Genomic DNA, 56814 nt, shown 5'->3' with positions numbered 1-56814 from the left:
CACGGCGAGGACGACGACGGCGAGCCGGCGAGGGACGCGGGGCAGGGACACGGAACTCCTGTTCATCGGTGGGTCACCGCACCGGGAAGGTGGTGCGGGCAGTGGTGGCGGTGAACTCGTCGACCCGGACCGTGACGGTCAGGGTCCAGGTGCCGGCGCCGGGGATGTCCGTCCCGTCGCCGACGTAGTGGCCCGGCCCGGCCGGCTCGAGGTCGACGTCGAACGGTCCGAGCTGCTGCCCCGGCTCGGTGAGGGCGACCTCGATGCCGGCGGGCTGGGTGAGCCGGCCCTCGTCGTCGAAGAGGTAGAGGTGCAGCGTGTTCGCACCGGGCCGGGCCGGGTCGACCGAGATCTGCACGGTCCCCGACTCCCCCGCACCGCCCTGCAGCGGCAGCGTCACGTCGACGGGCTGGGCGACGGCGGATCGCGCGGGCGGGGTGGCGACCAGGATCGCCGACAGCGCCAGCACCACGACCGCCACCAGCAGTTCCGCCGACACCGACCGGCGCAGTGACGGCAGGTGCTCGGTCACGCCTTCGGCCTGCTGCCGGCGCCGGGCGTCGGCCGCCTCGTCCGCGGGCCCGTCGTCCCCCGGTCCGTCGGCGGTGGCGGCGAACGCGTGCGCGGTCAGGCTGCTCCGCCCGGCCGGCCGCGACCGTCGGACGCCGAGCCGTTGCTGCACCCACACCCGGGAGACGCCGGCCGCGGTCAGCGCCACCAGCACGAAGGCGATCTTGATCATCAGCAGCCGGCCGTAGGCGGTGGTCAGCAGCGCCGTCGGGGACGCCACCTCGCGCACCGTCTGGACGATCCCGCTGACGACCAGCGCCACGACCGACGTGAACGCCAGCCGCGAGAAGCGGGTGAGGACGGCGGCGACGTCGTCAGCCGGAGTCTCGGGCCGGAGGGCCCCGCTGAGCAGTCCGGCCAGACCGCCCAGCCAGACGACCATGGCGCCCACGTGCACGGCGGTGACGAGCACGGCGAGAACCGGCCACGGGCCGGCGACCGGATGGCCGACGGCCGCGGTGCTGCCCACCAGGCCGAGCGCCAGCGCGCCGGCGAGGACGAGGGCGCCGCGCGACGGCCCGCTGCCGCGACGCCAGGCGGGCAGCAGCAGCGCCCAGAGCTCGGCGACGAGCAGCAGCCGCACGAACCCGGCCCAGCCCACCCCGGACGAGGCGGTGGCCGACAGCAGCGCCGGATCGAAGATGGCGCTCAGGCCCGAACCGGCGGCGTAGGGCCCCTGCAGCAGCAGCCCGACGGCCGACGAGACCCCCACCGCGACCGTGCCGGCGGTCGCGAGCCGGCGCAGCCGCCTGCTGGCCCAGCCCCCCGGCCAGCAGGCGAGCGCCAGCACCGGGATGCCCACCGCCAGCGCCAGCCCGCCGAATCCGAGCCAGCGCGCCGCGGGCAGCAGCGCGCCCACGACCGGGTCGACATCCCCCTCGCCGGCCGACGCCCCCGAGGCGACGAGTTCACCGTCGCCGACCACGAAGGAGAACGTGCCCGAGATCGGGTGCGAGTCGGCCGACACCACCCGGTAGCTCACCAGGTAGCCGGCGTCGGGCAGGTCGCTGCGCAGCGGGATGGTCAGGACGCCGTCGTCGACGTCCGCGGCCCCCGTGTCGACCCGGTCGCCGTCGGCGGTGACCACCCGGGCGTACCCGGCGCCGAGCGACACCCCCTCGCTGAACTCGAGGGTGACCGCGTCGGGCGCCGTCTCCAGCCGCGCACCCTCGCCGGGGTCGGTCGAGACCAGCGTGGCGTGCGCAGCGGCCGGCCCGGCGAGGCCCACACCCGCCAGGAGCAGGCCGGCCAGGAGCGCGAGCAGCAGGCTCCCGCGCCTCACGCGGCCACCCGGGCGCCGACGGCCGCCGCCGACCGGCTGCGGCGCGCCCGCCACGCGAGGGTCGCCACCAGCGCCGTCCCCACGAGCAGCAGCAGGTGCGCGCCCGCGCGGTCGACGTGCACGTGGCCGGAGCCGAGGTCGGCGAGGGTCACCGGGACGAGCACGGCCGCGAAGGATCCGAGGAACGGCAGCGCGCCGGCGGCCAGGCGCGGTGCCGCCGCGACGGCGAGGAAGGCGATGGCCACCCCCAGGTTCCAGGCGACGGTCTCGTGGGCGAGGTGGGAGGGCGCGCTCATCGCGCCCTTTCCGACCACCAGCACAGGCCAGGCGAGCGTCGCCTGGGCCACCCCGACGGCGAGCAGGGCGACGCGCAGGGTCGTCGCCGCGAGCCGGGCGCGGGCCGCGGCACCCACACCGGGCAGCTCGCGCGGGAGGGCGGACAGGACGGCGACGGTGAGATCGGGCACCGGGGGCGCGGCGGCCAGCCGGGCGCGCCGGGTCGCCCGCGCGGCGTCGCGCGCCCACACGGTGCACGCAGCGCACCCGGCCAGGTGCTCCTCGAGCCGGGCGACGGGCATCCCGAGGGGTTCGCCGTCGAGCCGGGCGGAGATCGCTTCGCGGTAGGGCAGGCACGCCATGCACGGGTAGTCGCTCCCGGGCGCCGTCCGGTTCCCGGAGTGGCTCGGAGACTTGTCGGTCGATCCGGGGACAATGGCCGGCGTGGACGACCTCGAGCGGATCGCGGCCGACGCCGCGGCCGGCGATCCGCTCGCCGCGGCGACGCTGGTCCGGGCGACCCAGTCCGACGTGTGGCGGCTGTGCGCGGCCCTCGGCGACCGCGACACCGCCGACGACCTGACGCAGGAGACCTACCTGCGCGCCTTCGGCTCGCTGCACCGCTTCGAGGGCCGCTCGTCGCTGCGCACCTGGCTGCTGTCCATCGCCCGCCGGGTCTGCGCCGACGCCGTCCGGTCCCGGCGCCGGCGGCGGCTGACGCTCGTCGGGGACGACGACGAGCTGGAGACGCTGTCCACCGCCGTCCCGTCCCGCGATCCGGTGGCCCAGGGCGTCGCCGTCGCCGACCTGCTGGACCGGCTCGACGCCGACCGGCGAGAGGCCTTCGTGCTGACCCAGTTCCTCGGGCTCCCCTACGCGGAGGCGGCCGAGGTGGTCGGCTGCCCGGTGGGCACGATCCGGTCGCGGGTGGCACGGGCCCGCGCCGACCTGGTCGACCTCCTGGGCGGCGCCGAGGGTGCGCACGCGTCCGGCTGAGGAACGCCCGGCGACGGGCGGGTGAACACGCGACGGCCGGTGGGGGCACCTATGCTCCCCGACGGCCGTGCGTCCGCTCATCAGCGGCGGAGCCCGGCGCCCCACCCCCGAGACGGAGCGACGCGTGCCCTTCAGCCTCACCCCCAAGGACTCGAGCTTCTACCCCCTGTTCACCGCCTCGGCGGAGAACCTGGTGGCCGCGACCGAGGTGCTGGGCGAGTTCGTCCACGACCACGCCCGGCGGGCCGAGCTCGCGGTCAAGCTGCGCGACCTGGAGCACGCCGGCGACCAGTCGACCCACGCGATCTTCCGGCAGCTCAACACCAGCTTCGTCACGCCGTTCGACCGCGAGGACATCTACAACCTCGCCAGCGACCTCGACGACGTCATGGACTTCGTGGAGGCCGCCGCCGACCTGGTGATCCTCACCGGGCTGGGCACCCTGCCCGCCGAGATGCACCAGCAGGTCGAGCTGCTGCAGCGATGCGCGCAGACCACGGCCGAGGCCATGCCGCGGCTGCGGACCATGAAGGACCTCTCCGACTACTGGATCGAGGTCAACCGCCTGGAGAACGAGGCCGACAAGCTGTACCGGCGGCTGCTCTCCCGGCTCTACAGCGGCGAGTTCGACGCCCTGGAGATCCTCAAGCTCAAGGAGGTCGCCGACCAGCTCGAGGAGGCGGCCGACGCGTTCGAGCACGTCGCCAACGTGGTCGAGACGATCGCCGTCAAGGAGTCCTAGACCCGTATGGATCTCTGCTGATGGACGCGGCCTTCGTCGGCCTGGTCGTCATCATCCTGGTGGCGCTGGCGTTCGACTACACCAACGGCTTCCACGACGCGGCGAACGCCATCGCCGTCGCCGTCTCGACCAAGGCGCTCACCCCGCGGGTGGCGCTGGCCCTCGCGGCGGTGATGAACCTGATCGGTGCCCTGCTGTCCACCGAGGTGGCCAAGACGGTCGGCTCGGGGATCATCGACCCGCCCGAGGGCAGCGGCGGCCTGGAGATCGTGTTCGCGGCGCTGATCGGTGCGATCACCTGGAACATGATCACGTGGTACTTCGGTCTGCCCTCGTCGTCGTCGCACGCGCTGATCGGCGGCCTGGTCGGCTCGGCCCTGGCCGCCGCCCACTCCGTGCAGTGGATGGGGATCCTCGACAAGGTCGTCGTCCCGATGATCGTGTCGCCGCTGGTCGGCTTCGGCCTGGGCTACCTGTTCATGCTGGCGCTCCTGTGGAGCTTCCGGCGTGCCCACGTGAGCAAGGCCAACCGGGGCTTCCGCTACGCGCAGATCGCCAGCTCGGCGACGATGGCGCTCGGCCACGGGATCCAGGACGCCCAGAAGACGATGGGCATCATGACGCTGGCGCTGTTCACCGCCGGCGAGATCGACACCTTCGAGGTGCCGTTCTGGGTGGTCCTGTCGGCCGCGGCGGCGATCAGCGCCGGCACCTACGCCGGAGGGTTCCGCATCATGCGCACGATGGGCCGGCGGATCATCCAGCTCACGCCGACCGGCGGGTTCGCGGCCCAGACGGTGGCCTCCGGCGTGATGGTGACGACGGCGACCGTCTTCGCCGTCCCGGTGTCGACGACGCACATCACGACGACGTCGATCATGGGCGTCGGGGCCACCCGGCGTCTCTCGGCGGTGCGCTGGGGCGTGGCCGGCAACATCGTCGTCGCGTGGATCGTGACGCTGCCGGCCGCCGGCGCCGTCGCCGCCGTCGCGTACTTCATCACCGACTTCTTCGTCGGCTGAGCCTCCGATGACCGGCGGCGGAGCCCCCGCGCCGGTCGCGCTCGGCTCGGCGCCGGGCCGGTGGCTGGTGCTGGCGACGGTCCTGGCGTCGGGCATGGCGTTCCTCGACGCCACCGCCGTCCAGGTGGCGCTGCCCGCCATCGGGCGGGAGTTCGACTCGTCGCTGTCGGGCCTGCAGTGGACGGTCAACGGCTACACGCTGGCGCTCGCGGCGCTCATCCTGCTCGGGGGCTCGCTGGGCGACCGCTTCGGCCGCCGCCGGGTGTTCCTCATCGGCGTCGCGTGGTTCGCCGTCGCGTCGCTGGTGTGCGGCGTCGCGCAGGACACCGGGCAGCTGGTGGCGGCCCGGGCGCTGCAGGGCGTCGGCGGCGCCCTGCTCACGCCCGGCAGCCTCGCGCTGATCCAGTCGTCGTTCCGCGTGCAGGACCGGGCCCGGGCCATCGGCCTGTGGTCGGCGCTGGCCGGCATCGCGGGCCTCGTCGGGCCGTTCCTGGGCGGGGTGCTGGTCGACGTGGCCAGCTGGCGGCTGGTCTTCCTCGTCAACGTGCCCCTGGCACTGCTGATCGTCGTCGTCAGCGGCCGGCACATCCCCGAGAGCCGCGACGGCGGGCACCACGGCCGCTTCGACTACCAGGGGGCGGCGCTCGGCGCGCTGGCGCTGGGCGGGATCACCTACGCCCTCATCGCGGCCGGCTCGACGTTCCTGCGGGCCGACGTGCTCGTCTCGGCGGCGGTCGGGGTGGCGGCGGGGATCGGGTTCGTCGTCCGGGAGCGGTCGGCGGCCGACCCGATGCTGCCGCCGCGGCTGTTCGCCGACCGGCAGTTCACCGGCGCCAACATCGCCACCTTCGTCATCTACGGGGCGCTGGGCGGGTTCTCGTTCCTGCTCGTCCTACAGCTGCAGAACGTCCTCGGCTACGGCGCGACGGCGGCCGGCGCGGCGATGCTCCCGATGAGCCTGCTGCTCACGCTGTTCTCCTCCCGCGCGGCAGCGCTCGCCCAGCGGATCGGCCCGCGGCTGCCCATGACCGTGGGACCACTGGTGACCGCCGGCGGCACCCTCTGGCTGATCGGCGTCGACGGGAGCGCCCCCTACTGGCTGGAGGTCCTGCCCGGCTCGCTGCTGCAGGGCGCCGGCATGACGCTGACCGTCGCGCCGCTGACGGCCACCGTCCTGGGCGCCGCACCGAACGCGCTGGCCGGCATCGCCAGCGGGGTCAACAACGCCGTGGCGCGGGCCGCCCAGCTGCTCGCCGTCGCCGCCCTGCCGGTGGCGGTCGGGCTGACCGGCGACGACTACGCCCGCCCCGACGTGTTCACCGCCGGCTTCCGGACGGCGATGGTCGCGTGCGCGGTGCTCTTCGCGGTCGGCGGCGTCGTCTCCTGGCGCACGATCCGGGACGACGTCCTGGAGGACTAGCGCGAGTGCCGGCGCCCCGCGGGCCCGGTGCTCTTGCGCGTTTCCCGTCGCTCCTGCGCCGTTGCAACAGCGCAAGAGGAGAGGGACCCGCGCAAGAGGCGCGCGCGACCGCTCGATCGATCGGGCTACATCACCTTGACGGTCATGTCGATCGATCTGATAGACATTGCGGCCGTGAAGACCCTCGTCCTCCTGGCCCTGGTCGGTCTCGGAGCACAGCTCGTCGACGGCAGCCTCGGCATGGCCTACGGCGTCACGTCGACGACCCTGCTGCTCGCCATCGGCACCAACCCGGCCGCCGCCTCGGCCACGGTGCACTTCGCCGAGATCGGCACCAGCCTGATGTCGGGCCTGGCCCACTGGCGGTTCGGCAACGTCGACTGGAAGGTCGTCGCGAAGATCGGCCTGCCGGGCGCGGTCGGGGCGTTCGTCGGCGCCACGTTCCTCGCCGGCCTGTCCACCGCGGTCGCCGCCCCGGTGATGTCGCTGATCCTGCTGGCACTCGGGGTCTACATCCTCGCCCGCTTCACGCTGCGCGGCATCGACCGCCGGCACCTGGGCAAGCCGATGCGCAAGCGCTTCCTCGGCCCGCTCGGCCTGGTGGCCGGCTTCGTCGACGCGACAGGTGGCGGCGGCTGGGGTCCGGTGGGCACGCCGGCGATCCTGGCCAGCGGCCGCATGGAGCCCCGCACGGTGATCGGCTCGATCGACACGTCCGAGTTCCTGGTCGCCGTCGCCGCGAGCCTCGGGTTCCTGGTTGCCCTCGGTTCCCAGGGTGTCGACGCCGCGTGGGCACTCGGCCTCCTCGCCGGCGGGCTGGTCGCCGCCCCGATCGCCGCCTGGCTCGTCCGGCACGTCCCGCCGCGCATGCTCGGCTCGCTGGTCGGCGGGATGATCACGCTGACCAACACCCGCACCCTGCTCACCAGCGACTGGATCGACGCCTCCGACCCCGTGCGCTACGGGATCTACGCGGTGATCTACGCGGTCTGGGCCGCCGCCGTCGTCCACTCCTTCCGCGAGTACCGCAAGGACCGGGCGCTGGAGTCCGCCGACGCCATCGCCGCGCTCGCGGAGGCCAACGCCGCGACCGAGGTCGAGCCCAACGTCGTCCGCGACGTCCGGCCCGCGGCCGACGAGGTCACGGCGGGACGCCCGAGCGCACCGCAGGACTGACCCCGAACTTTCCGTACCGAAAGCTCAGCCGCGAGCGTGAGCTTTCGGTACAGAAAGCTCATCGGGAGGCCAGGAGCGTGGCTTCGAGCTCCGGGGGCAGGCCCGGGGCCTGGCGGTGCGGGGGCACGCGCGGCCGCGGGTTGGCCTGCTGCCACGCCCAGGTGTCGGCGACCGACTCCACCACGGCCCGGCTCGGCAGACCCCACGCCCGGGCGCGGGCGGTGTCGACGTCCCACGCGGTGGGCGCGACGTCGGACGGCAGCCACAGCGGCAGGTGCACCCACGGCTCGACGCCGGCCTCGAGGAGGTCCGGCTCGGGCACCGGCACCCACTCCGCCGCGCCGCCGGTGACCTCGCGGCAGGTCTCCAGCAGGCCGCCGAGCGTAGTCATGCCGACCGGCCCGGTCGCGTTCACCGCTCCCCCGCGGCCCTGCTCCGCCATCTCGACCAGCCAGCCGGCCAGGTCGCGGGCGTCGATCAGGGCGATCGGCTGGTCCAGCGCATCGGGGACGACGACCGGCCCGCCACGCGCGATGCGGTCGAGCCACCAGCCCAGCCGGTGGATCGGGTCGTGCGGCCCGACGATCAACCCGGCTCGCGCGGTGAGGAACCGGTCGCCCAGGGCCGCCCCGATCTCCCGTTCGGCGAACGCCTTGTTCGGGCCGTACTCGTCGTCGTCGGTGGTCCAGGTCGGCTCGCCGTCCTCCGGCCCGATCGGGCCGGGCGGCCAGGCCGCGTAGGCGTTCAGGCTGCTGACGAACGCGTAGCCGCGGGCCTCCCCCAGCACCCCCGCGGCGTTGCGGGCGGCGACCCGCGTCTGGCACGAGGTGTCGACGACGAGGTCCGGGGCCCAGCCGTCGAGGGCCGCGGGAAGGGCGTCCGGGTCGTCCCGGTCACCGTGCAGCGCCCGGGCCCCCTCGGGCGGGGCACCGGAGACACCGCGGGTGAAGGTCGCGACGTCGTGGCCGCGTTCGAGCGCCGCCGTCACGACGTGCCGGCCGAGGAAGTGGGTGCCACCGAGGACGAGGAGCCGCATGCCCCTCACCTCAGCGGAGCCGCTCCCCCGCCGTCCACCCGGTTCGCGGCCGGCTGAAACTAGACCGCGCGGCTGCGCGGCAGGTCGGGGACCTGCGGCAACGGCACCGAGCGGGCGGCCGCCAGCACCATCTGCGGCGAGCGGGGCAGGCCGCGGCGGGTGCACAGCCGCAGCGCGCGGGCGCCGGTGAGCACGTCGGTCTCCGGCGGCACCACGAGCAGGTCGGCGCGGCGCGTGCCGCCGGCCCAGGTCAGGCAGACCACGAGGGGGTCCATGCTGCGGAAACCGCCGGTGCGCACCACCCGGCCGCTGACCAGCATCTTGCGCGGCACGGCCGGCCAGTTCTCCAGCGAGTACGTGAACCGCTCGACCCGCACGCCCCGCCGCTCGAGCTCGGCGATCAGCTCGGGCAGCTCGGCCGCGAGGTCGCGGCTGCGCGGGAACCAGGCGCCGTCGAAGGCGGAGTTCCCGTCACCGGCGTCGGCCCGAAGACTCACCCGGACATCGATCCCGCCCCGGAAACCCGGCTCCGGAGCCGTTCGGGTGATCGTCGTCATCAGCGCTCGGCCGCCTCTCCTCGCTCGCCCGGAACCGCGACCCACGGCTCCGACAGCAACGTAGGCCGGAAGGGATGCGACACCCGGGGAGCCTGGGGCGGGCGTGGCGCCGTCCCCCGGCCCGTCGTCACCACCCGTGCGCGACCGCGCACGCCCGTCCGACGGGCGAGATCTGCACACTCGCCCACTTCAGGGCGCTGAAACGGGCGAGTGTGCAGATCTCGCCGCGGATCAGACCGGCTTGGGCTTCTTGTTCTTGGCCTTGCCGCGCTCGGTCTGGTCGAGCACCACCTTGCGGATGCGCACGGTGGCCGGGGTGACCTCGACGCACTCGTCCTCGGCGCAGAACTCCAGCGCCTGCTCCAGGTTCAGGATGCGCGGCGGGATCAGCCGCTCCAGCTCCTCGGAGGTGGACTTGCGCATGTTGGTGAGCTTCTTCTCCTTGGTGATGTTCACGTCCATGTCGTCCGGACGGGAGTTCTCACCGACGATCATGCCCTCGTAGACCTCGGTGCCCGGCTGCACCATGAGCGAGCCGCGCTCCTGCAGCGAGAACATCGAGTACGTCGTCGCGACGCCCTGCCGGTCGGCGACCAGCGACCCGGTCGGGCGGGCGCGCATGTCGCCCAGCCACGGCTCGTAGCCCTCGAGGTTGTGGTTGAGGACGCCGGTGCCGCGGGTCTCGGTGAGGAATTCGGTGCGGAACCCGATCAGGCCGCGCGAGGGGCAGATGTACTCCATCCGCGCCCAGCCGGTGTCGTGGTGGACCAGGTTCTCCAGCCGCGCGCGACGGGTGGCCAGCGCCTGGGTCAGGGTGCCCACGTACTCGCCCGGGACGTCGATGGTGACCCGCTCGACCGGCTCGTGCAGCTTCCCGTCGATCATCTTGGTGACGACGGTCGGCCGGCCGACGGTGAGCTCGAACTCCTCGCGGCGCAGCTGCTCGACGAGGATCGCCAGGGCCAGCTCGCCGCGGCCCTGCATCTCCCAGGTGTCGGGGCGGTCGGTGGGCAGCATCCGCACCGACACGTTGCCGACCAGCTCCTGGTCGAGCCGGTTCTTGATCAGCCGGGCGGTGAGCTTCTTGCCCGACTTGCCCGACAGCGGCGAGGTGTTGATCCCGATGGTGATCGAGATCGAGGGCTCGTCGACGGTCAGCGGCGGCAGCGGGCGCGGGTCGTTCGGGTCGGCGAGGGTGTCGCCGATCATGATGTCCTCGATGCCGGCGATCGCGACGAGCTCGCCGGGGCCGGCGCTGTCGGCCGGGGTGCGGGTGAGCCCCTCGGTGACCAGCAGCTCGGTGATCTTGACGTTCTTCATCGTGCCGTCGACGCGGCACCAGGCGACCTGCTGGCCGTTCTTCATCGTGCCCGAGTGGATGCGCAGCAGCGCCAGGCGGCCGAGGTAGGGCGAGGCGTCGAGGTTGGTGACCTGCGCGCGCAGCGGCTCCTCGGCGTCGTAGACCGGCGGCGGGACGGTGTCGAGCAGCGTCTTCACCAGCGGCCCCAGGTCCGGGCTGTCGGGCGAGGTGCCGTCGGCCGGCCGGGTGAGCGACGCCTGCCCGGTCTTGCCGTTGCTGTAGACGATCGGGAAGTCGAGGTTGTCGACGTCCATGCCGGAGTCCTCGAGCAGCTCCATGAACAGCTCGTAGGTCTCGTCGACGACCTCGGCGATGCGGGCGTCGGAGCGGTCGGTCTTGTTGACCACCAGGATGACCGGCAGCCCCTTGCCCAGCGCCTTGCGCAGCACGAACCGGGTCTGGGGCAGCGGGCCCTCGGAGGCGTCGACGAGCAGGACGACGCCGTCGACCATGGACAGGCCACGCTCGACCTCGCCGCCGAAGTCGGCGTGGCCGGGGGTGTCGACGATGTTGACGACGACGGGGTTCCCGTTCTCGTCGGCCAAGTGGATCGCCGTGTTCTTCGCGAGGATGGTGATGCCGCGCTCGCGCTCGAGGTCCATCGAGTCCATGACGCGCGTCTGCGTCTCGTCGTTGTCCGTCCCCTCGCCCTTGGCGCGCCCGAGGGCACCCGCCTGGCGGAGGAGGGCGTCGACCAGGGTCGTCTTGCCGTGGTCGACGTGGGCGATGATCGCCACGTTGCGCAGGTCGTCGCGGGTGGGCATGCGGAAAGGCACCTCAGGGGTTCAGGGGGGTCGGCGCGTCGACGCGCCCAGACTCCTCGTGTAACGGCCGCCGGCCCGGCGACCTTCCCAGGCTACGCGCTCAGCGCGCTCCGGCGGTGCCGCTGGCCCGATTCCGCGCCCCGGTCCGCTCCTCGCTCGTTCCTCGCTGCGATGCTCCCGGGGCTGTCATCGCGCGTCCCTGCCGTCCCGATCGGCTACCGCGAACGTCACCCCTGCGGCGGTGAGGGTGACCAGACTCACTGCCAGCCACGCCGACATGCCCACGCCGATGGCGAGCACGTGGGCCAGGACGAAGGCCCCGATGTAGAGCGCGGCGAGTGCTGCCGCAGCGCCCGGGCCACGGCGGCGCAGCCACAGCACGCCCGCGGCCACCCCGGCCGCCGCGAACACCGCGCCCCCCAGCGCCCGGACGCCGGTGCCCTGCGCGATCCCGAACCCGGCGGCGAGCCCGACGGCGACGAGGACGGCGGAGGGGAACCGGGTGCGGGGAAGGGTGCGCAGCGTCATGCCGTCCAGTCTCCCCCGCCTCCTGCCGCGATCATGGCGCCGGAACCGCGCCCGGCCGCGCCCGCGTGGTCAGCGCGCCATGATCGCGGGGAGAAACGGGTCAGCCGGCCCGCGCGGCCTCGACGGCGGCGGCCAGCCCCTCGGGGCTGCGCTGCTCCGGCGGGAGGACCTGCCCGTCGACCAGGACCGTGGGCGTTCCGGCGACCCCGGCACGACTGGCGGCGTCGGTGACGGTGCGGGTCCAGTCCTCGAAGCGCAGTTCGGCGATGGCCTCGGCGACGGCCGCACCGTCGGCTCCGGCCTCCGCGGCGAGCTCGACCAGCCGCTCGTCGGTCAGGCCGGGGCCGTTCTCGGCCGGCTGCTCGGCGAACAGCGCGTCGTGGAAGGCGAGGAAGGCGTCGGATCCCGCAGCGTCGACCACTGCCGCCGCCGCGTTCAGCGAGCGGGTCGGGTAGGCGTCGGTGGAGAGCCGGTCGAGGATCGCGATCGGCCGGTACCGGACGAGGACCGAGCCGTCGGCGACCAGCTCGGCCAGCGTCGCGCCGGCCTGCTCCTCGAACTGCCGGCACGCGGGGCAGAGGAAGTCCTCGTAGATGTCGACCGTGACGGGTGCGTCGGGATCACCGACGGCGATCGCCAGGCCGCCCTCGACGGTGTTCGCGGGCACGGGCGCGTCGGCCGACGTCGAGGTCCGCTGCATCTGGACCACGATCACCACCACGACGGCGACGACGAGCACGACGCCGGCCGCGACCCCGCCGAGCACCGACCGCTTGCGCCGCTGTGCTGCCGCGGCGGCCGCCGCCTCGGCAGCTCGACGGGCGGCGGTCCGCTCCTTGGCGGTCAGGCGACTACTCGGCACGGGAGGCCTCCGGGGTTCGGCTGGGGACGGCCATCGACGAGGTGCCGAGGGCGAGGCGGGAAGCCGGGCGGAGCGCCAGGAAGCAGGCGGCGACCAGCAGGGCGACGTCGCGGAGGATCTCGGCGGGATAGGCGGTCTCGCCGGCCGCCACGGGACCACCGTCGCCGAAGCAGCCGCAGTCGATCTGCAGACCGCGGGACCACGCCGACGCGACGCCGGCGATGAACACGATCAGCAGGAGGGCCGAGGCGATCGCCGCCGTCCGCACGAAGATCCCGGCTAGCAGCGCCACGCCGAGCGCGATCTCGAGGGCCGGCAGGCCGAACGCGACCGGGGCGACGAACGGCTCGGGCAGCACCTGGTAGGCGCGGACGGCGCGCACGGCCGCGGCAGGATCCGGCAGCTTCAGCGCACCGGCGACCACGAACACGCCCCCGACGGCCAGGCGGGCGGCCAGGGCGAGCCAGGGCCAGGCGGCCGGCAGTCTCTCTCGCACACCGCCATGGTCGCCCGACGGCGCCTGCTGGTTCCCGGGACCTCCGGACCCGACAGCACCGGTCGAACGTCCCCGGAACGCACCGAGGGCCCCAGGCGACACACCCGGGGCCCTCGTCACGTGATGGAGCAGCTCCCCTTCAGGGTCCCGCGCCGAGCGTGGGGGGAAGGGGGGTCCTTTCTCAGGCGGTGCGGAGCACGGCCTCGATCTCGAGCTCGACGGTCACCTTGTCGCCGACGACGACGCCGCCGCCGTCCATGGGCATGTCGATGTCGACGCCGTAGGCCTTGCGGGAGATCTCGGTCTTGGCCGAGAAGCCGGCGCGCGTGCCGCCGTAGGCGTCGGGGCCGAAGCCGTTGAGCTCCAGCTCGAGGGTGACGGGCTTGGTGATGCCCTTGATGGTGAGGTCGCCCTCGACGGTCCAGTCGGCACCGTCGGTGCGGACGGCGGTGGAGCGGAAGGTCATCTCGGTGTAGTTGCCCACGTCGAAGAAGTCGGCGGACCGGATGTGCGCGTCGCGCTGCTCCTGGCGGGTGTCGATCGAGTCCATGTTGATGGTGGCGGTCACGCTGGACTGCGCCGGGTCCTCGGCGGTGACGAGCTCGCCGGCGAACTCGCGGAAGTAGCCGCGCACCTTGCTGACCATCATGTGGCGCACGGAGAAGCCGACGGTCGAGTGGGCGGCGTCGATGTCCCAGGTGCCGACGACGTAGCCGGGGATCTGGATGGCGGTGGAGCTGGTCATCGGGGTTCCTCCAAGTAGTTGAGCGTTTGACCTTCTGCTCGACCGTAGCGTAGTTGAAGGCTGAACTATTCCGCCAGTAGGATGGCGGCATGACCATGCAGGTGTCGCCTACGTCACCCGCGGCAGCGGCCCCGCGCTGGCTCGACGCCGACGAGCAGCGGGCCTGGCGCGCCTGGCTCTACAGCAGCCAGCTCCTCATGGACCGCCTCGACCGGGAGCTCACCCACAGCACCGGCATCTCGCACGCGTACTACGAGATCCTCGTCGCCCTGTCCGAGACGCCGGGCCGGATGATGCGCATGAGCGAGCTCGCCGACCGCTGCCTGTCCTCCCGCAGCCGACTGTCGCACGCCGTGTCCCGGCTGGAGGAGCGCGGCTGGGTGCGCCGGCAGGTCTGCGAGGAGGACGGGCGCGGCCAGCTCGCCGTCCTCACCGACGACGGGTTCGCCGCACTCGAGGCCGCCGCGCCCGTCCACGTCGAGAGCGTCCGCGCGCACCTGTTCGACCAGCTCACGACGGAGCAGGTGGAGCAGATGCGCGTCCTCGGCGAGACCCTGCTGCGGCACCTGAACGAGGCATGACGCGGCCCCGGTCGGGAAACTTCCCGACCGGGGCCGACCCCGTGCTCAGCAGCGGATCGACGCCCGCACGTCGCGGATGGCCGAGGAGATCGCCACGGCATCCCGGGACGGGATCAGCGACCACGTGCGCAGCAGGGTCACCAGCACGTTCAGCGTCCCCAGCGAGCCGCAGACGACGGACTTCCGCTGCCCCGTGTCGATCAGCAGCTCGATCGCCCGGTGGGCCACGAGCAGCCCCTGCCGGATCTCGAAGCGCACGTTCGCCGCACCGATCGCCTGCCCCAGACGGCCCATCGGATCGGCCGACGGCGCGGGAGCCGTCACGGTCACCGTGAACGAGCCGGTGGCGCGGTTGCCCGCGTCGTCGGTCGCCGAGCACTGCACCGTGGTCACACCGATCGGGAACGTGCCGGCCGACGGCGGGGTGCAGGCGACCAGGGGTGAGCCGTCGACCGCGTCGACGGCGCCGACGCCGTAGCTGACGGTGGCACCGGCGCTGCTCGTCGCCGCGACGGTGACCGCGGCGAGGCCGCTGAGGGTCGGAGCCGCCCGGTCCAGCCGGACGACGAGCGTCTGCGGCTCGGACACGTTCCCCGCCGGGTCGGTCGCCCGGTAGCTGATCTCGGTCAGGCCGTCGACGTCGACGAGGACCTCGGTCACGCCGTGACCGAGCACCGACTCCTCGACCACGGTCTCGGGGATCTCGACCGCACCCGTCGCACCGAAGGTGAGCGCGGCCGGCCCGGATTCGTCGAGCGCCGAGAGCCGAACGGTCGGCGGCGTGGTGTGCCAGCCCCCGGGCGCGGCGGGCGTCACGTCGACCTGCACCTGCGGGGCGGTGGTGTCCGCCGGCGTGCCACCGGCCGATGCGTAGTCGAGCGCGACGCCCTCGTAGCCCGCGGCGGGTGTGATCGTGAAGGAGAAGTCGTCGACCGCGGCCACCCCGCGGGTGCCGACGTCGTCGTAGGCCTGGGTGAACAGGTTCAGGCTGCCGGACAGGTCGTACCGCGACCCGACCACGAGTTCGGCGGCACCGGTGAACTCGAGCGGAGCCTGCCCGTCCGGGTGCAGGAGAGCCGACTCGGCAGCGCACGGCCAGGAGTCGCAGAGCAGCGTGTCGTCCTCACCCCCCGGCCGGCCGTGGTCCCGGAAGTGCTCGACGGCCACTCCGGTGTTGGTCTCGAAGTGGTGGCTCTCCCGCGCCTGCGCCTCGACGTAGCCCTGCGGGTACCAGGGAAGCTGCTGCGGGCCGCCGTAGAGGTAGTGCTCGTCGTCGGCACCGAAGCTCAACGGCTGGTCGCAGGAGCGGCCCTCCTCCACCTCCGTGCAGTCGTCGAGCGAGGTGATCGAGGCGCCGGCGCTGTACCGGGCGCGGACCTGGAAGGCGCCGTCCCCGTCCCACACCTCGGTGAGCTCGACGTCGAGGTGCACGGTGACCTCGACCGGGACCCGGTCGCCCGCAGCGAGCCCGCTGGTGCCCGGGCCGACGACCAGCCGGTCGGAGAAGTCGCCGCTGACACCGCAGTCCTCCCCCGTCGTCGCGGCCGCCTCCGGGTAGACGGACTCCGAGACGGCGCTGATGCGCCGGCTCTGGGGGGAGACGGCGATGTCGTTGCGCTCGCCGTCGAAGCCGATGCCCGCCGGGTCGGCGCTGGACTCCTGCCCCTGATCCGGGTGCAGGGTGCAGCCGACGTTGTAGCCGCTGTCCGGCGAGTCCGCGGCCGCAGCGACGGTCGGTGACAGGACCGACCCGACGACGGCGGCGAGCAGGGCCGCGGCGAGGGGACTGGTGGATCGCTTCACGGGTCTGTGCTCCTCTTCGGTGGGATGTCGCCGGGGTGGGGTCAGCGGCAGGCGAGGACGGCCCGGATGCGGGTGGCGTCGGCGATGAACTCGGCCGCGAGATCGGCCGGGATGCGCTTGCCGGACTGCGCGCGGACCTCGTTGACGAACGCCCGGAGCGGCTCGCACGCCAGGGGCAGCGCGCGGTCGGGCAGCCAGGCGACCGCGGCCCGGATCTTGGCCTCCAGGCTGCGCCCGGGGCCCAGCCCCGCGACGGCCACGAGCAGGTCGGCCAGCTGCTCGCGCGCCCCGCGGACGGTGACGCCGAAGGCCCCCGCGGCGGTCGCCCCGTGGCCGTCCACCGCGGTGCACTGCACCGACGTCGTCCCGATGGGGAACGTCGTCCCGGACGCCGGCACGCAGGTGACCGTCGCCCCCTCCGATCCGGTCACCACGTAGGTCACCGCGGCGCCGTCCGGTCCGGTCGCGTCGACCGTGATGTCGGCCGGCAGCGTCAGCGCCGGCGGTTCGCTCGAGCCGTCGTCGAGCTGGGCACGCGCGGCGTGGATGTCGTTGTCCCCGAAAGCGAGCCCGTCGGACTGCGCCCACGCCACGTACAGCTCGCCCGACGGCGACAGCGAGATCGCGTTGAGCGTCTCGTCCTCCGCCGTCTCGGTCACCCGAAGCAGTTCGCGGGTGGCGGTCCGGTACAGGTAGAGATCGGCGTTCGTCGAGCCGGGCAGCTCGCGCTCGAAGAGGATCGAGCCGCCGGAGATGTTCGGGTGGGTCTCGATGCTGCCAGGTGCGTCGGGGAGGACGAGCTGGCGCTCGGACGTCCCGTCGACGTTCTCGAACCAGACGTCGAAGTCGCCCGCGGCGTTCGACGCGTAGGTGACGACGGTCCCGTCGGTGTCCGGCAGGAACTCCTCGCCCGTCGAGTCGGTCAGCTGGACCGGCACGCCCCAGGTGCCGTCCGCTCGCCGCTGGACGACGTAGATGTCGCAGCCGGTCCCCGTCGGATCGCACTTCGCCCACGTGACCGTCGACCCGTCCGGGCTGACGGCCGGATCGCGGTTGAACATCGTCGAGTCGGAGGTCAGGCAGACCGCCGGCGCGGCCAGGTCGGTGACGTCGGCGACGCACACCTCGGTGTGGACGGACGAGGAATCCACGAACTGCATGAAGGCGACCGTCGTCCCGCCGATCGACGGGAAGGTCCGGCGCTCGCCACTGGCCGGCGCCACCTCCTGGGCACCGGCGTCGGGCGTGGTCACGTCGAAGACCAGGATCGGCCTGGTGGCACTGTTGGCGTCGGTGTAGATCCGGCGGAACACGATGAGGTCGCCCGACACGTCGGGCAGCGAGTCGCGGTGGCCGGCATCGGGGATCGCCCCGGCGGACCCGTCGGCCAGGTCGAGGTACCGGATCTCCGAGGACGACGAGTCGCTCGCGGTGAACACCAGCAGGCCGCCGTCGAGGTGCGGGTCGGTCTGGTTACCCGCACCGGTGCCGCCGGGGACGGCGACCGGCTCGGTGGCGAGCGCCTCCACCGACGTCGGGGACTCGGCCCCGGCCACCCCGACCGGCATCGCGAGGCCGATCACCACCGCGGCCGACACGGCTACGGCCCATCGTCTGCCTGTGCTGCTGGTCCGCTCCACGAGTCCCGCTCCTCTCGCTCCCGACGCTGCCGGGCGATGCTCCCGAGGGGCACAGGACCGGCACATGGTGCGGACGTCCCATCCGCGCTCCCAAACCGCTCGGCGGGCGTCCGGGGGCCAGCGTCGGGTGCGCAGGCCGCCGGGCGCATCGGCCGAGGGGCTGATCTCCGGGGGCCGCGAGGCGGAGCCCGATCCTCCCGAGGGCGGATGCCGGTGGAATGTTTGAAACTTCAACTTCCTTGTGTACGGTGACCGCACCGCACCCCAGGAGCTCCCATGACCACCGCGCCGAGCACCACCGCCGTCGCCGACGCCCGCATCCCCGCGCAACACCCGTTCGCCGCGCACCTGCGTCGCGCGGCCGCCGTGGAGGAGGCGGCGCCGCACGCGCTCTGGACGCCGGAGGACGGCCCGCTGCCCAGCCTCTACGTCAGCCACGGCGCGCCGATGCTGTTCGAGATGGCCGGCTGGATGACCCAGCTGCACGACTGGGCCCGGGCCCTGCCCCGGCCGCGGGCGATCCTCATCGTCTCCGCGCACTGGGAGTCCGCGCCGCTGGCCCTCTCCAGCACGCGGCCGACCGAGCTGGTCTACGACTTCGGCGGCTTCGACCCGCTCTACTACTCGATGCGCTACGACACCCCCGACGCCACGGAGCTCGCCCGGCAGGTCGCCGCGCTGATGCCCGACGGCGAGCCGGTGCACGAGCACGCGAGCCGCGGCCTCGACCACGGCGCGTGGGTGCCGCTGAAGATCATGTACCCCGACGCCGGCATCCCGGTGCTCCAGCTGTCCATGCCGACCCACGACGCCACCCGGCTGCTGAGCCTCGGCGAGCGGCTGCGGACCCTGCGCGAGTCCGGCGTCCTGGTCATCGGCTCGGGCTACATGACCCACGGCCTGCCGTTCATCGACTGGAACAACCTGGACCGGGTGCCCGGCTGGTCGTCGCAGTTCGACGCGTGGGCCGCCGACGCGCTCGCCCGCGGCGACGTCGACGAGTTGGCCGGCTTCCGCGCGAACGCGCCCGGCATGCCGTACGCGCACCCCACGGTGGAGCACTTCACGCCGCTGTTCGTCACCCTCGGCGCGGCCACCGACCCGGAGGCGCCGGTCACCACCGCGATCGACGGCTACGCCCTCGGCCTGGCCAAGCGGTCCTTCCAGGCGGCCTGAGGCACCCGGCTCAGGCCGGTCGCAGCTCCCGGAAGTACTTGTCCGGGGTGATCGGCAGGTCACGGACCCGCAGCCCCGTCGCGTGCCAGTAGGCGTTCGCGACGGCGGCGGCGGCGCCGGTGATGCCGATCTCGCCGATGCCCTTCACGCCCAGCTCGTTGACCAGGGTGTCGTCCTCGTCGATCCAGGCGATGTCGATCTCCCCGACGTCGGCGTTGGTGGCGACGTGGTACTCGGCGAGGTCGTGGTTGACGTAGTGGCCCAGCCGCTCGTCGGTGACCGTCTCCTCGTGCAGGGCCATCGACAGCCCCATCGTGAACCCGCCGAGGAACTGGGAGCGGGCCGTGCGGGCGTTCACGATCCGCCCGGCCGCGTAGACGCTGGTGGCCCGCGGGACCCGCACCTCGCCGGTGTCCCGGTCGACCCGCACCTCCACGAAGTGGGCGCCGAACGAGTGCATCGAGTGCGTCTCCGCGTGCGGGGAGGCGCCGTCGACCCCGCCGTCGACGGTCAGGCCGCCCGCCGGCACCTGTCCGCCGTGCTCCTCGTCGAGCCGGCGCTGCAGGTCGCGGGCGGTGAGCACGATCGCCGATCCCCAGGACGCCAGCCCGGTGGACCCGCCGGCCCCGCCGGCGAACGGCAGCCGGCTGTCGCCGATCCGGAGCTCGACGTCGTCCAGCCCCACCCGCAGCGCGTCGGCGGCGATCTGCGACAGCGCCGTCCAGGCGCCGGTGCCGATGTCGGACGCGTCGATCTCGACGACGTACCGGCCGTCGCCCGACGCGGCGATCCGGCACTCCGCCTTGCGGCGGCGCGCCGGGTACGTGGCGGCCGCGACCCCGGTGCCGACCAGCCACCGCCCCTCGGTGCGCTGCCGGGGACGGTGGTCGCGCCCGGCCCAGCCGAACCGCTCGGCCCCGGTGCGCAAGCACTGCACCAGGTTGCGGCTCGACCACGGCACGTCCCGCTCGGGGTCGCGATCGGGCTCGTTGCGGATCCTCAGCTCCACGGGGTCGAGGCCCAGCTCGGCGGCGAGCTCGTCCATCGCCGACTCGAGGGCGAACATGCCCGGCGTCTCCCCCGGCGCGCGCATGATCGTCGGCGGCGGCACGTCGAGGCGGGCCAACCGGTGCGTCGTCCGCCGGTGCGGCGCCGCGTACAGGACCCGGGTCGGCGTCGCGGTCTGCTCGGCGAACTCGCTGATCCGCGACGTGTGCTCCACGACCTCGTGGCTGATGGCGGCCAGCCGGCCCTCGGCGTCGGCGCCGAGCCGGACGCGCTGGATGGTCGGCGTCCGGTGGCCGACGAGGGTGAACATCTGCGGCCGGGTGAGTTCGTAGACGACCGCCCGGTCGACCGCCTTCGCCGCCAGGGCGGCCATGATCTGGTTCGGGTGCGGGAACGCCTTCGACCCGAACGCCCCGCCGACGTACGGCGAGATGACGCGCACCTGGCCCGGGTCGAGGCCGAACGCCTGCGCCAGCCCACGGACGATCGTGTGCGGCCCCTGGTTGGCGTCCCAGACCGTGAGCGAGTCGCCGTCCCAGCGGGCGATCGTCGTGTGCGTCTCGATGGGGTTGTTGTGCTGGGTGGGCGTCTCGTAGGTGGCGTCCACGGTCACGGCCGCGGCGGCGAGCGCGCCGTCGACGTCGCCGATCACCGAGTCGGTCGCGAAGCCGGCCATGAGCTGTTCCGGCGCGTAGAGGTCGTCACGGTCGACGCCCAGCGCGACGTCGGGGTCCTCGGCGGCGTACTCCACCCGCACCCGCGCGACGGCGTCCCTGGCGATCTCCGACGTCTCGGCGACGACGGCGGCGACGATCTGCCCCCGGTAGTGCACGTCGAGGGACTGGAGCACCGCGAGGTCGGGCTCCAGGTCGTCCGCCAGCCGCGGCGCGTTGGCGGGGGTGAGCACGGCCAGGACACCGGGCATCCCCTCCGCCTCCGCCGGGTCGAGGGCGCTCACCCGCCCCCGCGCGACGGTGCTCAGGACGACGGCGACGTGCGCGAACCGCTCCCCCGGGTCGTGCTCGAACGCGTAGGGCGCCGTGCCGCGGACCTTCGCCGGGCCGTCGATGCGCGGGACGGCGGCGCCGATCAGCCGCTCGGTGGTCGTCATCGGGAGGCCTCCACCAGATCCAGCAGCGTGCGGACGACGAGGTTGCGGGCCAGCGGCACCTTGAACTCGTTGTCCCGCAGCGGGGTGGCCGCGGCGAGTTCGGCGTCGGCGGCGGCCGTGAACGCCTCTTCGGTGGTCGGCCGCCCCCGGAGTGCCTGCTCGGCCGCGGTCGCCCGCCAGGGCCGGTGCGCCACCCCGCCGAGCGCGAGCCGCACGTCGGCGACGACGCCGTCCTCGACCCGCAGCGCGGCGGCGACGCTCACCAGCGCGAACGCGTAGGAGGCCCGGTCCCGGGCCTTGCGGTACCGCGACGCGAGGTCCAGCGGCGGCAGGTCGACCGCGGTGATCAGCTCGCCGTGCCGCAGGCTGGTGTCCCGCGACGGGTCCTCGCCGGGGAGCCGGTGCAGCTCGGCGAGCGGCACCCGCCGCTCGCCGCCGGGACCGAGCACCAGGACGACGGCGTCGAGCGCGAGCAGCGCGACGGCCATGTCGGAGGGGTGCGTGGCCACGCACGTGCCCGGCCCGTCGAGGGTCTGCCCGAGGACGGCGTGGTTGCGGTGCACCCCCTCGAGCGCGCCGCAGCCGCTGCCCGGCGTCCGCTTGTTGCAGGGCGTGGTGACGTCGGTGAAGTAGCCGCAGCGGGTGCGCTGCAGCAGGTTCCCGCCGGTGGTCGCGCGGTTGCGCAGCTGGCCGGAGGCGCCGGCCAGCAGCGCCTGCGCCAGCACCGGGTACCGCTCGCGCACCCGCCGGTCGGCGGCCAGGTCGGCGTTCGGGACGGCGGCGCCGATCCGCAGGCCCCCGTCGGGCAGGTCGTCCACCTCGGTGGAGGTGAGCCGGCGGACGTCGACGAGCAGGTCGGGGGTGGCGACGCCGAGCTTCATCAGGTCGACGAGGTTGGTGCCGCCGGCGAGGAAGGCACCCCCGGGTGCAGCCGCCAGCAGCGCCACGGCCGCGGCCGGGTCGGCCGCGCGCTCGTACCGGAACTCCCTCACCGCCGGACCCCCTCGGCCTCGGCGACCGCGGCGACCGCCGGGACGATGTGCGCGTACGCCGCGCACCGGCAGAGGTTGCCGCTCATCCGCTCCCGGATCTCGGCGTCGGTCAGGTTGGGCGCTTCGGTGACGTCCGCCGTGACCGCGCTGGGCCACCCGGCGCGCGCCTCGGCGATCATCCCGGCGGCCGAGCAGATCTGGCCCGGCGTGCAGTAGCCGCACTGGAAGGCGTCCCGGTCGACGAAGGACCGGTGCAGCGCGTGCGGTTCGCCGTCGACGGCCAGCCCGTCGGAGGTGGTCACCTCGGACTCCCCGACGGTGACCGCCAGCACCAGGCAGCTGTTGACCCGGCGGCCGTCGAGCAGCACCGTGCACGCGCCGCACTGGCCGTGGTCGCAGCCCTTCTTCGGGCTGGTGATGCGCAGGCGTTCCCGCAGGGCGTCGAGCAGGGTGGTGCGGACGTCGACGGTCAGCTCGTGCGCCGCGCCGTCGACCCGCAGGGTGATCTCGGAGTCCACTCCCGCGATCCTGCCCCGCCCACGGCCGCAGGACGAACCGGATCAGTGGTCGAGCGGGACCAGGCCCGCGCGGAAGGCGACGATCACCGCCTGGACCCGGTCGCGGACGCCGAGCTTGGTGAGCACGCGCGCCACGTGGGTCTTGACCGTGGCCTCGCCGACGAACAGCCGCTGCGCGATCTCGGCGTTGGACAGGCCCTCGGCGAGCAGGGTCAGCACCTCGCGCTCGCGCGCGGTCAGCTCCGCCAGGCCGTCCGGCGCCGGCCCCGGCCCGGCCGCGGCGGGGAGCCGTCGGGTGAACGCCGTGATCAGCCGGCGGGTGACCGACGGAGCGAGCAGAGCCTCCCCCGCGGCCGCGACCCGGATCGCGTGCGCCAACTGGTCCGCGGGCACGTCCTTGAGCAGGAAGCCGCTGGCGCCGGCACGCAGGGCCTCGTAGACGTGCTCGTCGACGTCGAAGGTGGTGAGGACGACGACCTTGCAGCCGGCCGGCTGGTCTCCGCCGAGCAGCTCCCGGGTGGCCGCGAGACCGTCGAGGCCAGGCATCCGGATGTCCATCAGGACGACGTCCGGCCGGAACCGCCGCGCCGCGGCGACGCCGGACGCGCCGTCGCCGGCGGTGGCGACGACGGTGAGGTCCGGCTCGGACTCGAGGATCAGCCGCAGGCCGGTGCGCACCAGCTCCTCGTCGTCGACGATCAGCACCCGGATGCTCACGCCGGCCTCCCGTCCACGGCGAGCCGGGCGTGCACGCGGAAGCCGCCACCGGGCAGGACGCCTGCCTCGACGGAGCCGCCGTAGAGCGCCGCCCGCTCGCGCATGCCCACGAGGCCGTGCCCGCGACCGGGGGCGGCGCCCGTACCCGGTCCGTCGTCGCAGACCTCGATGTCGACGGCCCCGCAGCGGGCGCGGACCACGACGCGGGCGGTGGCGGGGCCGGCGTGCTTGAGCACGTTGGTCAGCGCCTCCTGCACGATCCGGTAGGCGGCCAGCTCGACACCCGAGGGCAGCGAGTCGACGTCCCCGTCGACGGTGAGCTCCACCGGCACCCCGGCGGCGCGGACCCGTTCGACGAGCTCGTCGAGCCCGTCCAGCGAGGGCTGCGGCGCCACGGTCCCGTCCGACGCCCCGGTCAGCAGCCCCAGCAGCCGGCGCATCTCGGCCAGCCCCTGCCGCCCGGCCGTCTCGATCGACTGCAGCGCGCCGCGCGCGAGGTCCGGGCGTGCGTCGAGCGAGCGCTGGCCGGCCTGCGACTGGATGACGATCACGCCCATGCTGTGCGCGACGAGGTCGTGCAGCTCGCGCGCGATCCGGGCCCGCTCGTCGGCCACCGCCGCGGCCGCCTGCTCGGCGCTGTCCCGCTCGGCCACGGCGGCGCGTTCCTGCAGCTGCTCGGTCTCGTGCCGCCGGTGCCGGATCCACCGCCCGAGCCCCCAGGTGCCGGCGAGCACGAACCACGCCGGGATCACCTCGTCGACCGGGTCGCCGGCAGCCAGCTTCGGGATGTCGACGGCCAGGGTCAGAGCGGCGACCCCGGCCGCACCCAGGAGGGCCTCGCGGATCCCCGCGTGCGCGGCGACGGCGTAGAGACCCAGGAGGACGGCGAACCACGGCTGGAACACCCCGCCACCGAGCTGGAACTGCACCCAGGTCGCGCCGAGGACCAGCAGCAGCACGGGCAGCGGCGACGCCCGGCGGACGAACAGCGGGACCGTGGCCGCCGCCAGCAGCAGCGCGTGGACCGCGCGGTCCTCGGCCGGCGGGCCGGTCCCCGCCGCCCACACCGACACCTGACCGGACACGACCAGCGCCGTGACCACGGCCGCGTCCGCGGTCCGCGCGATCCGGGGCCAGTCCATGTGCGCACGCTAGTGAGCCGAACGGGTTCCGGGAGTCCTCCGGACGGCGGATCCCGGGGCCCGGTGTCCACCGCCCGGGGGACGCCGGAATCGCCTCGGAGCCGGACGACGCGAGGGCTGCCACCGACCAGGGTTCCTCGTCGACGACCACCCCCAGCCGAGGAGCCCGCCATGACCGCACCCACCGCCGATCGCCGGACCGGAGGGGCCGCCGTCGCCGGCGGCCTGCTGCTCGCCGCCTCCGTCGCCGCCGAACTGGTCCACCCGGTCCAGGAATCCGACGGCGCGGTCCTCTCCCCGGCCCTCTACGCCGGGTACGTCACCGCGTGGACGCTCGGCGCCGGCGCGCTGCTCGTGGCGCTGCTCGGGCTGGGCGCCTCCGTGCAGCCCCGGGCCGGCCGCCTCGGCCGGGGGATCGCGGTCGCCGGGGCGGCCCTGCTGGCGGCCTTCGGCGCGGTCGGGCTGGTCACCGGGGTGTCCGCCGGCGCGCCCGCGGAGTGGTCGTTCCTGCTGTTCGCGGTCGGGCTGCTGCTGTTCCTCGTCGCGGCGGTACCGCTGGCGCTGGGCCTGCGCCGTGCGGGCCGTCCGGCGCTCGCCTGGGTCGCCGTCCTGATCGCGGGAGCCGGGGTCGTGATCGCCCTCGGCGTCGAGGCGGACCCCTGGCACGACCTCGGCCTGTTCGTCTTCGCCGGCGCCTGGGTCGTCCTGGGTGCCGGTCTCCTGCGGCGCACGCGCCGGCCGGAAGCAATGGCGACTCCGGTGGCGACGGGAGGAGTTCCCGGCGGGGTCGGGTGACCTCGCCCTGGTCGTCGGGACAGCCGGGACGGGACCGTCGGGGCCATGCCGACGAACGCGCTGCGCGCCGTGCCGTCCCGGGCCGCCCGGCCGGCGCCGGTCGAGGAGCTCACCGCCCGGGAGCGCGAGGTCCTGGGCCTGATGGCCGAGGGGTTGTCGAACAGCGAGATCGCCGGCCGCCTGTTCGTCTCGCGCGCGACGGTGAAGTGCCACGTCGCCCGCGTGCTGCTGAAGCTGGGCGTCCGGGACCGCGTGCAGGCGGTCGTCATCGCGTTCCGGTCCGGTCTCGCCCGCTGAGCGCGCCCGGGCGGACAGAACTCCCGGTCGGCTCGTGAACGCTCTCCCTGGTCCCCGGGAGTTCCCGCGCCGGACCGTCGTCGTCGACAGCGACACCTTCCGACGAGAGGACCTCCCATGTCGACGACAACCGTCTCCCGCGCCGCCACGACCGGAATGGTCGGCGGCATCCTGTACGCCCTGTTCCCCCTCGCGTGGCAGTTCGCCAACGTGACCGACGTCGAGTTCGGCACGCTCACCTTCGTCGCGGTCGCCGCCTCGTACTGGCTGTTGGCCGTGATCGCCCCGGCTCTGATCGTCGGCGGCCTGGTGGCGCTGCGCCGAGCCCTCGGCCCGGCCGCCGGGCGGGTCGGCACCATCGGGATCGTCGTCTCGGCCGTCGGCCTGGGCGCGATGTCCCTCGGCGTCGGCATCGAGGTCGCGTCCATCAGCTTCGGCGGCGGCGAGGTCACTCTCGGGCACGCGCTGCTGCTGATCGGCTTCCTGGTGCACATCGTCGGCAGCATCGCCGTCGGGATCGTCGTGTTCCGCCGTCGCCGCGACCCGATGTCCCGGGCCGCCGGGCTGCTGCTGGCTCTCGCCCTCCCCGTCGGCATCGGGATCGGCCTGCTGGGCTCGGCCCTCGACCCGGAGAACGACACGTGGTTCTGGGCCACGATCGCGGTGCCCACCGGGATCGCCTGGCTGCTGCTGGGCCGCTCGCTGCGGTCCCTGCGCACGCACTCGCGGGAACTGGTTCCCGCGTCCTGACCGCTCCGGAGGGCCGCGCGCACGGCGCGGCCCTCCGTTGACGCACGGAACCGGAACGCGCATCGTGCCCACGCCCGACCGAGGAGGTGATCAGGTGACGACCGAGACGGCGCCGGCGGCCGTGGCACCGGAACCGCCTGCCGCATCGCCGCAGCGACCCGGCGTCGCCGTGCGGCTGTTCGCGTGGGCAGTGGTGCCGGTGTACGTCGCGGGGATCACCTGCTACCTGCTGCTGGCCGCGCGACTCGGGGACGCCGGCCTGGACGGCGCGGAGGGCGTCCCCCTCGTCGTCGGCTTCTTCGTGTTCGCCGCGATGGGCGCCCTGCTGGTGGCCAGGCGACCGCGCAATCCCGTCGGCTGGCTGATGGCCGGCAGCGCCCTCCTGCTCGCCGTGGCGCCCGCGGGCGACACCTACGCCGCCTGGGTCATGACCACCCGCGGCAGCCCGGACGCCCTCGCCGTCGTCGGTGGATGGCTGCAGAGCTGGTACTGGTTCGTGCTGCTCGGCGTGGTCTTCGTGTACCTGCCGCTGCTCTTCCCCGACGGCCGGCTGCCCTCCCGGCGCTGGCGACCGGTGGCCGTGCTGGCCGCGCTCGTCCTCGCCGTCGTCTCCGCGCTGGGCATGCTGCAGGAGACCTACAGCGGGCAGGACGTCGACTACCGCATCGACAACCCCATCGGGATCGACGGGCTCGCACCGGTCGAGGAGCTCCCGGTGTTCGCCGTGCTCGGGATCGCGCTGGCGGTGTGCGTCGTCGCGGCCGTCGCCGCCGTCGTCGTCCGGTTCCGCCGCTCCCGCGGCCCGGAACGGCAGCAGATGAAGTGGTTCGTCTTCGCCGTGGCCCCGGCCGTGTTCGCCCCGCTCGACTCGGTGGCCCCGCTGCTGAGCAGCGTCGTCTTCTTCTGGTTGCTGATCGCACTGCCGATCGCCGTCGCCGTGGCCGTGCTGCGCTACCGGCTCGACGGCATCGACGTGGTCATCAACCGCACGCTCGTCTACGGGGTGCTCACCGCGCTCGTCGTCGGCGTGTACGTGCTGGTCGTCGGCTATCTCGGCGCCGCCCTGCGGCGGGAGGACGACCTGACGATCTCCCTGGTGGCCACCGGGATCGTGGCCGTGCTGTTCGCACCCGCCCGGGCGCGGGTGCAGCGGGCGGTCGACCGGCTGCTGTACGGACGGCGGAACGAGCCGTACGCCGCGCTGGCCCAGCTCGGCGAGCGGCTCGAGGGCACGCTCGCGCCGGACGCGGTTCTGCCGGCGATCGTGTCAGCGGTGCGCGAGACGCTCCGGCTGCCCTACGTCGCCGTCCGACTGGCCGACGACGCCCCGCCGGTGGCCGCCGGGGAGCCCGTGCCCGCGACCGAGACGCTGCCACTGACGCATCACGGCGTGCCGGTCGGCTCGCTGGTGCTGGGCCTGCGGCCGGGCGAGTCCGGCTTCTCCCCCGCCGACCGCCGGCTGCTGACCGATCTCGCCCGGCAGGCCGGTGTGGCCGTCTCGGCGGTCCGGCTCACCGCCGACCTGCAGCGATCGCGGGAGCGACTGGTGACCGCGCGGGAGGAGGAGCGCCGCCGGCTGCGACGCGACCTGCACGACGGGCTCGGCGCCCAGTTGGCCGGGCTGACCGTGCAGACCGGCGTCCTGCGCACGCTCATCGGCCGCGACCCGGCGGCGGCCGAGGAACTCGCCGGCGAGCTGCGCGGTGAGCTGCGGACGGCGATCGCGGACATCCGCCGGTTGGTGCACGGTCTGCGGCCCCCCGCGCTCGACGAGCTCGGCCTGGTCGGCGCGCTGCAGCGCCTGGCCGAACGCTGCGGAACCGACGGCGGGCTCCGGGTCGAGGTCGACGTACCGGGTCCGCTGCCCGCGCTGCCGGCTGCCGTCGAGGTCGCCGCGTACCGGATCGTGCAGGAGGCGCTCACCAACGTGGTCCGGCACGCCTCCGCGCGGCACTCCTGCGTGCGGCTGACCGTCGAGGCGACCTGGCTGGTGGTGGAGGTGACCGACGACGGGGTGGGGCTCGCGGCCACGGCACCGGCCGGCGTGGGACTGTCCTCGATGCGGGAGCGGGCGGCCGAGATGGGCGGCTCGTGCGAGGTGACGACGGTGGCCGACGGCGGTACGCGGGTGCTGGCCCGGCTGCCGATGGGAGGGGGCTGAGTGGAGCCGCTGCGCGTGCTCGTCGTCGAGGACCACCCGCTGTTCCGCAAGGGCGTCGTGGCGCTGCTCGGGTCCGTGGCGGAGTTCTCCGTCGCCGGGGTGGCCGCCTCCGGTGAGGAGGCGATCGCGCGGGCTGCGGAGCTGCGGCCCGACGTCGTCCTGATGGACCTGCAGCTGCCCGGCATCAGCGGCATCGAGGCCACGCGGACGATCGTGACCGCCGACCCCGACGTGCGGGTGCTCGTGCTGAGCCTGTTCGAGGACGACGACTCGGTGTTCCTCGCGCTGCGGGCCGGCGCCCGCGGCTACGTGCTCAAGGACGCCGACGAGGACGAGCTGACCGGCGCGGTGCGGGCCGTGGCGCGGGGCGAGGCGATCTTCAGCCGGGCGGTCGCCGGCCGGGTGCTCGCCTTCTTCGCCGCACCGCGGCCGGAACCCGAGGCGTTCCCGGAGCTGACCGCCCGCGAGCGCGAGATCCTGTCGCTCATCGCGGCCGGTCATCCCAACCCGTCGATCGCCCGGAAGCTGTTCCTGAGCCCGAAGACGGTGGCCAACTACGTCTCGGCGATCTTCGCGAAGCTGCAGGTGGCCGACCGCGCGGAGGCGATGATCCGCGCCCGCGAGGCCGGCCTGGGCACCTGAGCGGAGCCGGACGTCCCGGGGTCAGCAGCCGTACGTGCTGCGTGCCTCCGCGATCAGCGCCCGCATCGTGGCCGCGTCCGCGGCGGGAATGACCCGGCTGCTGGCCCGGATTGCCACGTCCAGGACCTGCAGCAGCCCGCACCCCGTGCGCGTCCGCCCGGCGTCGAGCTGAACGTCGGCGGCGCGATGGCCGAGGAGCAACGCGGCCCGGGTGACGGGGTTGACGTTGGTCGCCCGGATCGCGTCACGGAGCCGGTCCATCACGTCACGCGTCTCCACGACCGTCACGACGAAGGGGGCGGACGACGTGTTGCCGAAGGCGTCGGTCGCCGTGCAGGTCACGGTCGTGGGCCCGATCGGGAAGACGGCTCCCGACGCCGGGTTGCAGCTGACTGCCGGGGTGGGGTCCGCGCTGTCGGTCGCGGTCGCGGACCAGGTGACCGTCGCGGTGCCGCCCGGGCCGGCCGGCGCCTGGAGGTCCGGAAGCTGTGCCAGCACCGGCGCGGTCGTGTCGACCACGGTCACCCTGAACGAACCACTGGTGGTCGCATCGTCGTCGTCCGTCGCCGTGCACTGCACGGTGGTGACGCCGATCGGGAACGTGCTTCCCGGCGGCGGCTCGCACGAGACCTGTGCGCCGGTGTCGTCGGTGGCTGTGGGCGTGAAGTCCACCGCCGTGCCGCCGGGACCGGTGGCCTCGACGGTGAGGTCCGCCGGCAGCTCCAGCACCGGCGGCGTGTTGACCCGCTCGAGGTAGGTCACCGTCGCTCGGTAGTCGAGGCCACCCCAGGCGCCCATGTTCCGCACGCTGAACTCCAGAAGGTTGTCGCCCTCCTGGGGAATGCCGCTGAAGCATTCGGCCGGGTCCTGGAAGTTCGCCTGGATCGGCTGTTCGATCTGGGCACCGATCAGCGTGCCGTTGAGGAAGACATAGGCGGCGTTGTCGGCGTGCACGCACACCGTCATGTCAGTGGCCGTCGCGCCGGTGGGCAGGGTGAACGACCGCCGGAACAGCGTGGTCGCCGCCTGGCGGTCGAGCCCCGCGCTGGCGTCGCTGATCCACCCGGAGCCGGGGAACACGTCGTAGAGGACGTGCGGCGGCACGACGACGGCGGGTTGCCACGTCTCCCCCGAGTCGAGGCTCATGTGAGTGTGCGGGTCCGACGACGCGACCGGGGCACCGCCGCTGACCAGCTCGACGGTCGTCGGGGTGGCGGCGGCGGCCGGGAAGGCCGGCGCCACGGCGGCCAGCGTTAGTCCGGCGGCGGTCACGAGTGCCCATCGCTTCACGGGGATCATCTCCTGGGGAGTCAAGACGTCCGGCGCGGGCCACGCGCCGACGTGTGCAGAGTGCTGGGGTGACACCGCCGCCCGCGTCCGCCGTGCGGACCATTCGGGTCATCCGCGAGGACGACCCCGATCCGACCCAGCTGAGCTGTCGGATCACACGACGCGGGCGGGGACGTCCAGCGGCCTGGGGGGGCGCCCGGGCAGCGCGCCGCCTGTCGACACGTGGCGGTCTCGGCGGGTCTCGATGCCACTACGTGTCGACAGCGGGCGGTCTCAGGCGGCGGCAGCGACCGACTCGCGCGGTTCGTGCACCGGCCGCCGGTCGCCGCGGGCGAGCAGCCAGCCGCTGGTCACCAGCAGCCAGACCAGGAAGACGAACTGCAGCAGGTCGAACGTCGAGGGGACGGCGAGACCGACCAGGACGGCGAGACCGGCGGCGACCGCGAGACCGGCGAGCCATCCCGGCAGCGCGCGGGCCGCGAGCGCGCCGAGACCGAGCAGCACCGCGAAGGCGCCGTCGATCGCCCAACTGAGGTCGTACGCCGCGTCGTTGAGGTCGAGCAGGGCCGTGACCGTCTGCGCGTCGTACCGGTCGACGTGCAGCGCGGCGATGCCGGGCCCGAAGGACGCGAGCTTGACGGTGAACGCGGCGACGGCCAGGCCCACGGCAGCGGAGGGCACCCACCCGGCGGGCTGGACGGCGCGGATGCGGCCGGCGATGCGGGCGGCCAGCAGGACCAGCGCGGCGAGCCCGGCGCCCTCCAGCCAGAGGCCGACCCAGAGCGCCGTCGTCGGCGGGTGGGCCTCGAGGTGGGCGACCACGGCCTGGGGTGACTCGAGGTCCTCGGGCAGGTACGGCGAGGCCAGGACGATGTAGCCGACGGCGATCAGGACGAAGTAGAGGAAGCCGCCGGCGTCGGCGACACGGTCGAGGATCTTGGACACGGGAACCTCCGCGGGGAGTGGCGATCGGACCCGTCGAGCGTGGGTCGGTGCACCCGGCGCGGTCGTCAGCCCGGGATCGGTTCCGCCTCCACCCGGAAGTGGACCGGGCTGCGACTTCCGGGGGACGCTGCGCAGCGCCCGGCGGCGCTAGCGTCCGATCCGTGCGCATCCCGCCACGAGCGCTGGACCTCGGCTTCGCCGCAGGCTCGGCCGTCCTGACCCTCGCCGTCGTGTTCGGCGAGGGTCTGGCCGCGGCCAGCGACCAGACGATCGCGGGCAGCCGCTGGTGGGTGCTGCCGCTGATGCTCGTCCCGTCGGCGGCGCTGCTGTGGCGACGCAGCCAACCCCTGGCGACCGTCGCCGGCGTGTGGGTGCCGATCGCGCTGCACTCGATGTTCACGGGCATGGGCGCCGAGGGCTTCTTCATCGTGTGGCCGGCGTGGGTCAGCCTGTACGCCCTGGCCGCCTACGGATCCCGCCGCCAGCTGCTCACCGGGCTGGCCGTGGCCGCGGTGGCTTTGTTCGTGCACGACTGGAACGACCCGCGCGCCTGGCGGGCCGGCGCGGAGGGCGCCTGGTCGGCGGCGTGGTGGGACCTGCTGCTGTTCGTCGCGCCGCTGATCGGTGGCCTGGTCGCGGGGACCCGCCGGACGCGCGCGCTGGCCACGGAGAAGGCCCTCGTCGAGGCGCAGGCGCGGGCCGCGGTCGCCGAGGAGCGCGCCCGCATCGCCCGCGAGCTGCACGACGTCGTCACCCACCACGTCAACCTCGTCGTCCTCCAGGCCATGGCCGCCTCCGGGATGCTCGACCACGACCCCGAGAGGGTGCGCGAGCCGCTGGCCGTCATCGAGCGCAGCGGCCGCGAGGCGCTGACCGAGATGCGCCGGCTGCTCGGGGTGCTGCGCGAGGAGGACGGCGAGCGGCCGCTGGCGCCGCAGCCCGGCGTCGGCGACGTCGACGACCTCGTCGGCTCGGCCCGCTCCGCCGGGCTCTCGGTCGGCCTGGCCGTCTCGGGCACCCCGCGGCGGCTGCCCGCCGGTCTCGGCCTGACCGTCTACCGGATCGTCCAGGAGTCGCTGACGAACGCCGCCCGGCACGCCGCAGGCTCGACGGTGGGCGTCAGCCTGCGCTACGCGCCGGAAGCGGTGGAGGTCGCCGTCGTCGACGACGGCGGCCGGCAGGTCGAGCACGCCCCGGCCGGTGGGGGCCGTGGGTTGCTCGGCATGCGCGAGCGGGTCGCGGTCTACGCGGGGACGCTCGAGGCCGGCCCGGTCCCCGAGGGCGGCTTCGCCGTGCACGCCCGCCTGCCGCTCTCCCCCGAGGAGCAGCCGTGATCCGGGTACTGGTCGCCGACGACCAGGCGCTGATCCGCGACTCCTTCCGGCTGATCCTCGACATGGAGCCCGACATCGAGGTGGTGGGCGAGGCGGGCGACGGCCGGGAGGCGGTGGCGGAGGTCGCGCGGCTGCGGCCCGACGTCGTCCTCATGGACATCCGCATGCCGGTGCTCGACGGGCTCGGGGCGACGCAGGCGCTCACCCGGGCCGGCTCCACCGCCCGCGTGCTCATCCTCACCACCTACGACGCCGACGAGTACCTCTACGACGCGATGCGCGCCGGCGCCGGCGGCTTCCTGCTCAAGGACGTGCGGCGCGGGCAGCTCGCCGACGCCGTCCGGACGGTGGCGGCCGGCGACTCGCTGCTGCACCCGGCGCTGACCCGGCGGCTGGTCGAGCGGTTCGTGCAGGGGCCGCCGCCGACCGGTCAGCCGGCCGTCCTCGCCGGGCTGACCGATCGGGAGATCGAGGTGCTGAGACTGGTCGGCCGGGGCCTGTCCAACGCCGAGATCGCCGCGGAGCTGTTCGTCGGCGAGGCCACCGTGAAGACCCACCTGGGCCACGTGCTCACCAAGCTCGGACTGCGGGACCGCGTGCAGGCGGTGGTCACCGCCTACGAGTCGGGGCTCATCCGGCCGGGCTCGGGCTGACGTCCTCCGGCGGCGCCGGCCACAGCGGCACCCCCGCGACCGCGCCGTCCCCGAGCCGGCCCGGGAAGTCCGGCGGCCGCTTGCCCAGGAACGCGGCCACCCCCTCGGCCGCGTCCGGACCGCCGCCGAGCTCGGCCAGCGCCCGCGACTCGGCCCGGTGCGCGTCCCACGGGGACGGCGCCGACAGCATCGACCAGAGCAGCTGCCTCGCCGCCCCGACCGCCACGCCCGAGGTGTTCTCGACGATCTCGGCGGCCAGCTCGTACGCGGTGGGGAGCAGGTCGGCGTCGGGCACCACGCGGGAGACCAGCCGGCCGCGCAGCGCCTCCTGCGCGTCGAAGACCCGGCCGGTGGCCACCCACTCCATGGCCTGGCTGATGCCGACGACCCGGGGCAGGAACCACGACGACGCGGCCTCCGGCACGATGCCGACCCGCCCGAACACGAAGCCGAAGCGGGCCGACTCGGCGGCGATGCGGATGTCCATCGGCAGGGTCAGGGTGGCGCCGATGCCGACCGCCGGGCCGTTGACCGCGGCGATCACCGGCCTGCGCAGGGCGGCGAAGGGCAGCGAGGCGATGCCGCCCCAGTCGCGCGGCACGCCGTCGACGGTGCCCTGGCCCGGCGCCGCGACGCCCCGGTCGCGGAAGGTGTCCCGGCCGCCGGAGAGGTCGGCGCCGGCGCAGAACCCGCGGCCGGCGCCGGTCACGACGACCACGCGGACGTCGTCGTCGGCATCGGCGGCCCGCGCGACCGCCGCCAGCTCGGCGGCCATCGTCGTCGTGAACGCGTTGAGCCGCTCGGGCCGGTGCAGCGTCACCGTCGCCACGCGGTCGGCGACCTCGTAGCGCAGCTGGGTGAGGTCCGTCGTCCACTCCCGTCGTCGTGACCCCAGCTTTCTGTACCGAAAGCTGCGGTGCGCGGTACAGCTTTCGGTACAGAAAGCTGGGTGTTCGGTCAGGGGGTGAGGGCGCCGGCGACGGCGAGCCGCGCGACGGTGTCGAGGTGCTCGGCCTCGTCGCCCAGCAGCAGCCGGTCGACCTTCGCCCGCCGCCAGTACAGGTGCGCGTCGTGCTCCCAGGTGAACCCGATCCCGCCGTGCACCTGCACCACCGTCTCGGCCGCCCGCTCGAACACCTCCGCGGCGTACGCCTTCGCGGCCGACGCGGCCAGGGGCAGCTCCGCCGGCGCCGCGTCGGCCGCCCACGCCGCCCACCAGACGAGCGAGCGCAGCTGGTCCACGCCGACCCAGGCGTCGACCAGCATGTGCTTGACCGCCTGGTAGGAGCCGATGCGGCGGCCGAACGCCTCACGCTCCTGGGCGTAGGCCACGCCCATGCGCACGGCCCGGTCGGCGGCTCCGAGGTCCTCGGCGGCGAGCACCACCGCGGCCACCTGGCGGGCCCTCGCCCACAGATCACCGGCGTCCGGTCGCAGCACCCGCCGGTCGGTGAGCCGCACCCGCGCCAGCCCACGGGTCGCGTCCAGCGGCGCGCCCGGGGTGACCTCGCCCTCGCCGACCACCAGCGCGCCGTCGTCGTCGAGCGCCAGGAAGACCGAGGCGTCGGCGGCGTCGATGGCCGGCGCCGACCCGTCGAGGACGGCGAAGCCGACCGACCCGTCGGCCAGCTGCGCGGCGAGCTCGGGCTCCTCGGCGAGCAGCACCGCCGCCCGGGCCGCGGTCACCAGGGAGGGCCCGGCCAGCACCGCGCCACCCTGCTCGGCGACGACGGCGAGGTCGAGCACGCCCGCACCCGCGCCCCCCGCCGCCTCGGGCACGGTGATGCCGAGGAAGCCGATGTCGGCCAGCGCCTTGCGCCCGGGCTCGACGCGCGCCCCCTCGAGGGCGGCTCGTGCCGCGCCGGCCGACGTGCGTCCGGCGAAGAACTCCCGCGCGCCGTCGGCAGCGTCGCGCTGGTCGGGGCCGAGGTCGAAGTTCACGATCCGCTCCCGTCGGCTCGCCCACCGAGGCGGGCCGAGCCACCCCCGGAGAAGGGAGCAGCCTTGTCCAGCCGCGGTTCCGGCGGCAGGCCCAGCACCCGCTCGCCCAGGATGTTGCGCAGCACCTGGTCGGTGCCGCCGGCGATCGAGATGCCGGGCAGCCAGCCCTGGGTGCGCTGCCACCGGTCGTCGCCGTCGGCGGTCGCGGCGAGGACGGCGTCGTCGCCGAGCAGCCGCACCCCCGCGTCGGCCACCAGTTTGGCCGCGATCGTGCCGGTGAGCTTGCCGGCGCTGGCCTCCGGGCCGGGCAGCCCGCCCTGGCTGAGCACCGTGAACCGGCGGTAGCCGGTGTAGCGCGCGGCGAGCGCGGCCACGACCGCGCGGCCGACCGCCTGGCGGGCCAGCACCTGCCGGTCGTGGTCGAGGGCGGGCAGCCGCTCGCGGGCGTGCGCGACCAGGTTCTCGACCGGCTGGCCGATGTCGGTGCCGGCCCCGCCGATGGCGACCCGCTCGTTCATCAGCGTGGTCAGCGCGACCCGCCAGCCCTCCCCCGGCTCGCCGAGCCGCTCGCTGTCGGGGATGCGGACGTCGTCGAAGAACACCTCGTTGAAGTCGGCCTGCCCGCCCAGCTGCCGCAGCGGCCGGACGGTGACGCCGGGGGCGTGCATGTCGACGACGAACATGGTCAGCCCGGCGTGCTTGGGCCGGTCGGGGTCGGTGCGGGTGAGCAGGATGCCGTAGTCGGCGACGTGGGCCAGCGTCGTCCAGACCTTCTGCCCGTTGACGACCCAGTCGTCGCCGTCGCGCACCGCGGTGGTGCGCAGGGCGGCGAGGTCGGAGCCCGACGCCGGCTCGCTGAACAGCTGGCACCAGACGTCGTCGGCCCGCAGCAGCCGGGCCAGGTAGCACTGCTTCTGGTCGTCGCTGCCGTGCGCGATGACGGTGGGGCCGCACATGCCGATGCCGATGTGGTTGATCAGCCCCGGCACCCGGGCGCGGGCCAGCTCCTGGGCGACGATCGCCTGCTGGACCAGGGTGCCGCCCTGGCCGCCGTGCTCGCGGGCCCACGTGATGCCGACCAGGCCGGCCTCGGCCAGCACCCGCTGCGTGCGGCGCAGCTCGGCCTCGTGGCTGCGTGCGTCGATCGACTCCTCCCCCGGCCCCACGTGCAGGAGCTCGGCCGCGTGGGCGTCCAACAGCCCCCGCACCCGCGCCCGGAAGGCGGCCTCGTCGGGGGTGTCGTCGAAGTCCATGCGCGCGCCTCTCGTCGGGTTCGCCGTGGTCGCCGTGGGGTCCGCCGCACTGTGGCACCGGTCACCCGGAACGGTCAACGGTGACTGTTCGGGTCGTGCGTCCGCGGCGCCCCCGGCCTACGCTCCCGGCCATGAGAGCCGAGACCGTCCCGTTCCTCGGGCCGGCCGACGTCTCGGCCGGGCCCCGGTCGCGTTCCGAGCGGACCGCCGACAGCCGGCTGCTGATCCTCGACGCCGCCGTCGCCTGCCTGGTCGAGGACGGTTACTCCGGCGCCTCGACGCTCGCCGTGCAGGCCCGCGCCGGGGTCTCCCGCGGCCGGCTGCTGCACCACTTCCCCTCCCGCGCCGAGCTCCTGGTCGCCGCGGCCGCGCACCTGTCGACGACGCTGCTCACCGACGTGCAGCAGCGGGCGGCGGCGCTCATGGCCGACCAGCCCAGCGGCCGCGAGCGGGTCGAGCGGGCCATCGACCTCACCTGGGCCACGTTCCAGGAGCCGCCGTTCTGGGCGGCGATGGAGCTGTGGACGGCGGCCCGCACCGACCCCGAGCTGCAGGCGGCGCTGCGCAGCGAGGAGCGACGGCTGCGGGCCGCGATCCGCGCCGTCGCCGACGGCATCTGGGGTCCGGAGATCGCGGCCGCCCCGCTCTACGCCGAGCTCTGCGAGCTGCTGTTCACCAGCATGCGCGGCGTCGCGATCGTCTACGCGTTCGAGGAGCGGCCGGCCGCCACCGATCCGCACCTGGATCTGTGGAAGCGGCTCGCGGCCCGGATGCTGTTCCCCGACAGTCAGGGTTGACCGCCCGGGACCGCCCCTACCAGCATGACGCCGGTCACACCCGAGCCAGGCGAGGAGCCCCCCGTGAGCGTCCCGATCCCGACCCTGCAGGGCCGCGGCATGACCATGAGCGACCAGCTGGCCCGGTGGAGCCGGACCACGCCGGACGCGGCCGCGCTGCGCTTCGACGTATCGGGGCGCAGCTACGCCGAGCTCGACGCGCGGGTCACCCGGCTGGCCCGCGCGCTGGCCGACCGCGGCGTCGGGGTGGGCGACCGGATCGCCGTCCTGGCGCTCAACGGGATGGAGACGTGGGAGGCCTACCTCGCCGGCGTGCGGCTGGGCGCGATCGTCGTCCCGGTGAACTTCCGGCTGGTCGCCGACGAGGTCGCCTACGTCCTCCAGGACTCCGGCGCCGTCGCGCTCGTCGTCGACACCCCGCTGGCCGAGGTGGCCAGGAAGGCGCGGGAACAGGCGCCCGACGTCGCGAGCGTGTTGGTGATCGGCGGGGACTTCGAGGAGGCCCTGGAGTCCGCCGGCAGCGAGCCGCTCGACGTCGTCGTCGACGAGGACCAGCCCGCGTTCATCATGTACACCTCCGGGACGACGGGACGCCCGAAGGGCGCGGTGCTGACCCACCGCAACCTGCTCATGCACGCCTTCAGCCAGGTGACGCACCTGGGCTGGAAGCCCGACGACCGGGTCGGCGCGCCGGGGGCGCCGCTGTTCCACATCGCCGGGCTGGCAGGCGGGTTGCCGCCGCTCCTGCTCGGCGGCACCAACGTGATCATGAAGTCCGGCGGCTTCGACCCGGTCGAGACCCTCGACATGATCGAGCGGGAGAAGATCTCCAGCATCTTCCTGGTGCCGGCCATGTGGGCCGCCGTCGTCGCGGTGCCCGGCATCGGCGACCGCGACCTGTCGCACCTGCGGCGCATCTCCTGGGGCGCCGCGCCCGCGTCGACGACGCTGCTGCGCACGCTGATCGACACGTTCCCGCAGGCCGAGGTGGTCACCGCGTTCGGGCAGACCGAGTGCAGCCCGGTCACCTGCCTCCTGCGCGGGGAGGACTCGATCCGCAAGATCGGCTCGGTGGGCACGCCGATGCTCAACGTCGAGGTGCGCGTGGTCGACGAGGCGATGGACGACGTCCCGCAGGGCGAGGTCGGCGAGATCGTCTACCGCAGCCCGATGGTGATGAAGGAGTACTGGTGCAAACCGGACGAGACCTCGATCGCTTTTGAAGGTGGCTGGTTCCACTCCGGCGACCTGGTGCGCCAGGACGAGGAGGGCTACCTCTACGTCGTCGACCGCAAGAAGGACATGATCATCACCGGCGGCGAGAACGTGTACTGCGCCGAGGTGGAGAACGTGCTGGCGGCGCACCCGAAGGTGGGCGAGGTCGCGCTGATCGGCGTCCCGGACAGCCGCTACGGCGAGGCGCCGCACGCGGTGATCGCCCCCCGCGACCCCGCCGACCCGCCCACGGCCGAGGAACTGGCGGCCTGGTGCCGCGAGAAGCTGGCCCGCTACAAGAACCCGCGGGAGTACTCGATCGTCACCGCACTCCCCCGCAACCCCAGCGGCAAGGTGCTCAAGACGCAGCTGCGCCAGGAGCACTCCGCCGGCTCGCTGGTGGCCTCCCCCGTCGTCTAGCTCCCCGGTCGCACGAGGCCGGACTCGTAGGCGAGCACCACCGCCTGCACCCGGTCGCGCACGCCGAGCTTGGCCAGCACGTGCGCCACGTGCGTCTTCACCGTGCCCTCCCCGAGCACCAGCTCGTCGGCGATCTCGGCGTTGGACAGCCCCCGCGCCACCAGCCGGAGCACCTCCTCCTCCCGGGGCGTGAGCTCGGCGATGCCGGGCGCGGCCGGACCGGTGGACGACGACCGGCGCACGAAGTCGTCCAGCAGCCGGCGCAGCAGGGACGGCGCCAGCAGGGAGTCGCCGTTCACCGCCGTCCGCACCGCGGCGACCAGCTGCTCGCGGGGCATCGACTTCAGCAGGAACCCGGTGGCGCCGGCCCGCAGGGCCTCGACGACGTGCTCGTCGGCGTCGAACGTCGTCAGCATGACGACGGCGGTGCGCAGGTCGGGGTCCGCCGCGATCCGCCGGGCCGCCTGGATGCCGTCCAGGCGCGGCATCCGGATGTCGACCAGAGCGACGTCGGGCTGCCGGTCGCGGCACAGCGCGATCGCCTCGACGCCGTCGGCGGCTTCGGCCACGACCTCGATGTCCGGCTCGGCCTCCAGGATCATCCGCAGACCGGCGCGGACCAGCGCCTCGTCGTCGGCCAGCAGCACGCGCACGGTCATACCGCTGCCGGTTCGGGCGCCGGGACCGGCAGTTCGGCCCGCACGCGCCAGCCGGGGCCGTCGTCACGGGTCCCGGCGGTGACCCGGCCGTCGAAGAGGGCCACCCGCTCGCGGATGCCCACGAGCCCGTGCCCGCCGGGCCGCGCGACGCCCGGCCCCCCGCTGCCGTCGTCCTCGACGACGACCTCGAGCGCCCGCTCGGCGAAGCGCAGGATCACCTGCACCTGCGCGCCGGGCGCGTGCTTGAGCGCGTTGGTCAGCGCCTCCTGCACGATCCGGTAGCCGCTGGCCTCGACGGCCGCCGGCAGCGGGCGCACCCCGCCCTCGACGACGAGCCCGACGCGCGGGCCGGCCGCCTCGACCAGCGGCGCCACCCCCGCGAGGGTCCCCGGATCCTCGGACACCGACTCCTCGGCCGGCGTCTCCCGCAGGACACGGAGCAGCCGGTGCAGGTCGTCCAGCGCCGTGCGGCCGGAGGTCAGGACGACGTCGAGGTGCGCGGCGGTCTCCGGGTCGCGGGCGGCCAGCCGGGCCTGGACGGCGTCGGTGTGCAGCAGCATCAGGGTGACCCCGTGACCGACGACGTCGTGCATCTCCCGGGCGATCCGCCGGCGCTCGGCGGCGACGGCGGCGACCCGGGCCCGCTCCTCCTCGCGCACCGCCTCCCGCGCGGCCAGCGCCTCCCGTTCGGCGGCGACCGCGCGGTCCAGCCGCTCCCGCGCCAGCCGCGCGAACACCCAGACGACGACCGGGATGGCCAGGTTCGCGAACTCGTCGGCGACGCGCACCTCGTCGGCGACGAAGGCGTAGGACTCGATGGCGGCCAGGACGGCGAGCAGGCCGAGCACCGCGTCGCGGCGGCCGTCGGCGTACTGCGCGACGGAGTAGGTCAGCACCAGGATCGCGACGAACCCGGCGACCGCCGGCGCGTCGCCGATCAGCGTCTGGAAGACCAGTCCGACCGCCCCGGCCACGACCGCGCCCAGCGGCCGGGCGCGCCGGGCCACCAACGAGCCGGTGATCAGCGCGAAGGCGACGTGCTGGAGCGGCCGGGACCCGGCGACCTCATCGGCGAGGAGCACCAGTTCGACCTGGCCGACGACGGTGACCACGAGCGCCAGCACCCCGTCGCGCACCCAGAGAGACAGCCCCCGCCACCTCGCCGCGAACCCCGTCATGGCGGGGAAGCGTAAGGCGACCCTCGCCGTCCGGGGTCTCCCGCACGGGTGACATCGGGTCTGCCGTCCGGGTGACCCGACCTCGTCAGGTTCGTCGCGGGATCGGTCCGGCGGCGGAGGGGGACGGCGCGACGGCGGGCCAGCGTGGACGGCACCGGGCGCGAGGGTCGCGCCGCACGAGAAGGGACCGACCATGACCGCCACCGTCGACCAGTCGACCACCACCCGCACCGGCCGCCGGTCGCCGTTGACCGCCGTCGCCGGAGTCGGCGCGCTCGCCGCCTTCGCCGGCGCGGCCGTCGTCTTCGGGGACCCGATCGGCGGGGCCGGCACCGCCGAAGAGGCCGCCACCGCCCTCGAGACCTCGTCGGTCGAGCTCGCCGCCGTTCTGCTCGGCGCCTACGCGCTGCTCGCGATCGCCGTCGTCGGCGGGCTGGCCGCCCGGCTCGCCCGCGTCCGCGACGGCGCCGCGGTCCGGCTGCTGCCCGTGCTGGGCGCCGCCCACGTGCTCCTGCTGGCGACGGCGTTCGTCGCCCTCGCGGGGGCCGTCGTCGTCGGCCGGCAGGTGCTCGGCGGCGGCGTCTCGCCGGGCGCGGCGGAGAGCGCGCTGCTGATCACCAACGTCGCGCACCCCATGTCGGCGTGGCTGGGCGCCGGCTTCCTGATCGCCGTCGTGCTCGCCGCGCGGACCGTCTCCCGGCCGCTGAGCGTCGTCAGCGCGGTGTTCGCCGTGGGCCTGCTGCTGCCGCCGGTCGGGTGGGCCGTGACCTACCTGATGGCGTTCTGGTTCGCGGGTGTCGGCATCTGGCTCTCGCTGCGCGACTGAGGCGGCCGCCCTCCCCCGCGATCATGAAGTCGGGGAAGCGACCCGCCGACATCCCGTGGCGTGTCGCTTCCCGAACTTCATGATCGTCGGCAGGGAGGTGGGCGTCCGCCTCAGGCGGTCCAGACCTCGGCGACCTGCGCCTTCACCGCCGCCGCCTGGGCACGGCCCGCCTTCGCCGAGGGCGCCCGCGCGGCGGGGTCGAGCACGTTGCGGCCGATCGCCGTCTTGCTCTCCTCGTCCGGCGAGACCACCGCGACTCGAGCGACCAGCGAGGTCACCTGGGCGTCGACGCTGGAGATGGGCCCGATACCGCGCGGGATCGGGGCGAGGACGACGACCCGGTCGTATCCGGTCGCGAGGTCGGCGTTCGCGGCCGACCGGATGCCGCCGTCGACGTACCGCCGTCCGTCGATGGTGACCGGCGGGTACACCCCGGGCACCGCACAGCTCGCCGCCACCGCCTTCACCAGCGGCACGCCCGAGTCGCGGTCGAACGGTTGGAACTCACCGGTCTCCGCGTCGACCGCGGTGATCACCAGCGCGCGCTCGGGCCAGTCGGAGCCGACCAGCCGGGAGCCGATGACCTCGAGCCGCTCCTCCTCCGGCGGGGTCAGGCCGGCCTTCTCGGCCTCCAGCGCCAACCGCCCGACCCGGCGCCGGAACGCGGCGTCGTCCCGGTGGCTCCGGAACATCGCCCAGGCGTACTGCGCCAGCATCGCCCGGGTCATCCGCGCCGGCTTCTCGGCCGACGGCGGCTCCAGCTGGCGGCCGAACATCACCTCGAGCTCCGCGCCGCTGGTCACCTGCGCACCCACCACCGACCCGGCGGAGGTGCCGACGACGAGGTCGGCGGCGGTCAGGTCGACCCCCGCCTCGGCCAGCCCGGCGATCACTCCGATCTCCCACGCGATGCCCGTGATCCCCCCGCCGCCGAGGACGAGGGCGGTCCGCTGGTCGCTCATGCGGTCATCCTCACAGAGGGTCGACAGGGCGTGTGACCTGGGCCACGCTGGGTCGTCCCCGCCTGTCGACGAGAGGTTGCGCATGACCGCCACGCAGTCCGCCCCCGCCCCGACGGCCGCCAGCTGGCCGCCGGGACTCCCCCGGTCGCTGGACTACCCGGCGGTCCCGGTGGGGTCGATCCTGCGGGCCGCGGCCCGCCGGTGGGGCGACCGGACGGCGTTCATCGACCACGACGTGCCGCTCACCTACACCGAGCTGGGCCGGCGGGCGCACGCCGTCGCCGGCTGGCTGGCCGACCATGGCATCGGCCGCGGCGACGTCGTCGCGGTGCACCTGCCCAACTGCCGCCAGTACCCGCCGCTGTACTACGGGATCCTGCTGGCCGGGGCGACGTTCTCCCCCACCAACCCGCTGCTGCCGGCGCCCGACCTCGCCGCGCAGCTCACCGACGCCCGGGCGAAGCTCGTGGTCACGTGGGACCAGGTGCTGCCCTTCGTCCGCGGCGCCCTCGCCGAGAGCCCGGTCGAGACCGTCGTGGTCACCGGTGAGGCGCACACGCTCGACTTCGCCGCCCGCCTCTCGGGGCTGGAGGACGGCGAGCTCGACCTGGCCGACCTGCTCGCCGGCGACCCCACCGACCGGCACCTCGACGCCGACCTCGACCCGGCCGGCGACCTCGCGCACCTGGCCTACACCGGCGGCACGACGGGGGTCAGCAAGGGCGTGGAGCTGCCGCACCGCACCGTCGTCACCAACGTGCTGCAGTCGGCCTGCTGGACGTCGGGCTCGATGCCCGAGGTCGACGAGGCCGGCGACGTGACGATCCGCCAGGTGGGCAGCCCCGAGGAGTACCCGATCCGGCTCGGCGAGGGCGTCATGGTCAACCTCACGCCCTGGTTCCACGCGATGGGCGCGATCGGCTACCTCAACGGCCTGGTCATGGGCGGGACGACGACGGTCATCCACATGCGCTTCGACCCGGCGAAGTACGTCGAGGACGCCGTCAGGCACCGGGTCACCTCGATCGGCGGCGCACCGCCGGTCTTCGTCGCCCTCCTCCAGGTGCCGGGCATCGAGGACGTCGACCTCTCCTCGGTGCGCGGGGTGGCCAGCGGTGCGGCGCCGCTGCCGGTCCCGCTCATCGAGCGCCTGAAGCAGCTGCTGCCCAACGCCGTCATCGGCGAGGGCTACGGCCTGACCGAGGTGACGATGCAGGCGACGGGCAACCCGTCGTTCCGCTCGGGCACCCGCAAGCCGGGCTCGGTCGGCGTGCCGGTGTTCGACACCGAGATCAGCATCCGCCCGCTCGGCGGCGGTGACCCGCTGCCGGCCGGCGAGCGGGGCGAGGTCTGCATCCGCGGCCCCCAGGTGATGCGCGGGTACGCGCACCGACCGGAGGCGACCGCCGAGGCGATCGACGCCGACGGCTGGTTCCACAGCGGTGACGTGGGGATCCTCGACGAGGACGGCTACCTCTCGATCGTCGACCGCACCAAGGACATGCTGCTCTACAAGGGCTACAACGTGTTCCCACGCGAGCTGGAGGAGCACCTGTTCGGCGTGCCCGGGGTGGCCGGCGCGGCGGTCGTCGGGCGGCCCGACGAGCAGGCCGGGGAGCTGCCGGTGGCCTACGTCGTCCGCAAGGACGACGAGACCGGAGCCGCGCTGACCGCCGAGTCGGTGATGGCCGCGGTCAACGACAAGGTGACGCCCTACAAGCGGCTGCGCGACGTCGTCTTCATCGACGCGATCCCGGTCTCGGCCGCGGGCAAGGTGCTCAAGCGCGAACTGGCCGCGCGCGAGCGGGCGGCCGTCGAGGGCACGACGGGCTGAGCGGCCCCGCATCGGGGAGGCGCCGTCTGACCCGAACGGGTGCGGCGACGCGCACCCGCCGGGCTCGCTCACTATCGTCTCCGCGGTGGACAGCGAGCGGGACGGCCCGGAGACCGAGCACACCGGTGTCCACCTGGCCCACCAGGAGCAGTCACCGGTGCGGCAGGTGTGGCGCCGGGTCGTCTTCGCCTTCTTCGTCCTCGCACTGACCGTCGTCGTCATCTACCTGGACCGCGACGGGTACCGGGACGGCGACGACGTAGGGCTGTCCCTGCTCGACTCGATCTACTACGCCACGGTCACGCTCTCGACCACCGGCTACGGCGACATCACACCGATCACACCGGGCGCGCGGCTGGTCAACATCCTGCTCATCACGCCGCTGCGCATCACGTTCCTGCTCGTACTCATCGGGACGACCCTCGAGGCGCTCACCGCGCGCTCGCGGGAAGAGTTCCGCATCCGACGCTGGAGGTCCCGCGTGCGCCAGCACGTCATCGTGTGCGGCTACGGCACCAAGGGCCGCAGCGCCATCCGCTCGCTGCAGGCCACCGGGACGCCGCTGGACAAGATCGTCGTCGTCGACCCCGAACCGCGGGCGATCGACGAGGCCAACTCCATCGGCCTGACCGGGATCGTCGGCGACGCCGGCCGCACGGAGGTGCTCCGCCGGGCCTCGGTCGAGCGCGCCCGCGCGGTCATCGTGGCCGCCAACCGGGACGACGCCGCCGTGCTCATCACGCTCACCGTGCGGCAGCTCAACCCCAGCGTGCCGATCACGACCAGCGTCCGCGAGGAGGAGAACGCCAACCTGCTGCGCCAGTCCGGCGCCGACACCGTCATCACGACGTCGGCCACCTCGGGGCGGCTGCTCGGACTCTCGACCGACTCCCCGCGCGTCGTCGCCGTCGTCGAGGACCTGGTCACCGGCGGGCACGGGCTCGACCTGCACCAGCGCACCGCGACCTCCAGCGAGGTCGGCCTCGGGCCGCGGGCGCTGCGCGACATCGTCCTCTCGGTGACCCGCGGCGGGCGCACGCTGCGGTTCGACGACCCGCTGATCGGCACCCTGCAGCCGGAGGACGTGCTCGTCGTCGTCCGCAGCCACCACTAGATCGCGATCCTCCGGATCGCACCGCGGCCAGGTGCCGTCCCGACCTGTGCTGAGCCCTTCCCGTCACCCCTCGGGAGACCCTGCGGGCCCCCGCTCGGCGTGACCCGCTGCGCGGCGGCTCCCGCCGCCCGTCGGGGAGCCTCCGGCCCCCACTCCTCACGACCCTCGCTTCGCTCGGTGGCTCCCGCCGCCCCTCGGGGAGCCCTCCGGGCCCCCGCTCGGGACGACGACCCACGTCTCCGTCTGCTCGTCGCGGCCGCGGAGCTCGACCTCGCCGTCGCGCACCCAGTGCTCCCGCTCCTCCGGGGCCGCGGCCTGCACCGTCGGCGCGCTGGCGACCGCACGGCCGGGGTGGTCCTTGGCCAGCTCGGTCAGCCGCGCCGCCTCGTTGACCGGGTCGCCGATGACCGTGTACTCCAGCCGGCTGGCCGCCCCGACCTGCCCGGCCCACACCTGGCCGCACGAGACCCCGACCCCGACGTCGACCTCCCCGGCCTCGATCACCCGGTCGCAGATCCGGCGCGCGGCCCGCAGCGCGGCGCCGGCCGGGTCCTCGAGGTCGGTCGGCGCACCGAAGACGCACAGCGCGGCGTCGCCCTCGAACTTGTTCACCAGGCCGCCCTCGTCCTCGACCGTCTCGACGACGATCTCGAAGAACCGGTTGAGCAGGCCGACCATCTCCTCGGGGCCGGTGCGCCGGACCAGTGACGTGGACCCCGCGATGTCGACGAACAGCGCCGCGACGGTCCGCAGCTCCCCGCCCAGCGAGACCCCGTTCGCCAGCGCCTGCTGGGCCACCGACGTCCCGACGTGCCGGCCGAACAGGTCGCGCAGCCGCTCCCGCTCGGCGAGGCCGGCGGCCATCGTGTTGACGCCCTCCTGCAGCAGCCCGATCTCGCCGGCGTCGTCGACGACGACGCTCACGTCGTAGTCGCCCTCGCCGACCCGCTGCACGGCGGTGCGCAGATCGCGCAGCGGCTGGCCGACGGCCCGGGCGGTGAGCAGCGTGGCCAGCGCACCGACGAGGAGAGCGACGACGACGAGGAAGACGACCGCCCCGCGGCCCGGCCCGTCGGGGTTGCTGGGGTCCAGGTACAGCAGGACGACCCCGACCATCGGCACCCCGCTGCTCAACCCCCAGGTGAGCAGCAGGCGGGGGCGCACGCCGAGGGCGAGCCGCCCGGTCGGCGGGTGCGCCGCGAGCGCCCGCGCGGTGACGTCGCGGGCGGCGCGGGCGACCAGCAGGTAGGTGACGCCGGCGGTGACCAGCCCGCCGAGCAGCACCGCGACACCGATCCGCGCCCCGACCCGCCCGTCGGGGAAGGAGACGGCGCCCACCACCCCCACGAGGACCGCCCCGACCAGCCAGATCGTGCCGGCGATCAGCGCGGTGTCGACCGGCAGCCGCAGCGCGTGGGCCGCCTCCTCCGCGGAGGGCCGGCGCCCGGCCAGCAGCCAGCCGTTGGTGCCCCGCTGCCGGCGCAGCCCCGCGATCGTCCCCGCCGGGAAGGCCACGACCAGGTAGCAGGCCGCCGCGACGATCACCGGCAACCGGCCCGTGGCACTGCCGTCGTCCACGCCGATCAGCAGCAGGACGACGGTGCCGACACCGATCAGGTTGGCCACGTTGACCAGAAGCACGATCAAGGGGACGGCGAGCCGCCCGCTCGGCTCCCACGACGCGAGCAGGCCGTCCCGGGGGACCGTCCGGGGCGAGGACCCTTCGGCGGTCATGCCGAGCGCGACGACGGCCGCGTCTGGCCGGCGCCGGGTCGCCCCCCGATCGAGATCACCACGTCATGATCGCCGAGGCGCGTCCGAGGTGCCCGCCGGACCCGACACCGGCCCGATCCCGCACGCGCTGTGACATGCTGCCCAGCCCGGGCAGCGTGCCGGGCGCCGGAGCGAGATCGGGGTGGCATGTGCGACGACGGGGCGCCTCCCCGCGCCCGTCCGCAGGACCGCCGGCTCAGCCGGCGCCAGGTGCTGCAGGGCATGGTGGCCCTCGCCGCCCTCTCCGGCTGCACCGCCGGTAGCGGGAGCGAGCGTGCCGCGGCGGCCTTCACGGCCCCGCTCGGTCCCCGCTCCCCCGCCGCGGGCCGGCTCGAGGCGCGGATCATCGCGATGCACCTGCACGCCTCGGCGTCGGAGGGCGTGGGCAGCGTCCGCTCGCAACTGGCCCAGGCCGCGATGCACGGGTACGACGTCGCCTGGTTCACCGAGCACGACTGGCGGCGGCGGCGCCTGCTGTTCCGCCGCACGTACTCGTTCGTGCCCGGCGAGGTGCAGAACGGCGCGGCGTGGGAGCTCGTCCGCCGGCCGGACTCAGGCACGCCGGCCCGCGGCAGCGGCGGCAGCCAGGTCGGCGACCCGGTCAGTCCCGCCGACCCGGCCACGCCGAAAGCCTCGCTGCGCATCCGGACCACGAGCTCCGGCGACGGCCCGGCCGCGGTGAGCTACGCCATCGAGGCCCGGGGCGGGTCGCGCACCAACTACCGCAGCCGCATCGCCGGCCGGGTCGAGAAGCTCGACGTCCTGGCCGTCGCCACCGGCCCCGACGCGTGGGGGGAGGTGCTGCTGTCGCTGTCGCACCACCCGGCCACCGGCGGGCGGCCGGAGGGCGTCTACGCCGTCCGGTACCGGCTGCGCACCGACGTCCGCGAGCGGGCCGTCTCCAGCGAGGGGCTGACCGGCATCGTCGACGTCCCGGTGCCGGCGGGGCGCTGGCACGAGGTCACCCTGGACCCGGTCACCGACCTCGCCGAGATCTATCCCGACATGGACAGCCGGGACCACTCGCTGCACGACATCGTCTTCCGCGGCGTGAGCCGGCGGGCCGCGCCGTCGGACGTCGTCTTCGGCCACCTGCGCCTCGAGGAGCAGGACGGCTACGACGCGGTGGGCGTCGAGCACGACCTGGTCGCCTCCTACGCCGGCCAGGTGCCCGAGGTGCTGGGCCTGATCGGCAGCGAGATCTCCCTCGGCCCGCACCTGAACCAGTACGGCGGCGAGCAGGTGCCCTACGACTACGGGCCGGTGCGGCGGCTCGGGGACAAGCCCGGGGAGGACGCCTACCCCTCGATCGTCGACCACATCCACGCCGCCGGCGGCCTGGCCTGCATCAACCACCCCGGGGTCCCGGTCACGACGCTGCTCGCGCAGCGCACCGCGGCCGACATGATCGAGGTGGGTTTCGGCACCGGCGGGCCGGACGGCATCGCGCGCCAGCTGGCCATGTGGGACACGCTCAGCCGCAACGGCCTGTTCCTCACCGGCAACGGCTCGTCCGACGACCACACCGGCCAGCGGTGGGAGCAGCAGGGCAACCGCTACTACACCGCCGCCTGGGCCGAGCGGGTCGCCCAGCCCGAGCTGCTCGACGCGCTCGGCCGCGGGCGCGCCTTCGTCGGCTATCTCGGCTCGTTCGCTGGCACCGTCGACATGGCCCTCGACGACGCGACGCCCATGGGCGCGGTCGTCGTCGGCGCGCCCCGCGAGCGGACCCTGCGGATCGACGTCACCGGGCTCCCGGACGGCGGCGCCGTCGAGCTCGTCCGCGGCGTGGTCGACCGCGCCGGGCCGGCCGACGCCACCCCGGGGACGACGGTGGTGCAGACCTTCGGGGCGGGCGAGCTGGACCGGGCCGCAGCGGTGCCGCTCGACGTCTCCGGCGACTGCTTCCACCGGGTCCAGGTCGTCGACGGTGCCGGCGCGATCGTCGCCTACGGCCAGCCGATCTGGACCCTCGCCGACAGGCCGCCCCGCGTGCCGGCGAATCGGCTGGTCGCGGGCTGACCTGCCCTCGTGGTCCCGCTGTGGTTCTAGGGTCTGCGCCGTGGGAGCCGAGCAGGTCCGGTCCGACACCCTGCAGTCGCTGGAGCGCGGCCTCGCCGTCCTGCAGGTCTTCTCCCGTGACAACCCGCGGCTGACGCTCAGCGACGTCGCCCGGCTGGCCGGCGTGACGCGCGCGACCGCCCGCCGGATCCTGCTGACCCTCCAGCACCTGGGGTACGTGCGCGCCGAGGGGCGGCAGTTCTCCCTGACCCCGCGGGTGCTCTCGCTGGGCTTCGGCTACCTGTCCTCGCTCAACCTGTGGGAGATCGCCCAGCCCTACATGGAGGAGCTCGTGGCCCGGACCCACGAGTCGTGCTCGGCAGCGACCCTCGACCTGCCCGACATCGTCTACGTCGCGCGGGTGCCGACCCGGCGGATCATGGCCATCTCGCTCGGGATCGGCTCGCGGCTGCCCGCGCACTGCACCTCGATGGGCCGGGTGCTCCTGGCGGACCTGCCGCCGGCCGAGCTCGACGCGTACCTGGTCACCGGGCCGTTCGCGGCGCTGACCGAGCGCACGGTGACCGATCCCGGGCGGCTGCGGGCGATCATCGGCCAGGTCCGCGAGCAGGGCTGGTCGATGGTCGACCAGGAGCTCGAGACCGGCCTGCGCTCGGTCTCCGCGCCCATCCGGGGCACCGACGGCCGGACGGTGGCCGCGCTGAACCTCGCCGCGGCAGCCCCTCGGGTCACCCTCGAGGAGCTGCGCACCCAGTTCCTGCCGCCGCTGCTGCACACCGCCGAGCAGGTCTCGCTGGCGTTCACCCGCAGCGGCAAGCGCTGAGACGCCGGCGTCGTCGGGCGACGGGGCTCGGGACGGCGACACCGGCGCCGCGGCACCGCTAGGTTGCCCACATGCCCGAGTGGATCACTCCCCGGCAGTTCCACGAGTCGGCCGGGGTCGACGACTGGCGGGTCCTGGCCAACGGGGTGTCCGCGCACTTCCGCACCGGCTCCTTCGACGCGGGCGTGGACCTCCTGGAGGCGATCGGCGAGCTGGCCGCCGCCGCCCACGACCCCGACGTCGACCTGCGGTCCTCGGGCGTGACCGTGCGCCTCATGGCCGACGAGCAGCACGGCCTGAGCCGCCGCGACGCGGATCTGGCCCGGGACATCTCGACGGCGGCCCGCCGGCTGGGTGCGGCCGCGGACCCGACCGCCGTCCAGGACGTGCAGGTCGGGGTCGACGCGCTCGACATCCCCGCCGTCCGGGCGTTCTGGCGCGCCGTGCTCGGCTACCGCGAGGTGGGCGACGAGGACCTGCTCGACCCCTACGCCCGCGGCCCGTCGGTGTGGTTCCAGAAGATGGACGCACCGCGCCCCGAGCGCAACCGCATCCATCTCGACGTCTCGGTCCCCCACGACCAGGCCGAGGCCCGCGTGGCAGCAGCCCTCGCGGCCGGGGGCCGGCTCGTCACCGCCGGCCACGCCCCGTCGTGGTGGGTGCTGGCCGACGCCGAGGGCAACGAGGTCTGCGTGACGACGTGGATGGGCCGCGATTGAACGACGGGGACCCGGGCGTCAGACGGCGACCGAGAGGCAGACGGTCACCACGTCGCCGACCTCGAGTTCCTCGGCCCGACGCACGGCGTCCTTCACCGGTACGACGTAGCGCCCGTCCTTGGGGAACAGCGACGTCGTCCACTCGGTCTCGCGGATCTGCGCCGTCACCGGGATCATCCCCCAGCCGTAGCTGACCAGCCCCGAGGCCTCCTTCAGCGTCCCCGACTCCGCGTCCGGGACGGTGACGAAGTGGAACGGCGAGGGCCCCCGCCAGAACCACACCTCACCGGTGAACCGGAGCTCCATCGACGCAGGATAGGAGCCCGGCCCCTACGGTTCGTGACCGCGTCGCGCGACGGCGGCCCGACATCCGCACCGTCCGGATCCCCGGTGCGGGGCACCTCGCCCACCTCGACCGACCGGCGGAGTTCGTCGCCGCGATCCGCGCGGCCGCGGCCCCCGCCGGCTGGCCCGGCCGATGGCCGGAGACGCACGGAGGGCCCGGTCGTCTGACCGGGCCCTCCGTGGTGGAACAGGGGTGGTGGAGGTGGCGGGAATCGAACCCGCGTCCTTCGACGCATCACCAGGGCTTCTCCGAGCGCAGTCTGCCTCGCCTCTACTCGACCCCACCGATCACGCAGACAAGTCGGTGTGACGGGCCCAGTCGCTGTTTGGTGTCCCGCGCGTGCCCGCGACCGGCACGCGCAGTGAGTCATCTAGCTGATGCCAGGATCCGGGCCGATGACGAACCCGGGCTGACAGACACGCCTAGCTGCCGTCAGGCAGCGAGAGCGTAGTCGCGCTGATCAGAGTCGGCGCTTGTGTTTTTTGCAACGGATGGTTAACGAGCTCATCGTTGCCTTCCTCGGCTCGCTTCCCCTGGTCACCCGACCGAAGTCGAGACCATTCACCCCCTGTGTAGTTGTGCGAAGAGGATAACGGCAGTCTGGGCCGAGGTGTTCCCCATCGGGGGTGAATCGCGAACCGAGGAGGCCCATGACCGAGCGCGCGCCGGTGCGCATCGCCATGTGGTCCGGGCCGCGCACGCTGTCGACCGCCACGATGCGAGCCTGGGAGAACCGGCCCGACACCGTCGTCGTCGACGAGCCGCTCTACGCCTACTACCTGGCCGCCACCGGCATCGACCATCCCGGCCGCGACGAGATCCTGGCCAGCCAGCCCACGGACTGGCACACGGTGGTCCACTCGCTGACCACGGACGACCTCCCCGACGGCGCCACGATCAGCTACCAGAAGCACATGACCCACCACGTGCTGCCCGAGATCGACCTCGGCACGCTCGAGCCGCTGACCCACGCGCACCTCATCCGCGACCCGCGGCGGGTGCTGGCCAGCTACACCAAGGTGCGGGATCAGCCGACGCTCGCCGACCTCGGCGTGCAGCAGCAGGTGGCCCTGCACCGCCGGTTCGGCGGGCCGGTCGTCGACTCCGACGATCTGCTCCGCGACCCGGAGGGCGTGCTGCGGGCGCTGTGCGCGGCGCTCGGCGTGCCGTTCGACGCCGCGATGCTCTCCTGGCCGGCCGGACGGCGGAACTCCGACGGCGTCTGGGCGCGGTTCTGGTACGCGAGCGTCGAGGCGTCGACCGGCTTCGGCCCGTACCGCGGCACCGACGTCCCCGACCTGCCCGACCACCTGGCCGCACTCGCCGAGCAGTGCCGGCCCTACTACGACGAACTGGCCGCCGCGCGGCTGACCGCCCTGAGGAGCTGACCGTGCTGCAGGAGTTCGACGAGCGCAACCGCGACCTCGTCATCAACGTCAACGGCCGGCTGTCCCACCGCGACGAGGCGGGGATCAGCCCGTTCGACTCCGTCGTCCAGGGCGGCGACGCCGTCTGGGAGGGGCTGCGGCTCTACCGGGGCCGGATCTTCGCCCTCGACGAGCACCTGGCCCGCCTGCGCCGCTCGGCGCAGGCGCTGGCCTTCGAGCAGATCCCCACCGACGACGAGCTCGTCGAGCAGATCCGCCGCACCCTGGCCGCCAACGACATGACCGACGGCGTGCACATCCGCCTGACGCTCACCCGCGGGGTGAAGGTCACCAGCGGCATGGACCCCCGGCTCAACCGCAGCGGCCCGACCCTCATCGTGCTGGCCGAGCACAAGCCGCCGGTCTACGACGCCGGCGGCATCACGCTGATCACCTCGAGCATGCGGCGGCCGACGCCCGACGTGCTCGACCCGAAGATCCACTCGAACAACCTGCTCAACTCGATCCTCGCCAAGATCGAGGCGAACGTCGCCGGCGCCGACGACGCGGTGCTGCTCGACTCCCGCGGGTTCATCGCCGAGACCAACGCGACGCACCTGTTCTTCGTGCTCGACGGCGTCCTGTGCACGCCGACCACCGACGCGTGCCCGGAGGGCATCACGCGCGCCACCGTGCTGCGCCTGGCCGCCGACGCCGGCATCCCCACCGAGGTCGGCGACTTCCCGCTGACCCGGCTGTACTCCGCCGAGGAAGCGTTCGTCACCGGCACGATGGGCGAGCTCACGCCGGTGCTCGTCGTCGACGGACGGCGGATCGGCACCGGCGCCGGGCCGCTGACGAAGCAGCTCGCGGCCGCCTACGCGCAGCTCACCGCGACCAGCGGCACGCAGGTGACGTGATGGAGCGGCCGGCCTTCAGGGGCCCGCGCCGAGCCTGCGAGGCGTGGGGGGAAGGCCGGTCCTTCTTCAGATCCAGCCGCGGCGCTTGAAGACGACGTAGAGCGCCACGCTGACCCCGAGCATCGCCAGCAGCGCGAACGGGTAGCCCAGCTGCCAGTGCAGCTCCGGCATGGCGTCGAAGTTCATCCCGTAGACGGTGCCGACGAGGGTGGGCGCGAAGAGGATGGCCGCCCACGCGGAGATCTTCTTGACCTCCTCGCCCTGCGCGATCGACGCCTCGGTCAGCTCGCGGATCTCCTCGTTCTGCCGCTGCGCCACCAGGGTCGCGTTGACCGTGAGGATGTCGCGCAGCTGCAGCCGGAACGCCTCCACGCGCTCGGTCACCTGGGCGACGTGGTCGGCGACGTCGCGCAGGTAGCCGCGCAGCTCCTCGTCCACGCCGTACTTGTCGAACCCGGCGGTGATCGCGGCCAGGATGCCCGTCAGCGGCATGGCAGCGCGCTGGAACTCGAGCACCTCCTGGGACAGCTCGTAGATGCGCCGCGACACCCCGGGGTCGCCGCGGAAGACCTCGGTCTCGATCTCGTCGATGTCGGTGGCCAGCCCGTCGACGACCGGCCGGTACCCGTCGACGACGGCGTCGAGGATCGCGTAGAGCACCGCCTCGCTGCCCTTGGCCAGCAGGTCCGGCTCGCTCTCCAGGCGGCGCCGGACGCGCGCGAGGTCGGGCGACTCGCTGTGCCGGACGGTGATCGCGAAGTCCGCGCCGAGGAACAGGTGCAGCTCCCCGAACTCGACCTCCTCGACCGCGTCCAGGTACCGCGCGGCCTTGAGGACGACGAACAGCGTCGACCCGTAGCGCTCGAACTTGGGCCGCTGGTGCGCCTTGATCGCGTCCTCGACCGCGAGCTCGGGCAGGTCGTAGAGCTCGGCCAGCTCGCCGAGCTCGTGCGGCTCGGGCCGGTAGAGGCCCAGCCACGCCAGGCGGTCCTCCCCGTCGGCCAGCTCCTGGCGGCTCTCGGCCGCCGACTCCGGCGTCGCCACCCGGCGGCCGGCCGAGTAGACGGCGTTGTCGATCATCCGGGAGGGGCCCGGGGTCGACACGGGTGGGAGGGACGGCGCCGGCGCCGGTCGCGGCTCGACCCGCGGACGGCGGGTGAGCGTGGACAGGGCGGTGAGCGGCGCGCGGCGGCGGTCGGTCATGACGGACTCCCGGACAACGAGGGCGACGAGGACACCTGGAGGTCCTCGCACCCGGCCCCGTCCCGGGTCCCATCCTGAGCGTGCGAAGGGTGGGGAGGACGGGGTCCTTCTTCAGGTGCGGGGAAGGACCTCGGGATCGGGACTGGGAGGTTCGCTGCTCATCGGCTCGACTCCCTCCCGCCCGGCGCCCACGTCCGTCGCGTAGGCCGTCGACCATGGTCCCACGGGACCCTCGCAACCCCGCAGCGGCCGTTCCCCCGGGTGGGTGACGCCGGTCAGCCGGGGTTGCCCAGCACCAGGCCGACCATGAGCGGCAGCAGCAGCACGATGAGCAGCGCGCCGAGCACGTCGAACGAGGCCCCCGACCGGATCATCTTGGTGATCGGGACGACGCCCGAGCCGTACGCGATGGCGTTCTGCGGCGTCGAGACCGGCAGCATGAACCCGAACGACGCCGCGAACGTCGCCGCCAGGGCCGGTACGAACGGGTTGATCCCCGCGGCCATCGCCACCGGGATGATGATCGGCACGACGACGGCGGCCGAGGCCGTGTTCGACGTCGTCTCCGAGATGATGATGGCCAGGATCACCGCGAAGATCGTGATCGCGAACGTGCTGGTCAGCCCGAGCAGGTCCGCTGATCCCTCGCCGATCGTCTGCGCGAGACCGGTGCTGTCGAGCAGCGAGCCGAAGATGATGCCGGTGCCGAACAGCAGGATCGTGCCCCAGTCGATCTTGGCCGCGTCGCTCCAGTTGAGCGTGAACTCGCGGCTCTTCCAGTCGGTGGGCAGCAGGAAGAGCAGCGAGGCGCCGAGGACGGCGATGATGCCCTCGTCCATCCGGTCGCTGATGGTCGTGTAGAGGTCGGAGTCGGTGCCGGCGGTCAGCGCGATGATGCCGGGGAAGATCCACAGGAAGACCGTGACGCCGAAGGCGATCAGGGTGTTCTTCTCGGCGCGGGAGAAGCGGCCGAGTTCGGCGCGCTCCTGCTGCACGTACTCGCTGACGCCCTCGATCCTCTTGATCTCGGGCCGGTTGAGCAGCAGCAGCACCGCGGCCAGGGCGACGAACATCAGGGCGCAGATCGGCAGCGCCATCAGCATCCAGTCGAGGAAGCCGATCCGCTCCCCCGTCGCCTCCTCGATCAGCCCGCGGCCGATCAGGTTGGGCGGGGTGCCCACGGGTGTGATCAGCCCGCCGACGCTGGCGCCGTAGGCGAGCATCAGCATCAGCGCCACACCCACCCGCAACCGCAGCGGGTCGAAGTCCGGCTTCACCAGCTCCTTGTCCTGCAGCAGCTTGGCGATCACCGACAGGATGCCCAGCGCCGTCGGCAGGAGCATCGCGACCGTCGCGGTGTTGCTGACGAACGCCGACAGCACGGCGGTGATCGCGCCGAAGGCGATGACCACCCGGTAGGTCGACGCGCCGACCCACTTCAGCGAGAGCACGAACATGGCGAACCGCCGGGCCAGCCCGTGCTTGAGCATCGCCATCGCCAGGATGAACGCGCCGATGAACGTGAAGATCGTCGGGGAGCCGAACGGCGCCAGTGCGTCGTCCGAGGGGACGACGCCGAGGACGACGATCGCGGCGACGCCGATCAGGCCGCCGATCGGGATGGGCACGGGCTCGGTGATCCACAGGACGATGACGCCGAGCAGGATCGCCGCCAGCAGGTGCTGCTCGCGCGGCAGGTCGAGCGGCAGGAGCGCGAAGACGATCGTCACCGCCGGGGCGAGGAAGAGCCCGACGGTGCGGCGGGCCTTCTCGAAGCGTTCCTCGGCCGGGCTGAGCTCCTGCTCCCCGAGGCTGCGATAGGTCGCGCTGCCCCGGAACGCGGCGTCCACATCGGTCCGCTGGACCTGCTGCCCCTGCTCCCGCTCCGTCGCGGTCATGGCGCCTCCCCTGTGCACGGCGTGCCCCGACCCTAATGGGGCCGCACTCGGTCGGTTCTGGAGATGATCGGGTGTCCGAGCCGCCGGTGGGTGAACACTGCCCGACCCAGGTCCGATCGTTGAGGCCCAGGCCTAGATCGTGTCCCCGCCGGTTGGG

General features: G+C 74.1%; 53 protein-coding genes and 1 other RNA gene (1 of these 54 only partly in view). 24 read left to right on the top strand and 30 right to left on the bottom strand.

Going from position 1 to position 56814, the window contains the following annotated elements; all coding sequences use genetic code 11:
• The 3 genes in view from ABD644_RS21535 to ABD644_RS21525 are tightly spaced (at most 22 nt apart) and all read right to left on the bottom strand, a layout consistent with a single transcriptional unit that may run on beyond the window.
• On the bottom strand, positions 1-51 hold the start of the coding sequence (locus tag ABD644_RS21535) for a YcnI family protein (RefSeq protein ID WP_344691194.1). Its footprint begins 681 nt before the window's first position; only the first 51 of its 732 coding nucleotides appear in the window; it begins with the start codon at positions 49-51; the stop codon falls past the left edge of the window.
• 22 nt (positions 52-73) lie between these two features.
• Positions 74-1852: a copper resistance CopC/CopD family protein gene (locus tag ABD644_RS21530; RefSeq protein WP_344691192.1), complete on the bottom strand. Its 1779-nt coding sequence runs from the start codon at positions 1850-1852 to the stop codon at positions 74-76.
• Entirely contained in the window at positions 1849-2490 is a 642-nt protein-coding gene (locus tag ABD644_RS21525) for a zf-HC2 domain-containing protein (protein ID WP_344691190.1), read from the bottom strand. The genes ABD644_RS21530 and ABD644_RS21525 overlap by 4 nt, the downstream gene beginning before the upstream one ends.
• Positions 2491-2572: 82 nt before the next feature.
• On the opposite strand from ABD644_RS21525, the gene ABD644_RS21520 reads away from it, so the two are divergent.
• The 5 genes from ABD644_RS21520 to ABD644_RS21500 all read left to right on the top strand — a co-directional run bounded on the left by ABD644_RS21520 (position 2573) and on the right by ABD644_RS21500 (position 7484).
• The gene (locus tag ABD644_RS21520; protein WP_425547495.1) at positions 2573-3124 is read left to right on the top strand and encodes a sigma-70 family RNA polymerase sigma factor; all 552 of its coding nucleotides are present in this window, start codon (positions 2573-2575) and stop codon (positions 3122-3124) included.
• A 124-nt stretch (positions 3125-3248) separates the two neighbouring features.
• Positions 3249-3866, top strand: coding sequence for a DUF47 domain-containing protein (locus ABD644_RS21515; RefSeq protein ID WP_344691186.1), 618 nt, complete (start codon positions 3249-3251; stop codon positions 3864-3866).
• 20 nt (positions 3867-3886) lie between these two features.
• Positions 3887-4888 carry an inorganic phosphate transporter gene (locus tag ABD644_RS21510; RefSeq protein ID WP_344691184.1) on the top strand — a complete coding sequence of 334 codons (1002 nt, stop codon included), beginning with the start codon at positions 3887-3889 and terminating at the stop codon, positions 4886-4888.
• A 7-nt stretch (positions 4889-4895) separates the two neighbouring features.
• The gene (locus ABD644_RS21505) at positions 4896-6308 is read left to right on the top strand and encodes an MFS transporter (RefSeq protein ID WP_344691182.1); all 1413 of its coding nucleotides are present in this window, start codon (positions 4896-4898) and stop codon (positions 6306-6308) included.
• 174 nt (positions 6309-6482) lie between these two features.
• Entirely contained in the window at positions 6483-7484 is a 1002-nt protein-coding gene (locus ABD644_RS21500) for a sulfite exporter TauE/SafE family protein (RefSeq protein ID WP_344691180.1), read from the top strand.
• Positions 7485-7542: 58 nt separating this feature from the next.
• Here the strand turns inward: ABD644_RS21500 and ABD644_RS21495 are convergent, their stop codons facing one another.
• From ABD644_RS21495 to ABD644_RS21465, 7 genes are all read right to left on the bottom strand, one after another.
• Positions 7543-8520, bottom strand: a complete 978-nt coding sequence (locus ABD644_RS21495; RefSeq protein WP_344691178.1) for an NAD-dependent epimerase/dehydratase family protein — start codon at positions 8518-8520, stop codon at positions 7543-7545.
• Positions 8521-8579: 59 nt separating this feature from the next.
• Entirely contained in the window at positions 8580-9017 is a 438-nt protein-coding gene (locus ABD644_RS21490; RefSeq protein ID WP_344691176.1) for a DUF5994 family protein, read from the bottom strand.
• 291 nt (positions 9018-9308) lie between these two features.
• Positions 9309-11201, bottom strand: coding sequence for a translational GTPase TypA (gene typA, locus ABD644_RS21485; RefSeq protein WP_344691174.1), 1893 nt, complete (start codon positions 11199-11201; stop codon positions 9309-9311).
• A gap of 186 nt (positions 11202-11387) precedes the next feature.
• Positions 11388-11729 (bottom strand): hypothetical protein, encoded by a 342-nt coding sequence (locus tag ABD644_RS21480; protein ID WP_344691172.1) that lies wholly within the window; start codon positions 11727-11729, stop codon positions 11388-11390.
• Between the two features lie 100 nt (positions 11730-11829).
• Positions 11830-12591 (bottom strand): DsbA family protein, encoded by a 762-nt coding sequence (locus ABD644_RS21475; protein WP_344691170.1) that lies wholly within the window; start codon positions 12589-12591, stop codon positions 11830-11832.
• Positions 12581-13087, bottom strand: a complete 507-nt coding sequence (locus ABD644_RS21470; protein WP_344691168.1) for a MauE/DoxX family redox-associated membrane protein — start codon at positions 13085-13087, stop codon at positions 12581-12583. Before ABD644_RS21470 ends, ABD644_RS21475 begins: the two co-directional genes overlap by 11 nt.
• Positions 13088-13268: 181 nt before the next feature.
• Positions 13269-13832, bottom strand: coding sequence for a YceI family protein (locus ABD644_RS21465; RefSeq protein WP_344691165.1), 564 nt, complete (start codon positions 13830-13832; stop codon positions 13269-13271).
• Positions 13833-13921: 89 nt separating this feature from the next.
• On the opposite strand from ABD644_RS21465, the gene ABD644_RS21460 reads away from it, so the two are divergent.
• Positions 13922-14413 (top strand): MarR family winged helix-turn-helix transcriptional regulator, encoded by a 492-nt coding sequence (locus tag ABD644_RS21460; RefSeq protein WP_344691162.1) that lies wholly within the window; start codon positions 13922-13924, stop codon positions 14411-14413.
• Between the two features lie 45 nt (positions 14414-14458).
• Here the strand turns inward: ABD644_RS21460 and ABD644_RS21455 are convergent, their stop codons facing one another.
• Both ABD644_RS21455 and ABD644_RS21450 read right to left on the bottom strand, forming a co-directional pair.
• Positions 14459-16216 (bottom strand): HYR domain-containing protein, encoded by a 1758-nt coding sequence (locus ABD644_RS21455; protein WP_344691160.1) that lies wholly within the window; start codon positions 16214-16216, stop codon positions 14459-14461.
• A gap of 41 nt (positions 16217-16257) precedes the next feature.
• Positions 16258-17814 (bottom strand): TolB-like translocation protein, encoded by a 1557-nt coding sequence (locus tag ABD644_RS21450; protein WP_344691158.1) that lies wholly within the window; start codon positions 17812-17814, stop codon positions 16258-16260.
• Positions 17815-18132: 318 nt separating this feature from the next.
• On the opposite strand from ABD644_RS21450, the gene ABD644_RS21445 reads away from it, so the two are divergent.
• Positions 18133-19032, top strand: coding sequence for a dioxygenase family protein (locus tag ABD644_RS21445; protein WP_344691156.1), 900 nt, complete (start codon positions 18133-18135; stop codon positions 19030-19032).
• A 10-nt stretch (positions 19033-19042) separates the two neighbouring features.
• Here the strand turns inward: ABD644_RS21445 and ABD644_RS21440 are convergent, their stop codons facing one another.
• From ABD644_RS21440 to ABD644_RS21420, 5 genes are read right to left on the bottom strand one after another with little or no spacing between them, the layout of a single operon-like run.
• The gene (locus tag ABD644_RS21440) at positions 19043-21151 is read right to left on the bottom strand and encodes a xanthine dehydrogenase family protein molybdopterin-binding subunit (RefSeq protein ID WP_344691154.1); all 2109 of its coding nucleotides are present in this window, start codon (positions 21149-21151) and stop codon (positions 19043-19045) included.
• Positions 21148-22143 (bottom strand): FAD binding domain-containing protein, encoded by a 996-nt coding sequence (locus ABD644_RS21435; protein WP_344691151.1) that lies wholly within the window; start codon positions 22141-22143, stop codon positions 21148-21150. Before ABD644_RS21435 ends, ABD644_RS21440 begins: the two co-directional genes overlap by 4 nt.
• The gene (locus ABD644_RS21430; protein ID WP_344691149.1) at positions 22140-22661 is read right to left on the bottom strand and encodes a 2Fe-2S iron-sulfur cluster-binding protein; all 522 of its coding nucleotides are present in this window, start codon (positions 22659-22661) and stop codon (positions 22140-22142) included. The genes ABD644_RS21435 and ABD644_RS21430 overlap by 4 nt, the downstream gene beginning before the upstream one ends.
• A gap of 42 nt (positions 22662-22703) precedes the next feature.
• Positions 22704-23378, bottom strand: a complete 675-nt coding sequence (locus ABD644_RS21425) for a response regulator (RefSeq protein ID WP_344691147.1) — start codon at positions 23376-23378, stop codon at positions 22704-22706.
• Positions 23375-24520 carry a sensor histidine kinase gene (locus ABD644_RS21420; RefSeq protein WP_344691145.1) on the bottom strand — a complete coding sequence of 382 codons (1146 nt, stop codon included), beginning with the start codon at positions 24518-24520 and terminating at the stop codon, positions 23375-23377. The genes ABD644_RS21425 and ABD644_RS21420 overlap by 4 nt, the downstream gene beginning before the upstream one ends.
• A gap of 171 nt (positions 24521-24691) precedes the next feature.
• Between ABD644_RS21420 and ABD644_RS21415 the strand changes: the two genes are divergently transcribed.
• From ABD644_RS21415 to ABD644_RS21395, 5 genes are all read left to right on the top strand, one after another.
• Positions 24692-25315 carry a hypothetical protein gene (locus ABD644_RS21415; RefSeq protein WP_344691143.1) on the top strand — a complete coding sequence of 208 codons (624 nt, stop codon included), beginning with the start codon at positions 24692-24694 and terminating at the stop codon, positions 25313-25315.
• Positions 25316-25360: 45 nt separating this feature from the next.
• Positions 25361-25612 carry a response regulator transcription factor gene (locus ABD644_RS21410; RefSeq protein WP_425547493.1) on the top strand — a complete coding sequence of 84 codons (252 nt, stop codon included), beginning with the start codon at positions 25361-25363 and terminating at the stop codon, positions 25610-25612.
• 117 nt (positions 25613-25729) lie between these two features.
• Positions 25730-26362, top strand: coding sequence for a hypothetical protein (locus ABD644_RS21405; RefSeq protein WP_344691141.1), 633 nt, complete (start codon positions 25730-25732; stop codon positions 26360-26362).
• A gap of 94 nt (positions 26363-26456) precedes the next feature.
• Positions 26457-28523: a sensor histidine kinase gene (locus ABD644_RS21400; protein ID WP_344691139.1), complete on the top strand. Its 2067-nt coding sequence runs from the start codon at positions 26457-26459 to the stop codon at positions 28521-28523.
• Complete coding sequence (locus ABD644_RS21395; RefSeq protein WP_344691136.1) at positions 28524-29165, top strand: response regulator; 642 nt, start codon at positions 28524-28526, stop codon at positions 29163-29165.
• 21 nt (positions 29166-29186) lie between these two features.
• On the opposite strand, the gene ABD644_RS21390 is transcribed toward ABD644_RS21395, so the two are convergent.
• Positions 29187-30455, bottom strand: a complete 1269-nt coding sequence (locus tag ABD644_RS21390; protein ID WP_344691134.1) for an HYR domain-containing protein — start codon at positions 30453-30455, stop codon at positions 29187-29189.
• A gap of 273 nt (positions 30456-30728) precedes the next feature.
• On the bottom strand, positions 30729-31400 hold the full coding sequence (locus tag ABD644_RS21385) for a hypothetical protein (protein ID WP_344691132.1): 672 nt from the start codon (positions 31398-31400) through the stop codon (positions 30729-30731).
• 161 nt (positions 31401-31561) lie between these two features.
• Here ABD644_RS21385 and ABD644_RS21380 point away from each other — a divergent pair, with 161 nt between their 5' ends.
• Together ABD644_RS21380 and ABD644_RS21375 are read left to right on the top strand one after the other, a co-directional pair.
• On the top strand, positions 31562-32734 hold the full coding sequence (locus ABD644_RS21380) for a sensor histidine kinase (protein WP_344691130.1): 1173 nt from the start codon (positions 31562-31564) through the stop codon (positions 32732-32734).
• Positions 32731-33387 carry a response regulator gene (locus tag ABD644_RS21375; protein WP_344691128.1) on the top strand — a complete coding sequence of 219 codons (657 nt, stop codon included), beginning with the start codon at positions 32731-32733 and terminating at the stop codon, positions 33385-33387. Before ABD644_RS21380 ends, ABD644_RS21375 begins: the two co-directional genes overlap by 4 nt.
• On the opposite strand, the gene ABD644_RS21370 is transcribed toward ABD644_RS21375, so the two are convergent.
• The 3 genes from ABD644_RS21370 to ABD644_RS21360 all read right to left on the bottom strand — a co-directional run bounded on the left by ABD644_RS21370 (position 33365) and on the right by ABD644_RS21360 (position 36581).
• Entirely contained in the window at positions 33365-34240 is an 876-nt protein-coding gene (locus ABD644_RS21370) for an enoyl-CoA hydratase-related protein (protein ID WP_344691204.1), read from the bottom strand. The two genes, ABD644_RS21375 and ABD644_RS21370, sit on opposite strands and share 23 nt — an antisense overlap.
• A 104-nt stretch (positions 34241-34344) precedes the next feature.
• Positions 34345-35328, bottom strand: a complete 984-nt coding sequence (locus ABD644_RS21365; protein WP_344691126.1) for an acyl-CoA dehydrogenase family protein — start codon at positions 35326-35328, stop codon at positions 34345-34347.
• Complete coding sequence (locus ABD644_RS21360; RefSeq protein WP_344691124.1) at positions 35325-36581, bottom strand: acyl-CoA dehydrogenase family protein; 1257 nt, start codon at positions 36579-36581, stop codon at positions 35325-35327. The genes ABD644_RS21365 and ABD644_RS21360 overlap by 4 nt, the downstream gene beginning before the upstream one ends.
• Before the next feature lie 131 nt (positions 36582-36712).
• Here ABD644_RS21360 and ABD644_RS21355 point away from each other — a divergent pair, with 131 nt between their 5' ends.
• Both ABD644_RS21355 and ABD644_RS21350 read left to right on the top strand, forming a co-directional pair.
• Positions 36713-37378, top strand: coding sequence for a TetR/AcrR family transcriptional regulator (locus tag ABD644_RS21355; RefSeq protein WP_344691122.1), 666 nt, complete (start codon positions 36713-36715; stop codon positions 37376-37378).
• Positions 37379-37441: 63 nt separating this feature from the next.
• Positions 37442-39013 carry a long-chain-fatty-acid--CoA ligase gene (locus tag ABD644_RS21350; protein WP_344691120.1) on the top strand — a complete coding sequence of 524 codons (1572 nt, stop codon included), beginning with the start codon at positions 37442-37444 and terminating at the stop codon, positions 39011-39013.
• On the opposite strand, the gene ABD644_RS21345 is transcribed toward ABD644_RS21350, so the two are convergent.
• A complete protein-coding gene (locus tag ABD644_RS21345; RefSeq protein WP_344691118.1) occupies positions 39010-39672 on the bottom strand; it encodes a response regulator in 663 nt (220 codons plus the stop codon). The two genes, ABD644_RS21350 and ABD644_RS21345, sit on opposite strands and share 4 nt — an antisense overlap.
• Positions 39669-40850, bottom strand: coding sequence for a sensor histidine kinase (locus tag ABD644_RS21340; protein ID WP_344691116.1), 1182 nt, complete (start codon positions 40848-40850; stop codon positions 39669-39671). Before ABD644_RS21340 ends, ABD644_RS21345 begins: the two co-directional genes overlap by 4 nt.
• Positions 40851-41043: 193 nt before the next feature.
• On the opposite strand from ABD644_RS21340, the gene ABD644_RS21335 reads away from it, so the two are divergent.
• A complete protein-coding gene (locus ABD644_RS21335) occupies positions 41044-41676 on the top strand; it encodes a hypothetical protein (protein ID WP_344691114.1) in 633 nt (210 codons plus the stop codon).
• 110 nt (positions 41677-41786) lie between these two features.
• Here ABD644_RS21335 and ABD644_RS21330 read toward each other — a convergent pair whose 3' ends face one another.
• Complete coding sequence (locus ABD644_RS21330; RefSeq protein WP_344691112.1) at positions 41787-42638, bottom strand: patatin-like phospholipase family protein; 852 nt, start codon at positions 42636-42638, stop codon at positions 41787-41789.
• A gap of 82 nt (positions 42639-42720) precedes the next feature.
• Here ABD644_RS21330 and ABD644_RS21325 point away from each other — a divergent pair, with 82 nt between their 5' ends.
• Together ABD644_RS21325 and ABD644_RS21320 are read left to right on the top strand one after the other, a co-directional pair.
• The gene (locus ABD644_RS21325; RefSeq protein ID WP_344691110.1) at positions 42721-44472 is read left to right on the top strand and encodes a class I adenylate-forming enzyme family protein; all 1752 of its coding nucleotides are present in this window, start codon (positions 42721-42723) and stop codon (positions 44470-44472) included.
• Between the two features lie 85 nt (positions 44473-44557).
• Positions 44558-45586: a potassium channel family protein gene (locus ABD644_RS21320; RefSeq protein WP_344691108.1), complete on the top strand. Its 1029-nt coding sequence runs from the start codon at positions 44558-44560 to the stop codon at positions 45584-45586.
• Between the two features lie 156 nt (positions 45587-45742).
• On the opposite strand, the gene ABD644_RS21315 is transcribed toward ABD644_RS21320, so the two are convergent.
• Complete coding sequence (locus ABD644_RS21315; RefSeq protein ID WP_344691106.1) at positions 45743-47320, bottom strand: adenylate/guanylate cyclase domain-containing protein; 1578 nt, start codon at positions 47318-47320, stop codon at positions 45743-45745.
• Positions 47321-47506: 186 nt separating this feature from the next.
• Here ABD644_RS21315 and ABD644_RS21310 point away from each other — a divergent pair, with 186 nt between their 5' ends.
• From ABD644_RS21310 to ABD644_RS21300, 3 genes are all read left to right on the top strand, one after another.
• Positions 47507-49381 (top strand): hypothetical protein, encoded by a 1875-nt coding sequence (locus ABD644_RS21310; protein WP_344691104.1) that lies wholly within the window; start codon positions 47507-47509, stop codon positions 49379-49381.
• A gap of 40 nt (positions 49382-49421) precedes the next feature.
• Positions 49422-50204, top strand: a complete 783-nt coding sequence (locus ABD644_RS21305; RefSeq protein ID WP_344691102.1) for an IclR family transcriptional regulator domain-containing protein — start codon at positions 49422-49424, stop codon at positions 50202-50204.
• A 71-nt stretch (positions 50205-50275) separates the two neighbouring features.
• On the top strand, positions 50276-50923 hold the full coding sequence (locus tag ABD644_RS21300) for a VOC family protein (protein ID WP_344691100.1): 648 nt from the start codon (positions 50276-50278) through the stop codon (positions 50921-50923).
• Positions 50924-50941: 18 nt separating this feature from the next.
• On the opposite strand, the gene ABD644_RS21295 is transcribed toward ABD644_RS21300, so the two are convergent.
• The gene (locus ABD644_RS21295) at positions 50942-51229 is read right to left on the bottom strand and encodes a DUF1905 domain-containing protein (RefSeq protein WP_344691098.1); all 288 of its coding nucleotides are present in this window, start codon (positions 51227-51229) and stop codon (positions 50942-50944) included.
• Positions 51230-51462: 233 nt separating this feature from the next.
• Positions 51463-51838: a transfer-messenger RNA gene (ssrA, locus tag ABD644_RS21290) on the bottom strand.
• Positions 51839-51919: 81 nt separating this feature from the next.
• On the opposite strand from ssrA, the gene ABD644_RS21285 reads away from it, so the two are divergent.
• Both ABD644_RS21285 and ABD644_RS21280 read left to right on the top strand, forming a co-directional pair.
• The gene (locus ABD644_RS21285; RefSeq protein ID WP_344691096.1) at positions 51920-52657 is read left to right on the top strand and encodes a sulfotransferase-like domain-containing protein; all 738 of its coding nucleotides are present in this window, start codon (positions 51920-51922) and stop codon (positions 52655-52657) included.
• Between the two features lie 2 nt (positions 52658-52659).
• Positions 52660-53556 carry an aminotransferase class IV gene (locus tag ABD644_RS21280; RefSeq protein WP_344691094.1) on the top strand — a complete coding sequence of 299 codons (897 nt, stop codon included), beginning with the start codon at positions 52660-52662 and terminating at the stop codon, positions 53554-53556.
• Positions 53557-53622: 66 nt separating this feature from the next.
• On the opposite strand, the gene ABD644_RS21275 is transcribed toward ABD644_RS21280, so the two are convergent.
• Together ABD644_RS21275 and ABD644_RS21270 are read right to left on the bottom strand one after the other, a co-directional pair.
• A complete protein-coding gene (locus ABD644_RS21275) occupies positions 53623-54759 on the bottom strand; it encodes a magnesium and cobalt transport protein CorA (RefSeq protein ID WP_344691092.1) in 1137 nt (378 codons plus the stop codon).
• Between the two features lie 275 nt (positions 54760-55034).
• On the bottom strand, positions 55035-56657 hold the full coding sequence (locus ABD644_RS21270; protein ID WP_344691090.1) for an SLC13 family permease: 1623 nt from the start codon (positions 56655-56657) through the stop codon (positions 55035-55037).
• Positions 56658-56814 lie beyond the last annotated feature (157 nt).

This window comes from Blastococcus jejuensis (assembly GCF_039534705.1).
Lineage (GTDB): Bacteria > Actinomycetota > Actinomycetes > Mycobacteriales > Geodermatophilaceae > Blastococcus_B > Blastococcus_B jejuensis.
The sequence above is the reverse complement of the archived record's forward strand: the minus strand, read 5'-3'. Positions and strand labels throughout refer to the sequence as shown.

What these genes read in the sequence shown, in the direction of transcription:
- ABD644_RS21525 (WP_344691190.1), bottom strand. Translation starts at nt 2,490, where the DNA reads ATGGCGTGCCTGCCCTACCGCGAAGCGATCTCCGCCCGGCTCGACGGC.
- ABD644_RS21510 (WP_344691184.1), top strand. Translation starts at nt 3,887, where the DNA reads ATGGACGCGGCCTTCGTCGGCCTGGTCGTCATCATCCTGGTGGCGCTG.
- ABD644_RS21505 (WP_344691182.1), top strand. Translation starts at nt 4,896, where the DNA reads ATGACCGGCGGCGGAGCCCCCGCGCCGGTCGCGCTCGGCTCGGCGCCG.
- ABD644_RS21495 (WP_344691178.1), bottom strand. Translation starts at nt 8,520, where the DNA reads ATGCGGCTCCTCGTCCTCGGTGGCACCCACTTCCTCGGCCGGCACGTC.
- typA (WP_344691174.1), bottom strand. Translation starts at nt 11,201, where the DNA reads ATGCCCACCCGCGACGACCTGCGCAACGTGGCGATCATCGCCCACGTC.
- ABD644_RS21480 (WP_344691172.1), bottom strand. Translation starts at nt 11,729, where the DNA reads ATGACGCTGCGCACCCTTCCCCGCACCCGGTTCCCCTCCGCCGTCCTC.
- ABD644_RS21465 (WP_344691165.1), bottom strand. Translation starts at nt 13,832, where the DNA reads ATGACCAGCTCCACCGCCATCCAGATCCCCGGCTACGTCGTCGGCACC.
- ABD644_RS21460 (WP_344691162.1), top strand. Translation starts at nt 13,922, where the DNA reads ATGACCATGCAGGTGTCGCCTACGTCACCCGCGGCAGCGGCCCCGCGC.
- ABD644_RS21445 (WP_344691156.1), top strand. Translation starts at nt 18,133, where the DNA reads ATGACCACCGCGCCGAGCACCACCGCCGTCGCCGACGCCCGCATCCCC.
- ABD644_RS21440 (WP_344691154.1), bottom strand. Translation starts at nt 21,151, where the DNA reads ATGACGACCACCGAGCGGCTGATCGGCGCCGCCGTCCCGCGCATCGAC.
- ABD644_RS21420 (WP_344691145.1), bottom strand. Translation starts at nt 24,520, where the DNA reads ATGGACTGGCCCCGGATCGCGCGGACCGCGGACGCGGCCGTGGTCACG.
- ABD644_RS21415 (WP_344691143.1), top strand. Translation starts at nt 24,692, where the DNA reads ATGACCGCACCCACCGCCGATCGCCGGACCGGAGGGGCCGCCGTCGCC.
- ABD644_RS21410 (WP_425547493.1), top strand. Translation starts at nt 25,361, where the DNA reads ATGCCGACGAACGCGCTGCGCGCCGTGCCGTCCCGGGCCGCCCGGCCG.
- ABD644_RS21405 (WP_344691141.1), top strand. Translation starts at nt 25,730, where the DNA reads ATGTCGACGACAACCGTCTCCCGCGCCGCCACGACCGGAATGGTCGGC.
- ABD644_RS21360 (WP_344691124.1), bottom strand. Translation starts at nt 36,581, where the DNA reads ATGGACTTCGACGACACCCCCGACGAGGCCGCCTTCCGGGCGCGGGTG.
- ABD644_RS21355 (WP_344691122.1), top strand. Translation starts at nt 36,713, where the DNA reads ATGAGAGCCGAGACCGTCCCGTTCCTCGGGCCGGCCGACGTCTCGGCC.
- ABD644_RS21345 (WP_344691118.1), bottom strand. Translation starts at nt 39,672, where the DNA reads ATGACCGTGCGCGTGCTGCTGGCCGACGACGAGGCGCTGGTCCGCGCC.
- ABD644_RS21340 (WP_344691116.1), bottom strand. Translation starts at nt 40,850, where the DNA reads ATGACGGGGTTCGCGGCGAGGTGGCGGGGGCTGTCTCTCTGGGTGCGC.
- ABD644_RS21335 (WP_344691114.1), top strand. Translation starts at nt 41,044, where the DNA reads ATGACCGCCACCGTCGACCAGTCGACCACCACCCGCACCGGCCGCCGG.
- ABD644_RS21330 (WP_344691112.1), bottom strand. Translation starts at nt 42,638, where the DNA reads ATGAGCGACCAGCGGACCGCCCTCGTCCTCGGCGGCGGGGGGATCACG.
- ABD644_RS21325 (WP_344691110.1), top strand. Translation starts at nt 42,721, where the DNA reads ATGACCGCCACGCAGTCCGCCCCCGCCCCGACGGCCGCCAGCTGGCCG.
- ABD644_RS21315 (WP_344691106.1), bottom strand. Translation starts at nt 47,320, where the DNA reads ATGACCGCCGAAGGGTCCTCGCCCCGGACGGTCCCCCGGGACGGCCTG.
- ABD644_RS21310 (WP_344691104.1), top strand. Translation starts at nt 47,507, where the DNA reads ATGTGCGACGACGGGGCGCCTCCCCGCGCCCGTCCGCAGGACCGCCGG.
- ABD644_RS21300 (WP_344691100.1), top strand. Translation starts at nt 50,276, where the DNA reads ATGCCCGAGTGGATCACTCCCCGGCAGTTCCACGAGTCGGCCGGGGTC.
- ABD644_RS21295 (WP_344691098.1), bottom strand. Translation starts at nt 51,229, where the DNA reads ATGGAGCTCCGGTTCACCGGTGAGGTGTGGTTCTGGCGGGGGCCCTCG.
- ABD644_RS21285 (WP_344691096.1), top strand. Translation starts at nt 51,920, where the DNA reads ATGACCGAGCGCGCGCCGGTGCGCATCGCCATGTGGTCCGGGCCGCGC.
- ABD644_RS21275 (WP_344691092.1), bottom strand. Translation starts at nt 54,759, where the DNA reads ATGACCGACCGCCGCCGCGCGCCGCTCACCGCCCTGTCCACGCTCACC.
- ABD644_RS21270 (WP_344691090.1), bottom strand. Translation starts at nt 56,657, where the DNA reads ATGACCGCGACGGAGCGGGAGCAGGGGCAGCAGGTCCAGCGGACCGAT.